This window comes from Bacillus proteolyticus (assembly GCF_001884065.1).
Taxonomy (GTDB): domain Bacteria; phylum Bacillota; class Bacilli; order Bacillales; family Bacillaceae_G; genus Bacillus_A; species Bacillus_A proteolyticus.
Genome location: NZ_MACH01000142.1, coordinates 1 through 57,671, shown reverse-complemented (window position 1 = coordinate 57,671; position 57,671 = coordinate 1). Strand labels below are relative to the sequence as shown.

General features: G+C 35.7%; 56 protein-coding genes and 4 pseudogenes. 48 read left to right on the top strand and 12 right to left on the bottom strand.

The genetic code is table 11. The annotated features are described in order from the left end of the window. Positions 1-37: 37 nt before the first annotated feature. A pseudogene (locus BAQ49_RS25590) lies at positions 38-1,074 on the top strand (DUF4003 domain-containing protein). Positions 1,075-1,421: 347 nt separating this feature from the next. On the opposite strand, the gene BAQ49_RS25585 reads toward BAQ49_RS25590, so the two are convergent. Next, positions 1,422-2,186 carry a DUF817 domain-containing protein gene (locus BAQ49_RS25585; RefSeq protein WP_071747568.1) on the bottom strand — a complete coding sequence of 255 codons (765 nt, stop codon included), beginning with the start codon at positions 2,184-2,186 and terminating at the stop codon, positions 1,422-1,424. Between the two features lie 277 nt (positions 2,187-2,463). On the opposite strand from BAQ49_RS25585, the gene BAQ49_RS25580 reads away from it, so the two are divergent. From BAQ49_RS25580 to BAQ49_RS25555, 6 genes are all read left to right on the top strand, one after another. Then, the gene (locus tag BAQ49_RS25580) at positions 2,464-3,498 is read left to right on the top strand and encodes a FecCD family ABC transporter permease (RefSeq protein ID WP_071747567.1); all 1,035 of its coding nucleotides are present in this window, start codon (positions 2,464-2,466) and stop codon (positions 3,496-3,498) included. Next, positions 3,499-4,515 (top strand): FecCD family ABC transporter permease, encoded by a 1,017-nt coding sequence (locus tag BAQ49_RS25575; protein ID WP_071747566.1) that lies wholly within the window; start codon positions 3,499-3,501, stop codon positions 4,513-4,515. It abuts the gene before it with no gap. 21 nt (positions 4,516-4,536) lie between these two features. Then, positions 4,537-5,445: an iron-hydroxamate ABC transporter substrate-binding protein gene (locus BAQ49_RS25570; protein WP_071747565.1), complete on the top strand. Its 909-nt coding sequence runs from the start codon at positions 4,537-4,539 to the stop codon at positions 5,443-5,445. A 216-nt stretch (positions 5,446-5,661) separates the two neighbouring features. After that, positions 5,662-6,213, top strand: coding sequence for a GNAT family N-acetyltransferase (locus BAQ49_RS25565; protein ID WP_071747564.1), 552 nt, complete (start codon positions 5,662-5,664; stop codon positions 6,211-6,213). 77 nt (positions 6,214-6,290) lie between these two features. After that, positions 6,291-6,650, top strand: coding sequence for a nuclear transport factor 2 family protein (locus tag BAQ49_RS25560; protein ID WP_071747563.1), 360 nt, complete (start codon positions 6,291-6,293; stop codon positions 6,648-6,650). A gap of 133 nt (positions 6,651-6,783) precedes the next feature. Next, a complete protein-coding gene (locus BAQ49_RS25555) occupies positions 6,784-7,011 on the top strand; it encodes a coiled-coil domain-containing protein (protein ID WP_071747562.1) in 228 nt (75 codons plus the stop codon). A gap of 71 nt (positions 7,012-7,082) precedes the next feature. Here the strand turns inward: BAQ49_RS25555 and BAQ49_RS25550 are convergent, their stop codons facing one another. Beyond that, positions 7,083-8,408, bottom strand: a complete 1,326-nt coding sequence (locus tag BAQ49_RS25550) for an ArsB/NhaD family transporter (RefSeq protein WP_071747561.1) — start codon at positions 8,406-8,408, stop codon at positions 7,083-7,085. Between the two features lie 251 nt (positions 8,409-8,659). Here BAQ49_RS25550 and BAQ49_RS25545 point away from each other — a divergent pair, with 251 nt between their 5' ends. Then, on the top strand, positions 8,660-9,010 hold the full coding sequence (locus BAQ49_RS25545; RefSeq protein WP_000407039.1) for a YojF family protein: 351 nt from the start codon (positions 8,660-8,662) through the stop codon (positions 9,008-9,010). Between the two features lie 15 nt (positions 9,011-9,025). Further along, positions 9,026-9,688: a bacillithiol biosynthesis deacetylase BshB2 gene (gene bshB2, locus BAQ49_RS25540; RefSeq protein ID WP_000439465.1), complete on the top strand. Its 663-nt coding sequence runs from the start codon at positions 9,026-9,028 to the stop codon at positions 9,686-9,688. 70 nt (positions 9,689-9,758) lie between these two features. Here bshB2 and BAQ49_RS25535 read toward each other — a convergent pair whose 3' ends face one another. Further along, positions 9,759-10,991 (bottom strand): MerR family transcriptional regulator, encoded by a 1,233-nt coding sequence (locus BAQ49_RS25535; RefSeq protein ID WP_071747560.1) that lies wholly within the window; start codon positions 10,989-10,991, stop codon positions 9,759-9,761. A gap of 187 nt (positions 10,992-11,178) precedes the next feature. On the opposite strand from BAQ49_RS25535, the gene BAQ49_RS25530 reads away from it, so the two are divergent. The 11 genes from BAQ49_RS25530 (at position 11,179) to BAQ49_RS25480 (ending at position 25,747) form a co-directional block, all read left to right on the top strand. Continuing rightward, positions 11,179-12,465, top strand: a complete 1,287-nt coding sequence (locus BAQ49_RS25530; protein ID WP_071747559.1) for an NAD(P)/FAD-dependent oxidoreductase — start codon at positions 11,179-11,181, stop codon at positions 12,463-12,465. Positions 12,466-12,478: 13 nt separating this feature from the next. Next, entirely contained in the window at positions 12,479-13,951 is a 1,473-nt protein-coding gene (locus BAQ49_RS25525; RefSeq protein ID WP_071747558.1) for an aldehyde dehydrogenase family protein, read from the top strand. Between the two features lie 45 nt (positions 13,952-13,996). Beyond that, positions 13,997-15,433 carry an MATE family efflux transporter gene (locus BAQ49_RS25520; protein ID WP_071747557.1) on the top strand — a complete coding sequence of 479 codons (1,437 nt, stop codon included), beginning with the start codon at positions 13,997-13,999 and terminating at the stop codon, positions 15,431-15,433. A 45-nt stretch (positions 15,434-15,478) separates the two neighbouring features. Beyond that, positions 15,479-15,760 (top strand): cupin domain-containing protein, encoded by a 282-nt coding sequence (locus tag BAQ49_RS25515; protein WP_071747556.1) that lies wholly within the window; start codon positions 15,479-15,481, stop codon positions 15,758-15,760. A 171-nt stretch (positions 15,761-15,931) separates the two neighbouring features. Continuing rightward, positions 15,932-17,392 carry a CoA-acylating methylmalonate-semialdehyde dehydrogenase gene (locus BAQ49_RS25510; RefSeq protein WP_071747555.1) on the top strand — a complete coding sequence of 487 codons (1,461 nt, stop codon included), beginning with the start codon at positions 15,932-15,934 and terminating at the stop codon, positions 17,390-17,392. A gap of 25 nt (positions 17,393-17,417) precedes the next feature. After that, positions 17,418-18,773 (top strand): aspartate aminotransferase family protein, encoded by a 1,356-nt coding sequence (locus BAQ49_RS25505; RefSeq protein ID WP_165616081.1) that lies wholly within the window; start codon positions 17,418-17,420, stop codon positions 18,771-18,773. A 107-nt stretch (positions 18,774-18,880) separates the two neighbouring features. Further along, positions 18,881-20,500: an amidohydrolase gene (locus tag BAQ49_RS25500; RefSeq protein WP_071747553.1), complete on the top strand. Its 1,620-nt coding sequence runs from the start codon at positions 18,881-18,883 to the stop codon at positions 20,498-20,500. Between the two features lie 495 nt (positions 20,501-20,995). Continuing rightward, positions 20,996-22,195, top strand: coding sequence for a multidrug effflux MFS transporter (locus BAQ49_RS25495; RefSeq protein WP_071747552.1), 1,200 nt, complete (start codon positions 20,996-20,998; stop codon positions 22,193-22,195). A 131-nt stretch (positions 22,196-22,326) separates the two neighbouring features. After that, complete coding sequence (locus tag BAQ49_RS25490) at positions 22,327-22,875, top strand: hypothetical protein (protein ID WP_071747551.1); 549 nt, start codon at positions 22,327-22,329, stop codon at positions 22,873-22,875. Positions 22,876-22,937: 62 nt separating this feature from the next. Then, positions 22,938-23,882, top strand: a complete 945-nt coding sequence (locus tag BAQ49_RS25485) for a GNAT family N-acetyltransferase (RefSeq protein ID WP_071747550.1) — start codon at positions 22,938-22,940, stop codon at positions 23,880-23,882. Between the two features lie 473 nt (positions 23,883-24,355). After that, entirely contained in the window at positions 24,356-25,747 is a 1,392-nt protein-coding gene (locus BAQ49_RS25480) for an amino acid permease (protein ID WP_071747549.1), read from the top strand. A gap of 44 nt (positions 25,748-25,791) precedes the next feature. On the opposite strand, the gene BAQ49_RS25475 is transcribed toward BAQ49_RS25480, so the two are convergent. Further along, complete coding sequence (locus BAQ49_RS25475) at positions 25,792-26,811, bottom strand: zinc-binding alcohol dehydrogenase family protein (protein WP_071747548.1); 1,020 nt, start codon at positions 26,809-26,811, stop codon at positions 25,792-25,794. 166 nt (positions 26,812-26,977) lie between these two features. On the opposite strand from BAQ49_RS25475, the gene BAQ49_RS25470 reads away from it, so the two are divergent. Together BAQ49_RS25470 and aiiA are read left to right on the top strand one after the other, a co-directional pair. Further along, entirely contained in the window at positions 26,978-27,184 is a 207-nt protein-coding gene (locus BAQ49_RS25470; protein ID WP_071747547.1) for a hypothetical protein, read from the top strand. Between the two features lie 100 nt (positions 27,185-27,284). After that, on the top strand, positions 27,285-28,037 hold the full coding sequence (gene aiiA, locus BAQ49_RS25465; RefSeq protein WP_071747546.1) for a quorum-quenching N-acyl homoserine lactonase AiiA: 753 nt from the start codon (positions 27,285-27,287) through the stop codon (positions 28,035-28,037). A gap of 40 nt (positions 28,038-28,077) precedes the next feature. Here the strand turns inward: aiiA and BAQ49_RS25460 are convergent, their stop codons facing one another. The 3 genes from BAQ49_RS25460 to BAQ49_RS25450 all read right to left on the bottom strand — a co-directional run bounded on the left by BAQ49_RS25460 (position 28,078) and on the right by BAQ49_RS25450 (position 29,586). Then, positions 28,078-28,572, bottom strand: a complete 495-nt coding sequence (locus tag BAQ49_RS25460) for a hypothetical protein (RefSeq protein ID WP_071747545.1) — start codon at positions 28,570-28,572, stop codon at positions 28,078-28,080. Between the two features lie 89 nt (positions 28,573-28,661). Further along, a complete protein-coding gene (locus tag BAQ49_RS25455; protein WP_071747544.1) occupies positions 28,662-29,126 on the bottom strand; it encodes a DMT family transporter in 465 nt (154 codons plus the stop codon). A 13-nt stretch (positions 29,127-29,139) separates the two neighbouring features. After that, positions 29,140-29,586, bottom strand: coding sequence for a DMT family transporter (locus BAQ49_RS25450; RefSeq protein ID WP_071747543.1), 447 nt, complete (start codon positions 29,584-29,586; stop codon positions 29,140-29,142). Between the two features lie 109 nt (positions 29,587-29,695). On the opposite strand from BAQ49_RS25450, the gene BAQ49_RS25445 reads away from it, so the two are divergent. From BAQ49_RS25445 to BAQ49_RS25425, 5 genes are all read left to right on the top strand, one after another. Next, entirely contained in the window at positions 29,696-30,388 is a 693-nt protein-coding gene (locus tag BAQ49_RS25445) for a cyclic nucleotide-binding domain-containing protein (protein ID WP_071747542.1), read from the top strand. Positions 30,389-30,401: 13 nt separating this feature from the next. Further along, a complete protein-coding gene (locus BAQ49_RS25440; protein WP_071747541.1) occupies positions 30,402-30,755 on the top strand; it encodes a glyoxalase superfamily protein in 354 nt (117 codons plus the stop codon). Positions 30,756-30,797: 42 nt separating this feature from the next. Beyond that, positions 30,798-31,535, top strand: a complete 738-nt coding sequence (locus BAQ49_RS25435) for a metallophosphoesterase family protein (RefSeq protein ID WP_071747540.1) — start codon at positions 30,798-30,800, stop codon at positions 31,533-31,535. 139 nt (positions 31,536-31,674) lie between these two features. Next, on the top strand, positions 31,675-32,718 hold the full coding sequence (locus BAQ49_RS25430; RefSeq protein WP_071747539.1) for a flavin-containing monooxygenase: 1,044 nt from the start codon (positions 31,675-31,677) through the stop codon (positions 32,716-32,718). Positions 32,719-32,997: 279 nt separating this feature from the next. Continuing rightward, a complete protein-coding gene (locus BAQ49_RS25425) occupies positions 32,998-33,246 on the top strand; it encodes a hypothetical protein (protein WP_025150487.1) in 249 nt (82 codons plus the stop codon). A 191-nt stretch (positions 33,247-33,437) separates the two neighbouring features. Here BAQ49_RS25425 and BAQ49_RS25420 read toward each other — a convergent pair whose 3' ends face one another. Together BAQ49_RS25420 and BAQ49_RS25415 are read right to left on the bottom strand one after the other, a co-directional pair. Next, positions 33,438-34,475 (bottom strand): serine hydrolase domain-containing protein, encoded by a 1,038-nt coding sequence (locus tag BAQ49_RS25420; protein ID WP_071747538.1) that lies wholly within the window; start codon positions 34,473-34,475, stop codon positions 33,438-33,440. Between the two features lie 79 nt (positions 34,476-34,554). Continuing rightward, positions 34,555-34,749, bottom strand: a complete 195-nt coding sequence (locus tag BAQ49_RS25415) for a hypothetical protein (protein WP_071747537.1) — start codon at positions 34,747-34,749, stop codon at positions 34,555-34,557. Positions 34,750-34,882: 133 nt separating this feature from the next. Between BAQ49_RS25415 and BAQ49_RS25410 the strand changes: the two genes are divergently transcribed. Continuing rightward, positions 34,883-35,164: a hypothetical protein gene (locus BAQ49_RS25410; RefSeq protein ID WP_071747536.1), complete on the top strand. Its 282-nt coding sequence runs from the start codon at positions 34,883-34,885 to the stop codon at positions 35,162-35,164. Positions 35,165-35,192: 28 nt separating this feature from the next. Here the strand turns inward: BAQ49_RS25410 and BAQ49_RS25405 are convergent. Beyond that, a pseudogene (locus tag BAQ49_RS25405) lies at positions 35,193-35,490 on the bottom strand (DUF3784 domain-containing protein). A gap of 124 nt (positions 35,491-35,614) precedes the next feature. On the opposite strand from BAQ49_RS25405, the pseudogene BAQ49_RS33345 reads away from it, so the two are divergent. Together BAQ49_RS33345 and bla2 are read left to right on the top strand one after the other, a co-directional pair. Beyond that, positions 35,615-35,897 (top strand): annotated as a pseudogene (locus BAQ49_RS33345) (MazG nucleotide pyrophosphohydrolase domain-containing protein). Between the two features lie 147 nt (positions 35,898-36,044). Beyond that, positions 36,045-36,818 (top strand): BcII family subclass B1 metallo-beta-lactamase, encoded by a 774-nt coding sequence (gene bla2, locus BAQ49_RS25395; protein WP_084667562.1) that lies wholly within the window; start codon positions 36,045-36,047, stop codon positions 36,816-36,818. Between the two features lie 462 nt (positions 36,819-37,280). Here bla2 and BAQ49_RS25390 read toward each other — a convergent pair whose 3' ends face one another. Beyond that, a complete protein-coding gene (locus tag BAQ49_RS25390) occupies positions 37,281-38,312 on the bottom strand; it encodes a hypothetical protein (RefSeq protein WP_071747533.1) in 1,032 nt (343 codons plus the stop codon). A gap of 276 nt (positions 38,313-38,588) precedes the next feature. Between BAQ49_RS25390 and hcp the strand changes: the two genes are divergently transcribed. From hcp to BAQ49_RS25355, 8 genes and pseudogenes are all read left to right on the top strand, one after another. Beyond that, on the top strand, positions 38,589-39,875 hold the full coding sequence (gene hcp, locus BAQ49_RS25385; RefSeq protein ID WP_071747532.1) for a hydroxylamine reductase: 1,287 nt from the start codon (positions 38,589-38,591) through the stop codon (positions 39,873-39,875). A gap of 586 nt (positions 39,876-40,461) precedes the next feature. Further along, positions 40,462-40,782 carry a PadR family transcriptional regulator gene (locus BAQ49_RS25380; protein WP_071747531.1) on the top strand — a complete coding sequence of 107 codons (321 nt, stop codon included), beginning with the start codon at positions 40,462-40,464 and terminating at the stop codon, positions 40,780-40,782. A gap of 76 nt (positions 40,783-40,858) precedes the next feature. Then, complete coding sequence (locus tag BAQ49_RS25375; protein ID WP_071747530.1) at positions 40,859-41,200, top strand: DUF1048 domain-containing protein; 342 nt, start codon at positions 40,859-40,861, stop codon at positions 41,198-41,200. Positions 41,201-41,369: 169 nt separating this feature from the next. Then, positions 41,370-42,131, top strand: coding sequence for an ABC transporter ATP-binding protein (locus BAQ49_RS25370; RefSeq protein WP_071747529.1), 762 nt, complete (start codon positions 41,370-41,372; stop codon positions 42,129-42,131). After that, entirely contained in the window at positions 42,132-42,881 is a 750-nt protein-coding gene (locus BAQ49_RS25365; RefSeq protein WP_071747528.1) for an ABC transporter permease, read from the top strand. Positions 42,882-43,316: 435 nt separating this feature from the next. Then, positions 43,317-43,459: pseudogene (locus BAQ49_RS33775) on the top strand (short-chain dehydrogenase); the annotation flags it as partial. Positions 43,460-43,581: 122 nt separating this feature from the next. Further along, on the top strand, positions 43,582-44,544 hold the full coding sequence (locus BAQ49_RS25360; RefSeq protein WP_071747527.1) for a tubby C-terminal domain-like protein: 963 nt from the start codon (positions 43,582-43,584) through the stop codon (positions 44,542-44,544). Positions 44,545-45,996: 1,452 nt separating this feature from the next. After that, the gene (locus BAQ49_RS25355) at positions 45,997-47,316 is read left to right on the top strand and encodes an aromatic amino acid transport family protein (RefSeq protein ID WP_071747526.1); all 1,320 of its coding nucleotides are present in this window, start codon (positions 45,997-45,999) and stop codon (positions 47,314-47,316) included. 292 nt (positions 47,317-47,608) lie between these two features. Here the strand turns inward: BAQ49_RS25355 and BAQ49_RS25350 are convergent, their stop codons facing one another. Beyond that, positions 47,609-48,571: a helix-turn-helix transcriptional regulator gene (locus tag BAQ49_RS25350; RefSeq protein ID WP_071747525.1), complete on the bottom strand. Its 963-nt coding sequence runs from the start codon at positions 48,569-48,571 to the stop codon at positions 47,609-47,611. A gap of 110 nt (positions 48,572-48,681) precedes the next feature. Between BAQ49_RS25350 and BAQ49_RS25345 the strand changes: the two genes are divergently transcribed. From BAQ49_RS25345 to BAQ49_RS25300, 10 genes are all read left to right on the top strand, one after another. Then, positions 48,682-49,161, top strand: coding sequence for a GyrI-like domain-containing protein (locus BAQ49_RS25345; RefSeq protein ID WP_071747524.1), 480 nt, complete (start codon positions 48,682-48,684; stop codon positions 49,159-49,161). After that, positions 49,148-49,657, top strand: coding sequence for a DUF8821 family protein (locus BAQ49_RS25340; RefSeq protein ID WP_071747523.1), 510 nt, complete (start codon positions 49,148-49,150; stop codon positions 49,655-49,657). The genes BAQ49_RS25345 and BAQ49_RS25340 overlap by 14 nt, the downstream gene beginning before the upstream one ends. 168 nt (positions 49,658-49,825) lie before the next feature. Then, positions 49,826-50,083, top strand: a complete 258-nt coding sequence (locus BAQ49_RS25335) for a DUF3963 domain-containing protein (RefSeq protein ID WP_071747522.1) — start codon at positions 49,826-49,828, stop codon at positions 50,081-50,083. A 210-nt stretch (positions 50,084-50,293) separates the two neighbouring features. Then, positions 50,294-50,926: a LysE family translocator gene (locus BAQ49_RS25330; RefSeq protein WP_071747521.1), complete on the top strand. Its 633-nt coding sequence runs from the start codon at positions 50,294-50,296 to the stop codon at positions 50,924-50,926. Between the two features lie 297 nt (positions 50,927-51,223). Next, positions 51,224-51,823: a TetR/AcrR family transcriptional regulator gene (locus BAQ49_RS25325; RefSeq protein WP_071747520.1), complete on the top strand. Its 600-nt coding sequence runs from the start codon at positions 51,224-51,226 to the stop codon at positions 51,821-51,823. A 4-nt stretch (positions 51,824-51,827) separates the two neighbouring features. Further along, positions 51,828-52,373: a hypothetical protein gene (locus BAQ49_RS25320; RefSeq protein WP_071747519.1), complete on the top strand. Its 546-nt coding sequence runs from the start codon at positions 51,828-51,830 to the stop codon at positions 52,371-52,373. Between the two features lie 359 nt (positions 52,374-52,732). Next, the gene (locus BAQ49_RS25315) at positions 52,733-53,494 is read left to right on the top strand and encodes a glycosyltransferase family 2 protein (protein WP_071747518.1); all 762 of its coding nucleotides are present in this window, start codon (positions 52,733-52,735) and stop codon (positions 53,492-53,494) included. Positions 53,495-54,080: 586 nt separating this feature from the next. Then, a complete protein-coding gene (sigI, locus tag BAQ49_RS25310; RefSeq protein ID WP_071747517.1) occupies positions 54,081-54,803 on the top strand; it encodes an RNA polymerase sigma factor SigI in 723 nt (240 codons plus the stop codon). After that, positions 54,793-56,079, top strand: coding sequence for an anti-sigma-I factor RsgI family protein (locus tag BAQ49_RS25305; RefSeq protein ID WP_071747516.1), 1,287 nt, complete (start codon positions 54,793-54,795; stop codon positions 56,077-56,079). Before sigI ends, BAQ49_RS25305 begins: the two co-directional genes overlap by 11 nt. A 107-nt stretch (positions 56,080-56,186) precedes the next feature. Further along, a partial coding sequence (locus BAQ49_RS25300; protein ID WP_244159143.1) for a glycosyl hydrolase family 18 protein occupies positions 56,187-57,671 on the top strand: 1,485 nt, incomplete at its 3' end.

Genomic DNA, 57,671 nt, shown 5'->3' with positions numbered 1-57,671 from the left:
GGTTGCAAAATCTGTATGAAATAGGGTATTCCTAAATATGGAATATACGTATAATAAAAGAGAGGAACTAGAAAATGGGGGAATACTATGATTACATTGGAACAAAAGTTGGAGCAATACACACATACATATGCACAGTTAAAGGGAGAACTAAAATGGAAAACGAGTGATTCTCGAACAGGAATGATGATTGCTGCTATGTATGCAAGTAGTGATAAATTGTTTGATCTCAGACGTTTTTTAGAAATTAGTAGTTATATTAAGAATCAGGTAGGGATGTTTTCATACTTAAAGTCTTATCATCGCTTTGTAGTGGCCGCAACTTTAGATATTCACTTTACAGATTACAAGGAAGCTTTTCGGAATTTTTTAGATTTATATGAACAATTGGTCGCTGGTGGTTTTAGCCGAAGTATATTTACCTATCTCGCAGCAGCTGTGCTTTTAACAGAAGAAAATGAACAGCATGGCACGCACATTCAACGTTCGATGCAAGTATATAAACGCATGAAAGAGGATCATCTTTTTCTTACTGGTACAAATGATTATCCGCTCGCGGTTTTACTAGCAGGACAATCAGAGAATGTAGAAACACTTATGGACCGAGTAGAACGTCTTTATCAGAAACTAGCGAAAGCTGGTTTGCGTAAAGGGAATGATCTTCAGTTTTTAAGTCATATCCTCTCGCTAAAGAAGGATGTCCGTGAAGAAATGTTAGTTGCAACATGCACAAACATATGGAATTTGTTAAAACAAGAAAAGGTAAAAGTGAAACAGATGCATTATCCAGCTATCGGGCTACTAGCGTTACTTGAGGATGGAGAAAAAGAGATTCATTCTATTAAAGCGTTGATTGAAAAATTGCAGGGGGAGAAATTATTCCGTTGGCATACAGATACGAATATTCTTATTGCTATTCAACTGTTCGTAAGTCAGAAAGGTGAGGAAAGTAAAGCTACCAACACAGGTTTACAAACTATGATAGAAGTCCTCATACAAGCACAACAGGCAGCTATGATGGCAACGATTGCGGCTTCCTCTGCAGCAACCTCTTCTGCTAGCAGTGGTTCATAATGTGCAACTGCTTATGCTGTTGTAAATTATGATGAACCTATAATGCCTTTGATCCCGCATTAACGGGCAGTAAAATCCCCACCTGAAAATTCAGCGAAAGCAAAGAAGTTAGGTGGGGGATCAACTGCCCGTAAAAGTCCGATTGGTTCAACTAATAATCAGTGGGGATGAACAAAACCCCCACTGATTAAAGTTTCACTTTATGAGGACGGTTTAAAAAATATTATTAAAAAAGGCCCATCACTCTCTAATGAGTGATGGGCTAACTGTTTTTGCAGAGTGGATTTCTTTTTTATTGGACAAGTAGGGAAGATAAGTTGTTTTTTAATTTTTTTACATAAGCAGTATCACCTTTTCGACTCCTTCAAATGTTTGAGTTGTGCAACAATCATAATGCTAATAACAACGAGTAAGAACCAGGAGCTAATTTTGCTTAAGTGAACGAGATTCCACGCTTCACGTTGATTTGGATATTGCCATGCTCCGAAGAAGGTAGCGATGTTTTCCGCAATCCAAATAAAGAATCCGATTAGGAAAAATGAGAGAACGAGCGGCATTTTATATGTAACTCCTTGTAAGGAAAACTCCACAAAAGTTCGAGAGAATACAATGAATAAAAGTAAAGTTAATACCCATCTAAAATCGTATAGAAAATGGTGTGTGAAAAAATTGAAGTAAATCATAGCTCCTAATGGCACGGCAAAAATAGCCCTCGGCCAATGATGCATTTGTAAATGTAATCTTCTCCAAGCTTGGCATATGTAACTTGCGACACTTGCGTACATAAAACCGCTGTAAAGTGGAACTCCAAAAATCTTCGAATATGCCTCTTCAGGATAACTCCATGAACCGAAATGTACTTTATATATTTCTAGTAAAAGGCCGATGAGATGGAAGACAGTAATTACTTTTAGTTCGTCTTTTGTTTCAAGACCTGTCTTGTACATAATCCATTGCATCAGAAGACATACGATGAGTATGAAATCATACCGGTATAACCCTGGAATCAAAATGATTTTTGAAAGGGCTAGTGTTAAAAAAATAACGACTGGGAATAAGCAAGATAATGCTTGTTCGTAAGTGAAATAGAGTAGTTGTTTTACATAAAACATTGTGTCACCTTCAAATTTTTTATTAGAAAAATCAAAATAATGACTAAGTATACTACAATTTCAAAAATATAACAGTATTCTATTTTGCATGTATTTGTAAGTTTTGGAACGAGATTGTAATAAGTGTTTTTCATATTTTAACAAAGTAAAAAAATAGTTTGCTATTTAAAAAAAGTGGGGATATAATATCTAAATGAAAATGATAATTATTATCAGTAATAATTATAAATAAAAAATGATTATAAAAAACAACTGAATATAAAGGATGAAATGAAACATGTTACATAAGTCTACTGTACATGCTGGCAATAATCGCTGGATACATATTAAGTTCATATGTTTCATGAGCTTAACAATTTTATGTTTAATCGGATCTATATTTTTAGCTATTGCATTCGGGGCAAAGGATATTCATTTGCAAACGGTGTGGGCAGCGGTTTTTGATTATAATCCGAAATTAACGCAGCATCAAATTATTTATGAATTAAGGCTTCCGAGGGTAATTGGTGCGGCAGTTGTAGGAGCAGCTTTTGCAGTCGCTGGGGCTGTAATGCAAGGAGTAACACGAAATCCTTTAGCTGATGCAGGGGTGCTCGGAATAAATGCAGGTGCGATGTTTGTAGTAGCACTTAGTTTTGCTTTTTTCCCGCATATGCCGTATTCCTACTTAATGATTGTTTCCTTTATTGGAGCAGTTTTAAGTACCGTACTCATTTTTATTATTGGATCAGCAACATCAGGCGGATTAACACCGATGAGGTTAACAATTGCAGGAGCAGTTATGGCAGCGCTTTTACACTCATTAAGTTCAGGTATTGCAATTTATTATGATTTAAGCCAAGATTTAGCGTTTTGGTTTGCTGGTGGTGTTGCGGGGGTGAAGTGGGAACACTTGAAATTTTTAGTGCCTATTATTCTCATAACGATTGTTTTTGCGACAGTGCTAGGGCGATCTATTTCACTCATATCAATGGGGGATGATATTGCTACGAATTTAGGTGTGAAAACGAACCGTACAAGAATACTTGGGATAATTATAGTAGTCATTCTTGCAGGTGTGTCTGTTTCAGCTGTTGGTTCCATTGGATTTGTAGGACTTGTCATTCCGCACATCGCTAGAAAATTAGTAGGTGTTAATTATCGGCTTATTATTCCTATGTCAGCATTATTAGGAGCTATGTTATTGGTGTTAGCTGATTTAGGGGCAAGAACAGTAAATCCTCCTAAAGAACTTGCGATAGGAATTATGGTAGCTCTTGTTGGAGTTCCGTTCTTCCTCTATATAGCACGTAAAGTTGGGAGTGAGCTATAAGTGACGAATCTTTTTAACACGGATAAAAAGAGAGCTATTACTGTAACTACAATTTTCGGATGTATAAGTATCGCTGTAATTTTGATTAGTTTAAATACAGGTACGCTGAGCATTGCACCGCTCAAAGTGATTCAAACGCTTTTTGGTTATGGTGATTTTGAGAGTGCAACCGTGCTGTACGATTATCGTATGCCAAGAATAATTATTACAATGTTAGCAGGTATTGGCCTTGGGGTTTCCGGTGCGATTTTGCAAGGGTTATCTCGTAATGCACTCGCAGATCCTGGTATTCTCGGATTACATTCGGGTGCATCTTTCGGGCTTATTGTATTTGTTACTCTCTTTCATTCTATTAACGAGAGTGCATCGGTTTTAATACCGTTATTTACATTTGGCGGAGGAGTGTTAGCTGCATTTCTTATTGTTTTGCTTGCGAGTGATCGGTCAAAAGGTTTACTTCCCATTAGACTCATTCTTGTTGGTATTGCAGTTTCAGCTGGTTTTAGTGCACTTTCGTTATTTTTCTCGCTCAAGTTAAATGATGAGACGTATACGTTCGCTTCTAGGTGGCTAGTTGGTAATGTGTGGGGAAGAGATTGGATTCATGTTCTAGCATTATTACCTTGGATTTTGATACTAACCCCGTATGCATGGCTAAAATCAAAAACGTTAAACGCATTGTCATTAGGTGATAGTGTAGCGGCAGGACTTGGTGTTTCTGTTCAAAAAGAACGGTTACTACTTTTAGCTACAGCGGTAGGGTTGTCTTGTGCAAGTGTATCAATGGCAGGGGGAATTGGCTTTATCGGCTTAGTTTCTCCGCATATTGCAAGGAAGTTAGTAGGTAGTACATATCAGCACTTCCTACCGCTAGCTGGCATTATTGGAATGATTATTTTAGTACTCGCAGATACGATAGGTCGTTCTGTATTCGAGCCAAACTCTATTCCGGCTGGCGTAGTAGTAGCGGCTTTAGGAGCACCGTATTTTCTTTATTTACTTACAAAAACAAAATAAATACTTCAAAGAGGAGAACATATGAAAAAGAAACTTTCCATTTTATTTAGCATTATGTGTATGTTAGTATTAGCAGCATGTGGTCAAACGAAACCTAATGAAGAGGCAACTAAAAAAACTGACAAAAATAATGACCCCCAAATTGCTTCAATGTCTATTCATTTAACGAATGATTTACTTGCATTAGGAATTACACCAGTAGGTTCTGTTATTGGTGGAGATTTAAAAGATTTCTTACCGCACGCAAAAGAGCAACTGAAAGATACGAAGAAACTTGGCGTTGCAACAGATCCAAACATGGAAGCGTTACTTCAATTAAAGCCAACAGAAATTTATGTTGATGAAAAATATGCTGGCAAAGATTTAGCGAAATACGAAAAAATTGCAACAACACATTCTTTCAATTTAGATGAAGGTACGTGGAGAGATCATTTAAAAGAAGTAGGTAAACTTGTAAACCGTGAGAAAGAAGCGGATAAATATATTCAAGACTATGAAGAACAATCAAAACGAGTGAAAAGTTTAATAGATAAAGAGCTAGGTAATAACGAAAAAACAATGGCAATTCGCGTGACTGCAAAAGAATTACGTGTATTTAGTACGAAAAGACCGATGGGACCAATTTTGTTCCAAGACTTAGGATTACAACCTGCAAATGGTGTGGAGAAAATTGATGGAAACCGTCCTTACGAAGTCATTTCACAAGAAGTATTACCTGACTTTGATGCAGATGCGATTTTCGTTGTTGTAAATAGAGACGATAAAGCAAAAGCAGCATTTAAACAACTTCAAGAAACACCAATTTGGAAAGACTTAAAAGCTGTTAAAGGCAAGCACGTATACATTATAAATGACCAACCATGGCTTGACTATTCTGCTTTAGGTAACAAAATGGCAATGGATGAAGCAGAGAAAATGTTTACGAAATAATATCGATTCGTTGTTAGGAAGATCCTCTAAATTTTGAGGGTCTTTTTTTATTGTTAGAATAAATGAAAAATTATACAATGAAGTTAATTTAATGTAGAGGAGATGTGCCAATATCAGCGCTTATTGTAAGTATCCCGTTCATACAAGAGTATATGGAAAATGGGGATAAATAGGCTAGAATTATTATCCCCGCTATTTAAAAAGGGGGAGTTTTAGATGACAATGAATCTTTTTCAAAATAAAACTATTAAATTATCAGCTATTAGAGAAAAAGATGCTGAAGTAATGGCTATGTGGCAAGAGGATAGTGAATATTTAAGAAATGTAGATACAGATTTGGCATTCCCACAATCGTTACAAGAAATAGCAAGTGATGGACTATTAAAGGGACGGAGATCGAATAGTGTTTCTTTCATGTTAAGAACAGTTCAAGATGATCGTTTAATTGGTTTTGTGGCGATTCATGGCATAGAGTGGAATAACAGAACAGGTTTATTAGCAATTGGAATAGGGGATGCAAATGATAGAGGAAAAGGGTATGGGAGAGAAGCGATGCATCTTATTCTAAAGTATGCTTTCTATGAAATGAATTTACATCGCATCGGACTCGATGTTATTTCTTATAATAAGGCAGCTATTACACTGTATAAAAAGATGGGTTTTCAGATGGAAGGATGTATGAGAGAAGCAGTTCAGCGAGATGGGAAGTGTTTTGATCGTATGATTATGGGGATATTGAGGGATGAATGGATAGAGCTGCAAAACTAGTAAAAACATACAGAATAATTGTATAGTGTGGTGAGGAAAATCTAATATTCAGATGATCAGAAGGGAGGGGTGTACTAATGGAAGGTTTCTCTCCATTAAGAGAGTGTTTATATCAGCTAGAGGAACGATTACTTAAGCCAGAGGTTCGCACATCTCAAAAAGAGCTTAAAAAGATACTTGCAGATGATTTTTTTGAGTTTGGGAGTTCTGGTAAAGTTTTATATAAAAATGAGGATATCGATAAAAATGGAATAGGCGTGGTAAAAATGACTTTAAGTGATTTTGAAGTACATCCTTTATCCAAAGATGTAGTATTAACTACTTATCGAATATTCAATGAAATAAATAATCAACACTCGTTACGTAGTTCAATTTGGAAATTTAGAGAAGGAAGGTGGCAAATGTATTTTCACCAAGGTACACCTGCCAAATTTTAATGAAGATATGTTTTTTAGGTGTGAAAAGAAACTATAAAAAATAGAATTGTTGAATATATGGTATGCAGGAGAAATAATGATAATTGGCGAAATTTTACAGTGAACTGATTGAATTTATAAGGAGTTATGCAAAATGAATTTAGAAAAAACAAAACCAGTAAATGAAGAGGTCGCTGAATTAAAAGAACTAATTAAAGAATTACACGGAAGTGTACATCAACTTCAAAGTGAAGTACAACAACTAAGGCACGAAAGACCGGTTGTTGAAGTGAGGAAAGGTGTTCAATTATCACCGGCAATCGTCGGACAAATTGGTGGTATGATTTTAGGTGGATTAGCAATTATAGGTATATTTTGGTGATGAAAAAAGGTATGCGGCGTAGTGCTGCATACCTTTTTTGTTTGAAGGTATAATTTCATATAATACAACTTTTACATTAAGTAACGTAAATAAATGTAAGCATGTGATAACAATAGCGCAATGATCGTTAAGGGGAAACCGATTTTTAAGAAGTCCATATAAGAGAACCCATGTCCTTCACGTTTTGCAATACCAGCAACGACTACGTTTGCTGATGCGCCGATTAACGTTCCGTTTCCTCCTAAGCAAGCGCCAAGTGATAACGCCCACCATAGTACTTCGATTTGCGGGGAATCGACAGATAGTCCGAGTCCTGTAGCTAAATCTTGAATAAGTGGGATCATCGTTGCGACAAATGGGATATTGTCAATTGTCGCAGATGCGATGCCAGATACCCATAAAATAAGTATCGCAGCGAAACCGATATCACCGTTTGTTACGTCGATTACCTCTTTTGCGAGTGAGGAAATAAGTCCGATATCAATTAACCCGCCAACGAGAACGAACAATCCGGCGAAGAAAGAAATGGTTACCCATTCAACGTGGGCAAATACATCTTCAATATCATGCTCTTTCACACCGATTAGCATAAGAAGTGTAGCGCCTGTCATCGCAATTACGGCAGCATCTACATGAATAATAGAATGAAGTACAAAGCCTAAAATAGTTAGTCCTAAAATCGAAATGGATTTTAAAAGGAGGCTTTGATCTTTAATATAATCTTTTTCATTTAATGCCATTAGTTTTTCGATTTGCTCAGGTGTTGTTTTTAGTTTGTTACGATACATGAAGTAAATAATGCCAAGTGTAACGATAGAAATAATAATTACGATTGGAGCTAAGTTTAGTAAAAAGGCATTAAAATCTAAATGCTTATTTGCTGATCCAATCATAATGTTCGGCGGGTCACCGATTAATGTTGCTGTTCCGCCTATATTTGAAAATAGTACTTCTGAAATTAAATAAGGAACAGGGTTTACTTTTAAAATACGTGTAATAGATAGAGTAACAGGTACGATTAATAATACGGTTGTTACGTTGTCCAAAAATGCTGAACCGACAGCAGTTAATAGGGATAGCAATAATAAAATGCGGATTGGTTTTCCGCCAGCTGCTTTTGCTGCTTTAATGGCTACAAATTCAAATACGCCTGATTGACTCGTAATATGCACGAGAATCATCATACCAATTAAAAGGGTGATTGTTTCCCATTGAATATGTGATGTGAAAGCAGTATGTAAATCTACAATTCCAAAAATAATCATAATAGCAGCACCGAATAGTGCGATTACAGCACGATTCAATTTCTCAGAAATAATAAATCCGTACGTGACTAAAAATACGGCAATTGCAAAATAATATTGCCAATTTGCTACTTCATGTGCTGATTGTTCCAATCGTGTCACCTTCTTTAAAGTATGTATTCAATTGTAAACATGCATCCCTCTGCATAATTTATATTGTAGCAAATTCAAAAAAGAAAGAAAACTATTTAACAAAGTGAAGGAAAAAATATGTTTTTTACATATGATATAAAAAATATAAAAAACACAGTGCAAATTATTAGGAAAAGTGAGCGTTGTCCTCTAATATAGAGATAGCAATTTACATTATTTTTGCGTAAAATGGTTTAAAGAGGTGAATTCCGATGGAAATAGTAAAAGATAGTTCTCTTATTCAAAATGAAATTGAACGTTTTGTAAATAAAGATGTATATATTCATTTAGAAACGACGAACGGAGCGTATGCGTCACACTTTAATGAAAAGATGATGACAGTTGGAGCATTCATTCGAAATGCAATTATTCGCTTTGAGCGCGGGAAAATAACTGGAACAAACCCATACCGAGTTGGTTTGAAAATGGATCATGGCTGGGTATATGCTGAAGGTATTACGCACTGGGAAGTAGACGATAAAGAGCGTTTATTACTCGCAGGGCATGATAATCAAGGCCGCTTAGCAGTTGCACTTGAATTAAGCTTAACGCCATTTAAGTAAGAAGGAGGGAAACTTATGGAGAGACATGTACTTGTTGTATTTCCGCATCCAGATGATGAAGCATTTGCTGCGGGAGGAACAATTCGCTTATTAACAGATCAAGGAGTACCTGTAACGTATGCGTGTGGTACTTTAGGACAAATGGGACGTAACATGGGGAAAAACGTGTTTGCTAACCGTGAAACGATTCCAAATATCCGTGAAAAAGAATTAAAAGATGCATGTGAAGCGATGGGGATTCAAGATTTAAGAATGCTCGGTTTCCATGATAAAACGTTAGAATTTGAAGATGTTGATTTCGTTGCTGATAAAATCGAAGCGATCATTCAAGAAGTAAATCCATCTCGAATTATTACATTTTATCCAGAACACGGCGTACATCCAGATCATGATGCATTTGGCCGCGCTGTCGTTCGCGCTGTATCACGTATGCCAAAAGAAGAACGTCCAGCCATTCATGCGGTTGCGATTACGAGAAATCGCGAAGCAGTACTCGGTGAGCCGGATGTTGTAAATAATATTAGTGAAGTATTTGAACATAAATTAGCTGCACTAGGCGCGCATCGTTCACAAACAGAAGCGATGCTAGAAGAAACGCATGCAAAAATAAAAAACAAAGATGCAGCAACATTAAAATGGCTGCAACTTGAACAATTTTGGACTTACAAATGGGAGTAGGCTAGAAGGATACCTTCTAGTAGCTCTTACATAGAAAAAGCGCCGTCACTTGTGATGGCGCTTTTTTGTGCTATTGTTTCGTACTAGCCAAATACATGAGCATGTGGAATTTTTCGTCTCTTACATGATAATCGAAATAAGGTCCTGGATCTGTACAGTAACCAATATTTTCATTTTGCATGATTTGAAATCCGTTAACTGATAGATTTTCTTCTAAGTATTTTGGATGTAAAATATGCTCATGGGAATTTGGATATAAGGCTGAAATATTTTTCAAGGATTTGGCCGAGCTATCATAATACGAGTATCCACCGACAATTGTTGAACTGCTATGTAAATAGTTTTTTAGAACGTGACTTGGGAACTCTGAGTTGAGCAGTGAAAAATCAGTTATTGTAAAACTATCCACAAAAACATCGATGCTAAGCGGTTTTAATGGTAGATTTAAATCGGAATTCAAAATATAAAGGACGCGTGGCTTCGGATTCATACGCTCAATTCTATTTCTAACCTTCTTGAGCATTGCGAGCGAATAGCCACTGAATACATAGGATGCGCTCGTTTCAAGAGTATCAATATATTTTGGTAGTGATACAAAAGCGTCAATGTTTGTTTCCACAATTAATTTGTTTGTCAAATCTATATTTTGTAGAACTTTTTGAAATTGAAAATTACTTTTTTCAAATAAGTTAATCATTTTGGGATTGATTTCTTTAATCGTTTCTTTATCGTAAAAATATGATGGATAAGGAGACGTTTCGTACAAGTTTGCGGTAATGATAATACCGTCCTCTATAGCTGCCTCGTATCCACAAGTGCAAGTTAAATTCCCCGTGTGAATGTAGACTTTTTTTATCGTTACATCTTCCATTTCAAGTGGAATGCGGCACTTTGGGCAATAGAGCAGATTTACAAAGTCAAGCGGAATCCCTGTAACCTTCTCTTCTTTAGGTGAAGATGAGCTAGTTTGAACCGCTTTTTCAATCAAATGAATCGCTTTTGATATGTCTTCTTTTTTATTGTTCAGCTCGTTCTTTTTATCAGTGAGTAAGTTGTTGTAGTAGTCGATATCCTCATGGTCCGAGAAGTTTGTGACACGTCGATATGATAAAATTCGTTGGATTTCTATCAATGAAAAATGAAATTTTTTTAGCTCAGTAATAAAAGTCATGTCGTCGAAACACAATTGGTTCATTTGATACTGGGTGTTTTTTTTATCTGGTATTAATAATCCTAGTTCAATGTAATAACGAACTGTATCGGTTGTAACGTGAAAAAGCTTCGCAAATGTACCAATCTTCATAGATGTACCCCCTGATGAAAAAAGTGGAGTTACTCCACTTTTTTCGCAAAATGAATTCAAAAAACTCTCAAATGGCTATTGACTTGGAGGGAACTCCAAGTCATATTATTAATTCAATAAGTGTGAATATTTTGAATATTTTTGACTGTATTGTAACACACATGTCACGAAAGGAGAAGGATTAGCTATGGATAAGATGGATCGAATGGATACTCTCTCATTGTGGACAGCGACTGCAAACAGATATGACAAAGGAAAACCTCTTGAAGGAAATAAAGAGGCGGATGTTGTCATTATTGGCGCAGGCTTCACAGGTCTTTCTTCTGCATATCATTTGCAAAAGTTAGGGAAGAGTGTCATTGTCCTTGAGCAGGAAACAATTGGGTATGGCGCAAGTGGTCGTAACGGTGGGATGGTATTGCCGGGCTATAAGCCAACGATGCAGGAGCTTGCTAAGAAGTATGGTGCTAAAGAGGCGAGACAACTTAACGATCTTTCGCTGCTTAGTGTTGAACTAGTTAAAAACATCATCGATGAGCATCAAATCCACTGTAACTTTAGAAAGACAGGTCATATTGTGGCGGCTTACAAAGCCAAGCATTTTGAAGGATTGAAACTTGAAAGTGAATACTTAAACAAAAATTTTGGATATGAATGTAGCGTGCTTAATCGAAGTCAGTTGCATCAAGAAATTGATTCCCCGCAATATTATGGTTGCTTAGTCGACGACTCGAGCTACTCGTTCCAACCACTGAACTATGCAATTGGTTTGGGAGAAGCAGCTAAATCGATAGGTGCAAAAATCTTTGAGCATTCGAAAGCACTATCTATTGAATATGGCCGGAATAGTGTGAAAGTTGTTACAGAAAAAGGTGCTGTTACAGCGAAAGACATTATTGTTGCTACAGATGGTTACTCCGGGAAAATTATGGCTGAATTGAATAAAGGCGTACTGCCAATTTCAGCACGTATTATTGCTACTGAACAGCTTCCAGAAACACTTTTGAATACCGTCATTCCTAATGATCGCATGGTTTTTGATACAAGCAGTTTCCTTTACTATTTCAGGCGCACACCAGATAATCGAATCGTATTTGGCGGTGGCGATATTCGTCCAAACTTAGGCGATGCTGTTTATCAAAGTGTTTACGATGCCATGGTTAAAATAATGCCAAAACTAGAAGGAAGCAAGATTGATTACAGGTGGGGTGGATTTATCGGTGTGACAATTGATACGTTCCCGGTTATCGGTAGATCCAAAGAAGGCGCATATTTCGCAACGGGTTATACGGGCCATGGCGCGTCTCTCTCGACATTGTTTGGTAAGTTATTGGCACAATGGATTGTTACAGGGAGTGCAGGTGGATATCGATTTGAAAAGGAACGACTCAAATCATTCCCATTCTATAATCAGAAAACGATGTTGGTCAATATAGCGCATATTGGTTTCAAACTAGTTGATATTATTGCGTAAAGGAGAGAGCTATATGGAAATTAACATGTTCATTGACGGGAAATGGGTAGAAGCATTATCCGGTGATAGACGAAACATTATTAACCCTGCAACCGGAGAGGTTATGGCAACTTCTGCTCATGGATCGGCGGGTGATGCGAAGATAGCAATCAAGGTGGCTCGTAAAGCGTTTGACAGCGGAATTTGGTCAGATTTATCGGCTGATGAAAGAGCTGATTATCTATATAAGATTGCAGACCGTCTTGAAGAGAAGACAGCTGAAATTGCACGTTTGGAAACGGAAAATAACGGTAAAGTTATTCGAGCAACGACCTTTGTGGATATTCCGGTATCGATTCAATGCTTCCGTTATTATGCTGACTTGATTAAAGGTATGAAAAAGGAATCTTACACTCGCGAGGATTCTTCGGAAACAGTGATTATTCATGAACCAATTGGTGTTTGTGGACTGATTGTACCTTGGAACTTCCCACTTATGCTAGCTGTTTGGCAAATTGCTCCTGCACTTGCCGCAGGAAATACAATTGTAATTAAGCCTGCCGACGTCACTCCTGTAAGCGTATTCAAATTATTTGAAATCATCGAAGAGGTTGGACTTCCGGACGGAGTAGCAAATCTAGTATTAGGACCTGGCTCAAAGGTTGGAAATGAGCTTGCAGAGAGCCACGATGTTGACAAAGTTGCCTTTACTGGTGGAACAAAAACAGGTCAAAGTATTATGCGCACAGCTGCGGGTAATATGAAAAAAATCACACTTGAACTTGGTGGTAAATCTCCACTTATTGTGTTCGACGATGTGGATTTTGAAACTGCAGTTGATAATGCGATGTTTGGTATTTTCCACAACGCTGGGCAAGTTTGTTCAGCTGCATCCCGTTTGCTTGTACAAGAGACCATTTACGATAAGTTTGTTGAACGGTTGGCCGAGCGTGCGAACAAAATTGTAGTTGGAAACGGGGAAAGCGAGACCATTGAAATGGGGCCCCTAACAAACGAGACTCATATGAATGAAGTTTTACAGTATATCAATAGCGGAGTCGAAGAAGGTGCAAGATTAGTTTGTGGTGGTAATCGCTTAATAGAAAATGGGCTTGATCGAGGATTTTTCATTGCACCAACAATCTTTGCTGATGTAAATGCAGATATGCGTATTGTTAAGGAAGAGATTTTTGGACCAGTCCTTGTTGTACAGAAATTTAAAGATGAGGAAGATGCGATCCAAAAAGCGAATGATTCCATTTATGGATTAGCCGGTGCTGTATTTACTGAAGATATGGACCGAGCAAAACGTGTTATTAGTAAATTGCGTGCGGGAATTACTTGGATTAATAGTTATCATCTTGCTTATGTTGAAGGTCCTTGGGGCGGATATAAGCAAAGTGGAATCGGTAGGGCTTTAGGTGTTGCCGGACTGGAGCACTTTATGGAAACGAAGCAAATCAATATCCACCAGCATGCCAAGCCTGTAGGTTGGTATGTGAATTAATTGAGCTTAACTTGCTATATAAATTATTTGTAAGGGGATATGCTCATGAAAATAGTGGACAACGGTCCGTCATCGAAATTAGAGAAGCCGGAAGGAATGAATAAGCCGATAGATGATTCAGTGCTTGGAACCAAAAGTATTCCGTTACTATATTTACGGTTTGCTTTGGCAGGGATTATGGCCAATGTAATTCTAGGAGTTGTATCGGTTATCGATGGCTATTTCGTCAGTGGCTTTCAGGAGCTGGAAATCGAAGGGATAGGAATTGGATTTACTGTCATGGTTATTACCCGTATGATCGGTGTTCTTTTGGGTGTGGGAGCCGGAGCAGTCATTTCACTTCGACTGGGAAAAGGAAAGCTAGAAGAAGCTAGAAGTATTATGGGACAAACTTTATGGTTTACTCTTTTCCTTTCTTCTTTGTTAGCTATACTTGGATTGGCTTTTGAAACTGACATTATGATTCTATTTGGAGCAAGTGATGAAGCGCTTCCGTATGCGGTGCAATATAGCCGACTGCTATGGATTTCATTGCCATTAACGATATTGGCCGTGGTATTAAGTATTTTGACTAATATTGATGAAAAACCTGGATTATCAATGAACAGTTGGTTAGTCGCAGCAGTTGTTGCTGGGTTTACAGAATGGATTATGGTAACGAAGTATGACATGGGGATGATGGGTTCTTCATGGGCCAATACGATTTCGCAATCGATCCCTGTTCTCCTAATCTTTTATTTCTGGTTTGGTAAAACAAAACTTAAGCCGAAAATGAAAGATATGATGATTAATTTCAAGACGATTGGTGAAGTAGCTTGGACGGGATTTGCATCTTTCTCGAGTCAGTTTATGATGTTTTTTGCCATTATTATCTTCAACAACTTACTACAAAGCTACGGTGGTGGGCTGCACGTTGCCGCTTTTACGATTCAAAACGGTTATATTACAAATTTGCTCGCCTTAGCAGCGCTCGGTGGGATGACAGGACTTCAACCAATTATTAGTTATAATTACGGTGCGGGAAATCTTGATCGTGTTAAGCAAGCAATTAAGATGGGGCTCATTTTTACAGTTTCCTTCTTTGTTATTGTGACAGCCATACTAATCATTTTTGCAGATCCAATTGTGTCATTTTTCTCCGGTGGTAATCCTGAATTGCAGAAACTGGGCATTTGGACGACAGTTGTATTCAATTCTTTATTTATGCTTAATGCAGTCAGTTTACTTATCTCCGGTTATTTCGAATCACAAGAGAGAAATTGGATCGCAACGTTTATTAGTGTTAGCAAAATGTTTTTGTTCTTGTTCCCATTTCTATTTATTTTCCCGAAATTCTGGGGTGTGGAAGGTGTATGGTATGCAGGTCCTGCTGCAGAAATTCCAGGTATTCTCATTGCTATATACTTTATGAGAAAAGAGTTTAAACGTTTAAAAGCTACCAATATTAATACAGATACCAATGTTAAAACAGTAGATTTATAGGAACGTATTCCATCAAAATTACCAATAAGAGAGAGGGATATCATCATGTTTTTTGCGAAAAAAATTACAGCAGAAGAAGCAGAGAAACTAGGTGCTAACACATGGGAACCATGGGTAGGTGAACCGAATAAAGGAACGTGGCATGTAGAAGAACAGGAAGTTTTCTATGTGACAGATGGTGAAGTGTTTATTACTGTTGATGGAAAAAAGTATCATGTTACAAAGGACTGGATTGTTTCCTTGGCTAAGGACCTTGTTTGTGAATGGGATTGCCCCGTATTTTTGAAAAAGAATTATAAGATGAACCATGAGATTGATCTGAAATAATGTGAACTGGGAGTGGACAAATGCTAAGCAGATGACTGCTCCTGCGTATTCAATGGACAAGATTAGTAATGTTGGAGATATGTAAATCAGTTTATATATAATCAAATGAATGCGCTTTCTTTCGAGCGGTGTAATACAAAGGACGGTTATCTTAAAATAGGAGGTTTCACCATGGTAGTAACGGAAAATGTACAAATGTTGAAAAATTATATTGGCGGACAATGGATAGAATCCACAGGTAAACAAGTTGAAGATGTACCAAATCCAGCAACAGGCGAGATTATTGCTCGTGTGCCACTTTCGACTAAAGAAGATTTAGATAGAGCTGTAGCAACTGCGAAAGAAGCATTCAAAACTTGGAGAAGGGTCGCTGTACCTCGGCGTGCTCGGATTCTATTTCGTTATCAACAGTTATTGATTGAAAACTGGGAAGAGTTAGCAAAACTCGTTACCTTGGAAAACGGAAAAAGTTATAAAGAAGCTTACGGTGAAGTACAGCGAGGGATTGAATGTGTTGAATTTGCCGCAGGTGCACCTACTTTAATGATGGGAGAGCAACTTCCTGATATTGCGACTGGTGTTGAATCAGGGATGTATCGTTACCCGATCGGAGTAATCGCAGGAATAACGCCATTTAACTTTCCGATGATGGTGCCATGCTGGATGTTCCCACTCGCGATTGCATGCGGAAATACGTTTGTATTAAAACCATCTGAAAGAACACCATTGCTGGCTAATCGCATAGCTAAACTATTTAAAGAAGCAGGTCTTCCAGATGGCGTGCTAAATATTGTGCATGGTGCACATGATGTCGTGAATGGCATTCTTGACAATGAGGATGTGAAGGCTGTATCTTTCGTTGGTTCTCAACCTGTGGCTGAGTACATATATAAAACAGCAGCAGCTAACGGTAAACGTGTACAAGCTCTTGCGGGTGCAAAAAATCATTCGATCGTATTAAAAGATGCGGACCTTAGTTCTGCAGTGAAAGAAATTACAAGTGCTGCCTTCGGTTCAGCTGGTGAAAGGTGCATGGCGGCGGCTGTTGTTGTTGTGGAAGAAGACGTTGCAGATGAACTTGTTAATAGACTCCTTCAAGAGGCGAATGCTATTACGATTGGTAATGGACTGGAAGAAGGTGTGTTCCTTGGTCCCGTTATTCGTGACGGACATAAAGAGCGTACACTCGGATACATTCAATCTGGTATAGAGCAGGGAGCGACACTTATCCGTGACGGACGTGAAGATGATGCAGCAAACGGTAACGGTTATTTTGTTGGCCCAACAATTTTTGACAATGTGACACAGGAAATGAAAATCTGGCAAGATGAAATCTTCGCACCGGTTCTTTCTATTGTACGTGTAAAAGACTTGATGGAAGCGATTCATGTTGCTAATGCATCACCGTTCGCAAATGGTGCATGCCTGTACACCGATAGCGCGAAAGCTATTCGTGAATTCCGTGAAGAAATTGATGCAGGTATGCTTGGGGTCAATCTTGGGGTTCCTGCTCCAATGGCATTCTTCCCATTCTCAGGTTATAAGAAATCCTTCTATGGTGATCTCCATGCAAATGGAAAAGATGGCGTAGAATTCTATACTCGCAAGAAAATGCTCACGGCTCGTTATTGAAAGAGTGATATGAAAATATAAAAGAATGGAGTTGGTGATTGTGCAAGCGACAGAACAAACACAAAGTTTGAAACAAGCAGATGAAAAGTACCTTTGGCATGCAATGAAAGGAGCATCCCCTAATCCAACGAATTTAATTATTACAAAAGCAGAAGGAGCATGGGTGACGGATATTGATGGAAACCGTTATTTAGATGGCATGTCCGGTCTTTGGTGCGTGAATGTTGGCTATGGCCGAAAAGAGCTTGCAAGAGCGGCTTTTGAACAACTGGAAGAAATGCCATATTTCCCTCTGACACAAAGTCATGTTCCTGCTATTAAATTAGCAGAGAAATTGAATGAATGGCTTGAGGATGAATATGTCATTTTCTTTTCTAACAGTGGATCGGAAGCAAATGAAACGGCGTTTAAAATTGCTCGTCAATATCATCAACAAAAAGGTGATCATGGACGTTATAAGTTTATTTCACGCTATCGCGCTTATCACGGTAACTCAATGGGGGCTCTTGCAGCAACAGGTCAAGCGCAGCGAAAGTATAAATATGAACCACTTGGGCAAGGGTTCTTGCATGTAGCACCACCTGATACGTATCGTAATCCAGATGATGTTCGTACACTGGCAAGTGCTGATGAAATCGATCGTGTTATGACATGGGAGTTAAGTCAAACAGTAGCCGGCGTGATTATGGAGCCGATTATTACTGGGGGCGGCATTTTGATGCCTCCTGATGGATATATGGAAAAAGTAAAAGAAATTTGCGAGAAGCACGGTGCGTTGCTTATTTGTGATGAAGTTATATGTGGATTTGGCCGGACTGGGAAGCCATTTGGATTTATGAATTATGGCGTTAAACCAGATATCATTACAATGGCAAAAGGTATTACAAGTGCGTATCTTCCTTTGTCAGCAACAGCAGTCAGACGAGAGATTTATGAGGCATACGTAGGCAGTGAAGATTATGATCGCTTCCGCCATGTGAATACGTTCGGAGGAAATCCAGCTGCTTGCGCCTTGGCTTTGAAGAATTTAGAAATTATGGAGAATGAGAAACTCATTGAACGTTCCAAAGAATTGGGTGAACGACTGTTATATGAATTAGAAGATGTAAAAGAGCATCCAAACGTAGGAGATGTTCGCGGAAAAGGACTTCTTTTAGGTATTGAACTAGTGGAAGATAAGCAAACAAAAGAACCTGCTACTATTGAAAAGATGAACAAAGTTATCAATGCTTGTAAAGAAAAAGGGCTAATTATTGGTAAAAATGGTGACACTGTTGCAGGTTACAATAATATTTTGCAGCTTGCTCCTCCATTAAGCATTACAGAAGAAGACTTTACTTTTATCGTTAAAACAATAAAAGAATGTTTAGCTCAACTTTAATTAGTTATTGATAAATTTTGCTGGAAAGTGGAACAGCATCTCCAGAGATATATCTTTAAATATGGAACGAATCACTCTAAAAGAGTAATTCCGAAAGGGCTGAGTTTATGAAAGCTGATGTTGTATTGATAAATGGAGAAGTTATTACAGTAGACAAAAAGAATACAGTGGCCGAGGCTGTAGCAATAAAAGATAATCGTATCGTAGTTGTTGGTTCACATCAGGAGGTTAAGAGTTTTATAGGAGAAAAAACGGATGTAATTGACCTGCAAGGAAAAACGCTTCTTCCTGGATTCATTGATTCCCATCTTCATCTCATTTCTTATGGGCAAAATCAGTTGGCTGTCAGTTGTAAAGCTGAACATATTGATTCTATCGAGGCTTTGTTAGATGATCTGAAAAAGAAGGCCTTAGAAACGCCAAAAGGTGAATGGATACGTGCTTGGGGCTTTAATGAAACCGCTGTGAAGGAAAAGCGTTATCCGACAATTACTGAGCTGGATGAAATTTCAGTTGAACATCCTATTATGATAACTCGTACTTGCCACCATATAAGCGTAGTGAACAGCAAAGCATTAGAAATTGCGCGAATTAACGAGAACACACCGAACACGAGTGGGGGAGTTATTGAAAAGGATCAGGCAGGAAAGCTTACAGGAAAGTTAATTGAAGCAGCAAATATGAGTATGAGCGAGGTTGCCAGTTATAAAGAAAGTGAAATGATGAAGGCAGTAAAAATTGCATCAGATCATTTCGTTGCAGCTGGCATAACGAGTATACATGACGCAGGTGGAGATGGACCTGAGAGTTTTCGTTTACTACAACAAGCTGTGAAGAGTAGGGATATTCGTGTCAGAATATATGCAATGATATGTCAAATAAATAACTCCCATGAATTTGTTAATAAAATGGTCGAAGCTGGTGTGGTAACTGGTACCGGAGATGAGAGATTTAAAGTTGGACCAGCTAAATTGTTTACAGATGGAAGTAGCACGGGTCCTACAATTGCAACCCGCAAGTCATATTCTAGTGACTCTAACAATTATGGTATTCTTTATTATAGTGAGGAAGAAATCTATCAAGTTTTAGGTGAAGCACATAAAAAAGGCTATCAAATCACTGTACATGCACAAGGTGATAAAGCTATTGAAATGTATTTAAATTGTGTAGAAAGAGCGCTAGAGGAATCGCCAAGAAAAAATCACCGTCATCGGATTGAGCACGCGGGAATTTCTTCACCAGATTTACAAGAGAGAATGAAAAACCTCGAGATAGTTCCAATTCCGAATCCTCCATTTCCATATGAATTTGGAGAGATATATGCACGGCACTATGGTGAGCGTGTTAACCACATGTACGCTGCTCGTGATTTTATTGATCGTGGCATCATTGCAGCAGGTAGTTCGGACGCTCCAGTTACTGACTATAATCCTTTATTAGGAATTCATGTTGCTGTTAATAGAAAAAGTAAGTCTGGGATGGAGATTGGTGCGAATCAATCTATAAGCGTAATGGAAGCTATTAAACTATACACATGGAATGGCGCGTATGCGAGTTTTGAAGAAGAGATAAAAGGAAGTATAGAGGTCGGTAAGTTAGCGGATTTAGTTATATTAAATGAAAGCATTTTAAGTGTCAATCCAAACCAAATTAAAGATTTAAAAGTAGAAACAACAATTATTGATGGAGAAATTATCTATCAAGAAAAACAATCAGTGAAAATGTAACGAAATGCCCCCCGATTGTTAGATTGGGGGGCATTTCGTTGCTTAGTTTAACTTTTTAATCCTGTCTAATCATTAAGGTACGAATGCAAGGAGTATTTTCCATCTGCATATTTTCCTTCTAAGGCAATTGTATTAAGTTATTATCTTTTTTAAAACGCCTTAATTTTCTGAGAGAATAAAGTGAAACTTTAATCAGTGGGGTTTTGTTCATCCCTCACCAATCGGGCTTCCCGTTAATGCGGGATAAAAGGATATTCGTCTACTAACAAATATTCAGATCATGAACACTAGAAAACAAATACAACCTATCATATAATTGAAAGACTATATTGTAAAATCAATGTTAATATTACCCTCCTATAAGTATTAACATGCGTAATTGAGGTGTTTTCTTTGTTATTTTATGATCGAATTTCTATAATGGCCCCTCCTGTTCCGTAGCTAAGAAAGTCTATTCATTTCTGAGATTTTCAAAGTTATAGGAGGGTATGAAAAATGAAAAAAGTCTCAGTACCATCACTTTGGTTAATGATTATTCTTGTGGCATTTCCGCAAATTAGTGAAACAATTTACACACCGTCTTTACCAGACATTTCAAAGGCGTTACATGTAAGTAATAATGAGGTGCAGTTAACGCTTAGTGTTTATTTTGCTGGATTTGCTTTAGGCGTATTTTTTATTGGATGGTTATCAGATATAATTGGTCGTCGCCGGGCAATGTTATTTGGAATTGTCGTATATGGCGCTGGGAGTTTCTTATGCTTTATTGCAAGTTCCATTGAATTTTTATTGCTAAGTCGTTTTATTCAAGCGTTTGGGGCAAGTGCAGGATCAGTTGTTACACAAACGATTCTTCGTGAAAGTGTAGATGGGCATAAACGTCATGTTATGTTTGCTCAAATTTCGGCAGTCATTGCTTTTACACCAGCGATAGGACCGTTAATTGGTGGCTTTCTTGATCAAATGTTTGGGTTTAAAATAGTATTTTTAAGTTTAGTAGTTATGAGCGTCGGAATTTTGCTGTATACGTTTGTTTCTCTTCCAGAAACAAAAACGGACTCAGTGACGAATCAAATAAATGTGTTTTCTGTTTTAAAACGGTTGATTACAAATCCGAAAGTAGTAACATACGGTCTATTAATTGGAGGAGCGAATGGTGTTTTATTTAGCTATTATGCAGAAGCGCCGTTTATCTTTATTGAATACTTTCAGTTATCGCCTAGTATGTATGGATTTTTAGGAATCGTTGTCGCTTCTGCTTCAATTATTGGGGCGAAAGTTTCAAAACGTTTACTGGCTACTTATAAACCAGAGAAAATTATATATATCGGTTGTCTTGTAATGACAGGGGGAGCTATCCTTTTAACTGTTATTACTTCAGTTGGATCAAATCCAAACATAATATATATGATTGGATTTTTAGTATCGATGTTTATATTGCTATTAGGAATTGGGATAGCGTTACCGAACTGTTTAAGTTTAGCATTAGTAGATTTTCAAGATGTCATTGGTACAGCAGGTGCATTGTTTAGCTTAGGCTACTATGTAATTGTAACGGTGACAATTTGGGGAATGAGTCAGCTTCATACAGGTTCGTTGATGGTGATGCCACTTTATTTTCTGACTATTGTAGTTATCATGGTGGTGTTTACTAAAGTATTTATTTTTGGTAAACAAACTTCAAAAACGATTTAAATATAAATGGTAAAAGAGTCTCATTTTTTAATGAGACTCTTTTATATTTTATGAAAAAAATAGGTATGAATATGTAATTAATGTTAAAATATAACAAAGTTGTATAGTTATAGTTTTTGGGAGGTAAAAATATGTTAATGAATCTAGCAAGCGCTCTACTAATCATTTCCGGACTTACAATAATTATAAGAAAAACTTTCATTGTCAACCACTATCTTTGTAATTTAATGGCATTCTTTTGTGCTTATATGACAACATCTTCTTATATGTTAAATCAACTTTCATTAGTGAAAACAATAGTTGTACTAGTTTTGTTGTTTATAACTTTAGTTCTCGTATACTCACATTTCGATATTAGAGGGCTAGCTTTTAACGATTATGCAGTGTTTAATTTACCTTCTAGCCGAGTGAATATATTAGTGAAAGAAGGGCTTACTGAAGCAAATATAGAATTTACTTTGGATAAAAATAATATATATTTATCAGGATCTCCTGTTAAAATTCGAATATTAAATAGGCCATTACATACAACTAATATTTTATTTAAAAAATGTCCAGATGATATGAAGGAGAAAATTAAAGATATTATTGAGGAAAAGATAAAAGCTGAAGAGAAGAGTTTTCCGCTTTCGGGTGTATTGTTGATTGCTTTAGGAGGACTAATATTTTTCATAAAATAGTAGTATTATGAAATGTTTTTTGCGATAAGGTTCGAACTCTCAATTAGAATGAGGTGGAATGCATGCGAAACTTAGTAAATAAACTAAATGTCAAAGCAACTAGACAAGAAGATTTACAACAAATTTTAAAACTATGTACAATTTATGATCAAGCCATTTACGGTGAAGTTGATACAACGGTAGAGGATATTAATAACTCATGGAAAGATATTGATGTTAGTAAAAGCTCTTATGTTGTTATGAATGAAGAAGAAATAATCGCTTATGGAATTTTGACAGGGAATGAAGGGCAGTTTCCATCTGCCGTATTTGTAAACCCTGCTTATATAAATCAAGGAATTGAATATGTAATATGGTCAAAGCTTGAAGAGCGTGCTACGGGGCTTGTAAGTAATTCCTCTTGCTTGAATGGCACGATTGTAACACAAGCAAATAATTTCTATGAGGAAAAAGTATTAGAAGAAGATGGATTTATCCCAACTCGTATATGGTGGGGGATGGGGATTGAATTAAAGAGAAATGTTCCATCGCCACTATGGCCAAAGGATGTTATAGTGCGACATTACATACCAGGTTTAGATGATGAAAGATTACATCAAGCTTTTAATGAAGCATTTGCAGACCACTGGAATTCGCATCCTTCTACGTTAGAAGAGTTTTTGCAGCGTACTGAAAGAGCTGGGTTTCATCCTACGTTATGGTCACTAGCAATGGTTGAAGATGAAGTAGTGGGATTTATTTTTAGTAAAAAGGGTACTGATAATAAAGCTGAAATTACTCACTTAGGTGTAAGAAGTTCTAAGCGGAAACAAGGATTAGGATTGACGTTATTACACCATGCATTCGGGAAATTGTATGAAGAGGGGATTTCGAAAGTGAATCTAAATGTAGATTCTGAGAATATTACAGGTGCACCTCGCGTATACGAAGCAGCTGGAATGGAAGTAAAGAGTAAATTCGTTCGCTTTGATAAGGAAGTCCGTGCGAAGGATGTATATGGTATGTAATTTTACTAATATATTATATTTCCAGGTGAGATGGAAATGTAATTCATTTAAATGATGGACAATGACGTTATCAACTATAAATATTGAAGTACATGCTGTATAAAACCGAGGAAGATATGATCTCCTCGGTTATTTATATTGTAATAACATTTAAACTAGAATCATATTGAATAGATGTATTTTATTTCTAATTAAGTTAAAAATTAAACGTAATCATGCATATTAATTTATTAAAAAAATAATTGAATTTTTCAGATAAATGAATTAATATGAAATAAGTAATTTTAAGATTTATAGAATATTGGAAGATGAAAGGTTTTGAGAATTTTGTTAGGGGCAAAAAACGATTTTAGGATAGCTTTAAAGCTAGTGTAAAATGACGTTTGCTTCATCATTTTCAGGGCCGAAAGGAATTAGGGGAAAGCATCTTGTTTTAAAATGCGGCTATGAATCATCTAAGAGGGGGAAGTGAAGTGGCAAACAAAGAATTGAAAAGAGGTTTAGAAGCACGTCATATTCAAATGATTGCTTTAGGCGGAACAATTGGTGTTGGTTTGTTTATGGGATCAGCCAGCACGATTAAATGGACAGGTCCGTCAGTAATGCTTGCTTATGCAATTGCAGGTATTTTTATCTTCTTCATCATGCGTGCCATGGGAGAAATGTTGTACATGGAGCCGAGTACAGGTTCATTTGCGACGTTCGGTCATAAGTATATTCACCCGTTAGCTGGTTATATGACAGCGTGGAGTAACTGGTTCCAGTGGGTTATCGTTGGGATGTCAGAGATTATCGCAGTTGGGGCGTATATGAAGTATTGGTTCCCAGATTTACCAGCCTGGATACCGGGTGTTATCGCAATGGTTATTCTTGGTGCAGCTAACTTAATTTCTGTTAAATCATTTGGTGAATTTGAATTTTGGTTTGCGATGATTAAAATCGTTACGATTTTATTAATGATTATTGCTGGATTTGGTCTTATTTTCTTCGGAATTGGTAACGGCGGAGAAGCGATTGGTATATCAAACCTTTGGGCAAATGGCGGTTTCTTTACAGGTGGTTTTTCAGGATTCTTCTTTGCATTATCACTTGTAGTTGGAGCGTATCAAGGTGTGGAATTAATCGGGATTACTGCTGGTGAAGCGAAAGATCCGAAGAAGACACTTACAAGAGCAATTCAAAGTACAATTTGGCGTATTTTAATTTTCTATATCGGTGCTATTTTCGTTATTGTAACTGTTTACCCTTGGGATCAATTAAGTACAATTGGTAGCCCGTTCGTAGCGACTTTCGCAAAGGTTGGTATTACGGCAGCTGCTGGACTTATTAACTTCGTTGTTATTACAGCAGCAATGTCTGGTTGTAATAGTGGTATTTATAGTGCTGGACGTATGCTGTATACGTTAGGTGTGAATGGACAAGCACCGAAATACTTTACGAAGATTTCGAATAACGGTGTACCTTTATTCGGTACAGTTGGTGTAATTATCGGTTTAGCGGTTGGTGTTGTATTAAGTTATATCGCACCGAAAAACTTATTCGTATATGTATATAGCGCGAGTGTACTTCCTGGTATGGTACCATGGTTCGTCATTTTAATTAGTCAAATTAATTTTAGAAAAGAAAAAGGAGCAGCGATGAAAGATCATCCATTCAAAATGCCATTTGCTCCTGTTACAAACTATTTGACGATTGCCTTTTTAATTATGGTATTAATCGGAATGTGGTTTAACGATGATACTCGTATTTCACTAATTGTAGGTATTGTTTTCTTAGCTATCGTAACAATTAGTTTCTATGCTTTCGGAATAGGGAAGCGTGCTCCGTTAGATGTTCAAAATGATCAAGAGATTTCAAGTAAATAAAAGTAAAAAAGTCCGATTTCATATTTAGAAATCGGACTTTTTTATTAAAACTTTTCTAATACAATTTTCCCAATTGTACGTCCACTCTCAAGCAATGCATGTGCTTTTCTAAGATTTTCTGCATGTATCGGTGTTAACGTATCGTTTAAAGTTGTATGAAGGATACCTTCATCTAATAATTCGCTCACTTTGTTTAATAGTTCGTGCTGCGTAATCATATCGCCAGTTTCATACATCGCTTTTGTGAACATAAATTCCCAAACTAGTGTAGCGCTTTTACTTTTTAAAATGCCCATCTCAAGAGGGTGCTCATTTTCTACGATAGAGCAAATTTTTCCTTGTGGTTTAATGAGGTCACATATTGCTTGCCAATGTTGATCTGTATTGTTTAAGCAGAAGATATAATCGACATCTTTTAGTCCAAGTTCTACTATTTGCTCTTTTAAAGGTTTGTGATGGTTGATTGTATGATTAGCCCCAAACTTTTTCACCCAGTCTATCGTTTCTCCGCGTGAAGCAGTTGCGATTACATTTAGTCCAGCCCATTTCGCAAGCTGAATTGCGATGGAACCTACACCACCAGCTCCGCCGATGATTAAAATGTTTTTAAATGAGTTTTCACTTTTTTTAGAGTAATCAATACCTAAACGTTCAAATAAACCTTCCCACGCTGTGATGGCTGTTAAAGGAATTGCTGCAGATTCAGCATCACTTAACGTTTTTGGTTTTTTACCAACAATTCTTTCATCAACTAGATGGTATTCACTGTATGTACCTTGCCTTGTAATGCTTCCAGCGTAAAATACTTTATCGCCTTCTTTAAATAACGTACAACCTTCGCCCGTTTGCACGACAACACCACTAGCATCCCAGCCAAGTATTTTTGCTATATCTTCTTTTTTATCTTTCGGAGATCGAACTTTTGTATCAACTGGGTTAACGGAAATAGCGTTAATTTTTACAAGTATATCTCTTCCTGTGGCAACAGGTCTTTCAACTTCAATATCAATTAAACTGTTTTCTTCTTCAATAGGTAAGTATTCATGTAAACCAATTGCTTTCATTTCTATTCCCTCCATTAAAGTAAGAGTTTTTCTCTTTTATTATAGGGGGGAAAGATTGGTATGTAAAAAAGTATACTTTAATTATTTTTGTGAACTTGGAAATTATTTTAAATATTAAGTATATATGGTATATTTTTGATAGAAAACATTGCGAGGTGAATAGCAAATGACAATGCAATTAAGAAGAAATGACTATTTTGTAGTAACGGCAATTATTATCATGTACTTTTTCATCGGTCACTTATTCGATATTGATATATTAAAACTTATGACTATTTATAAAGATGGTTTCAGCGTTAGTTTCTTAGGGATTGCTATATGTTACATCTCGATTGTTTTAGCATGTTTTACTATTCGGAAATTGAAAAAATAGTAAGTAAAGATGGAATGATGGTCTAGAAGGATTTTATTTCTAGAAAGAAGAATTTTTACTGTGTGTCTTATTCAAAATTAAATGTAAAGGTGGATACATAATGACGGTAAAGAAGCTTTATTTCGTACCAGCTGGTCGTTGTATGTTAGATCACTCTTCTGTTAATAGTACGCTCACACCGGGGAATTTATTAAACTTACCAGTATGGTGTTATTTATTGGAGACTGAAGAAGGACCTATTTTAGTAGATACAGGTATGCCAGAAAGTGCGGTTAATAATGAAGGCCTTTTTAACGGCACATTTGTTGAGGGGCAGATTTTACCGAAAATGACTGAAGAAGATAGAATCGTAAATATTTTAAAGCGTGCAGGGTATGAGCCAGAAGACCTTCTGTATATTATTAGTTCTCACTTACATTTTGATCATGCAGGAGGAAATGGTGCTTTTACAAATACACCGATTATTGTGCAGCGGGCTGAATATGAGGCGGCACAACATAGTGAAGAATATATGAAAGAATGTATATTGCCGAATTTAAACTACAAAATCATTGAAGGGGATTATGGAGTCGTACCAGGTGTTCAATTATTGTATACACCAGGACATACTCCGGGGCATCAGTCACTATTCATTGAGACAGAGAACTCTGGCCCAGTGTTATTAACGATCGATGCATCGTATACGAAAGAAAATTTTGAAGATGAAGTGCCGTTCGCGGGGGTTGATTCGGAATTAGCTTTATCTTCAATTAAACGTTTAAAAGAAGTTGTTAGGAAAGAGAACCCAATTGTTTTCTTCGGACATGATATAGAGCAGGAAAAGAGCTGTAAAGTGTTCCCTGAATATATATAAAAGAGAAAGTCATGAGCTAATGTGCCCATGACTTTCTCTTTTATATAATCTTTTTAAATAAGCTATATACTTTTTTCGAATTGCCTTCATTTAATTGATAATAAGTAAGATCTATGTCATCAGGACTGTTTTGATGAGCAATCATAATTTCACTACTGTTGTTATCTACTATCCAAATTAAATATTGTTTATAAGTCCCATCTTGGAAAGTAATCCACATGTTACAATCTACTAGATCAGAACCTTCTTCATCTAGCATTAAATCGCCTTTTTTTGCTGTATTCATACTGTTAATGAATGTTTTTAATTCATCTGTTTTTGTAAGGAAGATAGATTTTTTTGTTTTAATTGACTCTACATGTATATCTTTTATTTCCTGTTTCCCTAAAAAAACAGGAGGTGCATCTGGGTCTCTTTGAGTCGAAATAATAGTAGCTTTCTTCTTTGGTTTACTTGCTGTATAGAGATCTTGAATAGATTTTCCAGAGTTTAAAAACCATACGGTTCCAAAAATAATTAATGCGCTACCTATCAATAAAATGATTTTCTTAATAGGGTATTCTCCTCTCTATTACTTCGTGTGAAGAGCTTTTCTATTAATATATGATAGGTAAGCGCAAAGTATTATAGTTGAACGTGTTTATTAGGCACAGTTTTAATAGGGCGATCAATAAGTAAATTGTAAGTAAGCCCTATTAATACGAAAACACCGCCGATAATTTTTCCAGTTGAGAGTTCATTTGACAGGAAGAAGTCAATGATAGTCCCCGCAAATAATTGTCCGATAAAGATGAGTAACGTTAAATAAAATGCCGATATTTTAGGAGTAATATAGTTGGATAATGAAATAACGATAACGCCTACTAATCCGCCTAAGTATACAGCGATAGGAATAGATCGCAACGTATGACTAGGAATATAAAATGAATCTGAACTGAAAATTAAAAATATCATAGAGAAAAATAATCCAGTAATATAATTGAAAAATGTACCTTCCCAATTCCCAATTTTCTTTGCTAAATTCGCGTTAATAATTCTAGCAACAACGATAGAAACACCAGCTAAAATAGCGATACAAATATATAACATTTTCTTACCCCCATTAATAAATTGTCATGACTATAATCCCAGAAGAGATGAATAATAATCCAATTAGTTTTTTCTTTTCAAACTTTGCAACTTTCATTCCTAATAAGCCGAAGTGATCAATAACAATTGCAGCAATGGATTGACCGAGTAAACTTAATGCGATTGTAATAGAGGCACCAAGGGCGGAGAAACTTATATTATTAAAAAGAACAGTGAACACCCCAATCGCTCCAGCGCTATATAAAACAAGTGGAATACCTTTATCAAAATGGATTTTATTTTTGTTTATGATTAAAACGAAAATAACTGCAATTAAACCGACAAGGTGAATGACAACGCTCGCTGTGTACTTGCCAATTAATTCAGATAAAATCCCATTCAATGGAAGCATAACGGCGATGAGCACACCAATAAAGACAGAAAGAAAGTTATACAATGTAATAGCCCCTTTATATTTCATATTTGTAATGAATGTATCATGCTGAAATTGTGTATTACTATGACATATGTCATAGTGGAAGAAGAAAATTTTAATTACAATGGGGATAGGTTGTAAAGGTGGGGGAACTATGAAGAAAGTATGTAATTCTATTAAATTAGCAGAGTATATGAAACAAAATAATATTGACTCATTTTTTAGTAATGATATGAAGCCATATATGGAACTTTTATTTTTTAAAAAGAATGAGTTTATTTGTAGAGAAAATGAAGAGATAGATTATTTATATTTTTTTGTTGAAGGAAAAGCGAAAGCGTTTAACACATTAAGTAACGGGAAATCGGTATTATTATGTTTTTATGATAGTTTGCAGTTACTAGGAGATGTGGAGTTAATTCATTCTCAAAAGACTGCTTCAAACGTACAAGTAATGGCTGATTCGTATTGTGTTGGTTTACCTTTAGGGAAAGTGAGAAACCAATTATTTCATGATGCGAAATTTTTACGATGTATTTGCGGATCGTTAGCACATAAATTAAATCGTCTTTCAAAAAATAGTACAATTAATTTACTATATCCACTTGAAAATAGACTTGCGAGTTACATGTTAGCAGCAGGGGAACGAGCGGCTCAGCATGGAAATAGAATTGTGTTTAGTGGGAATTTAACGGAAACAGCTGAATTGTTAGGAACGAGTTATCGGCATTTATTGCGCACTTTGAATATTTTTTGTGATAAAGAGATAATCAAGAAAAATAATGGTTGCTTTGAAGTAGTAAACGTGGATGTTTTGAGAGAATTGGCTGCGGATGTTTATAAATAGGAGAGGATTATAAATGATTACACCTATATTTAGAATTTTTGATATTGAAAAAGCTCAGTTGTTTTACTTTAACTTTTTAGGATTTAAACTGGATTGGGAACATCGGTATGAGGAGAATATGCCATTATATATGCAAATTTCGTTACATGATGCTGTGATACATTTATCAGAACATCATGGGGATGCTTCACCAGGCGGTGCGATTCGGGTGAAAATAGAGGATTTAAAAAGTTATTATGCTATTTTATCAAGTAAAGATTATGCTTATTCAAAACCTGATATAGAGAGAACACCTTGGGATACAATGGAATTAACTGTGATTGATCCGTTTTTAAATAGAATTATATTTTATGAGGAGCGGGTTTAGAAATTGAGATGACATAAATAATTTATCAAGGTAGGTGTAACAATGAACAGAAAAATAGCGATAATTTCGGATATTCATGGGAATAGTCACGCTTTAAAATCTGTATTAGAAGATATTGAGCGTCGTAAGGTCGAAATGATAATAAATTTAGGGGATAGCGTGTATGGGCCGTTAGATCCTTTAGGGACAATTGAAATATTAATGAATAACGAGATGGTACATATTAAGGGGAATTGTGATCGCATGCTTTGGGAATCTATACAAGAGCAGTCTGCTACACTAACTTTTGTCCAAAATCAATTAACAAAAAATCATATAGATTGGTTACAACAACATTCTTCACAATTTATTGTAGATGATATGTTATGTTGTCATGGCACACCTACTTCAGATGAGGTGTATTTGTTAGAAGAGATGAATGAAAGTGGTGCGGTATTAAAGAATGAAAAAAATATAATGGACCAACTCCAAAATATTGAGCAAAAAATAATAGTATGCGGTCATACGCATATTCCTAGAGTTGTTTATTTAGCAAACGGAAAGATTATTATAAATCCAGGGAGTGTAGGACTTCCAGCATACAAAGATGAATTACCTGTTATGCATAAAATGGAGTCAGGAACTCCGCACGCAAAATATGTAGTGATAGAAAAGGTTTTGGGAGAATGGATAATTGAACAAATTTCAGTTCCTTATAATTGGGAAGAAGCTGTTGGATTAGCTGCTCAACAGGAAAGATATGACTGGGCACAGGCGCTAAAGACTGGGAAGATAGAATGAAGGGGAGTTTACTTTATAGTAAACTGCTCTTTTTTATTTTGAGTAGATATTGAATTATATAAAAATAAAATGTTATGATTACGGAAACATATGAATACATGAACAAGTATTCATATGTATAAAAGAAGGAGGGATTAGAGTGAAAGACCTAATTATTATTGGAGCTGGTCAAGCTGGATTAACAATAGGATACTACTTGAAGCAAGAAGGATATAATTTTTTATTACTTGAGGCAGGAAAGCGAATTGGTGATTCATGGAGAAACAGATATGATTCTTTACAGCTTTTTACCCCAAGGTCTTACAGTAGTTTGCCAGGGAGGGCATTAATAGGTGGGAAAAATGAATTACCACATAAAGATGAAATTGCAACGTATTTAGAAGAATATGCAAGGTACTTTAAATTACCGGTCCAATTGCAAACCGAAGTTTTAAAAATAAAGAAAGAAAAAGATATATTCGAATTACATACTCCTAGAGAAACTTTACAATCAAAAAAGGTTGTTATCGCAACAGGTGGTTTTCAGCAACCGTATATCCCCTCATACTCACAACGTCTTTCATCGTATGTTTTTCAAATACATTCATCACAATATAAATCACCACCGCAAATTCCTAAGGGAAAAGTACTAGTAGTAGGTGGCGGGAATTCAGGAATGCAAATCGCAGTAGAACTTGCAAAAACTCATGAAGTTACAATGTCTATTAGTCATCCTTTAACATTTCTACCGTTACATCTTTTTAGAAAGAGCATTTTTAATTGGTTAGAAAAATTGGGTTTATTGTACGCTGAAGTAAATACAAAGAGGGGAAAATGGTTTCAAAAGAGGAAGGATCCTATTTTTGGTTTTGAAGGTCAGGAACTTATTCGTAATGGAGCAATACAACTACAGGAAAAAGTAGTAAGTGCATCAGAAAATAATATTATGTTTCAGAATGGTGATACATATAGTGCAGAAAGTATTATATGGTCAACTGGTTTTGCTTCAGGTTATAACTGGATTGAAATAGAAAAGACAGTGAATGAGAAAGGATTTCCTAATCATGTAAAGGGAATAAGTCCCGTAAGAGGATTATATTATATCGGTTTGCCGTGGCAATCTCAAAGGGGCTCTGCACTTATTTGTGGTGTAGGAAAGGATGCAGCGTATTTACTTTCTGAAATCAAAAAAATAGATCAGTAGCAGCAACTACTGATCATCCATATGTACATGAATTAGGAGAGGTCAAACATTTATTAACTTTATTATAATAGATTTTCATAGATTTAAAAACTGAAAATTCTAATTTTATGTTGAGAAAGTTTTTTGTATCGAAATATATGAAAGAATAGGAATTTTTATTAAAAGGAAAAATGATATTTATATTTTAGTAAATTATGATATAGTCTAAAAAAGAGTCTTTTCCATAAATGTAATTATTTTCATTTTAATTTCATTTATGTGAGGGAAGGAGAAGTAATTATGAAGTTTGATGATCAACGCTTACTAGGAGTACGATTAGGATCGGTACTCGTAACAGAAGAAAATCAATATTTAGTAATTAAGAAGAAAGATCATTATGCACTATTAAACATACATAATTTAGAATGCACACATGTCGAAGTGCAGCTAGAACATATTGAAGAACTGTTGCATGAAGATTTCCAAGAAAGTATAACGGAGATTATCGCACCAGAACATATAAAAATTGTTGCGAAAAATGTTATATAAAGTGAAACTTTAATCAGTGGGGGGCTTCTTCATCCCCCGCTGATTATTAGCCTTCACCAATCGGGCTTTTACGGGCAGTTGATCCCCCATCTAACTTTTTTGCTTTCGCTGAATATTGAGATGGGGGTCTTACTGCCCGGCAAATAGCGGGATAAAGAAAGAAGCTGGAAGGAACAGCTTCTTTCTTTTCATTATAAGGATAACATTTTTAAAACCTCGCCAATAATTCCTTCCATTTGATGAACACCTAAATCAGAGTTTGTCATAATAACAGCACCATTACCTTGATATGGATAGCATACCATCATACATTGAAATCCAACGCCCCATCCATATGAATAAATTTGTAAGTCTTCATTAGAATCATCTAGAAAAACACCTAACCCAGTCCATTTTGAGCAACCTTGAGGAGAAATCATGTCTTGTACTATTTTTTGAGAAAGTTTTAGTTTGCTATTTCCATGTAAGGAATGAATGAGTTCGATTACTAAAGTTGATAAGTCAGTTGGTGTTGTCCAAATGCCTGAGGCTGCTGCGAATGGATAAAATGGATACTTCTCATTTGTAACGGTGCCATCTTTATTATGTCCGCAAGCAAATGTATCTAATTTATTTATATCTTCAGTAGGGAATACCGTACTATTCTTCAGTTGAAGTGGCTGAAAGATATATTCTTCAAGTAAAAGATTAAATGGTTTTCCAGTTATATTTTCAAGTAGTAGTTCGATAATACAAAAGTTTGCGTCAGAGTAGTGAAATTCGCTTTCTGGTTTATAAGCTGCTTCTATCGGTACTGGGCAATATAATGTTTTACCGGCAAGGAGTTCAGACATGTTTGGTCGCCCTTGTGCAAGTGTATAATGTTCAAAACTATTAGGAGGATCAATGATTCCAGATTGGTGACTTAATAAGTTTCGCAACGTGATTTTTTTCTGTGAAGTAAATAAATTGGTAGGGATGTTCCAAGATGTGAGTCTATCATTTACGTTTTCATCTAAATGTACTATGCCTTGATTACATAATTTTAGCGTGAGTATGGCGGTGATGAACTTGCTAATGGAACAAGAATTGAATATGGAATCCGTAGTGACAGTTCTAGTTGTTCCGGATTCAAGTGTTCCGAAGGCAGACGCTTCATCAAGTCTACCGTCACATATAACGGCAAGGCTTAATCCTGCAACGGAATATTGGTTCATTTTCTCGTATATATTGTTACTTTTTAAGTTCATAGTGACTTCCTTCCTTTTTGAAAAAACAGAATATTAATTTTATTATACAGTAGTAAATAGAGTGTTTTCTTAGTTTAAGTTAATTCGAAGTAAATGCTTTAAAAAATTTATATCGGTACATGTACATAAGCCATGAGGTTGTTATTAAGGAAATAATGGTGGTTTTGTTTTTTATTGGTGCATTGAAAACAAGCCAGCCAACGATATCAAATAATAAATGTAGTGCGATTGAAAGAACTACAAATTGTAGTAACGTCTTAAAAAATCTTTTCATAAAGTATCCCCCTAAAATAAAAGGTTTTATCAACAGTGTTGTATATTACTATTATACATTAAATGTTTCCTGTGGTAAAATTTACATAAGTTACTTAAATAAAACATATGAAAGCTAGTAAGGAGGGGCAGTCATGGAATTTTGGATTGTCATACCGATAGCGGCCTTTGGATTTATGTATCTCGCTGAAAAATTAAATAAAATCGAAAAGAAAACGGATGCGCGTTTAAAGAGGATGGAAGATAGATTACAATTAATTTCGAAAGAAATGGGAATTGTAGATAGAGAACCTGAAATTAATAAAGAGTTGCGTCAGCTTATGGAAGAAGGAAAAACAGTTACAGCAGTTAAGAGAGTAAGAGAAGCTTTTGGTTTTTCCTTATTAGAAGCGAAGCAATATGTTGATAAATTATAAAAAAGATCATCCATTTGGGTGATCTTTTTCATTTCACCATACGTGTATTTACATAGGCAGCAATTATAACGTGGCCAATTATTATGATAGGAAATAAGATTTTGGCATTAGGAGTAGTGAAGACACTGCCAATTGTGGCGATAACACCAGCAGTTAAATTATAAAGACCCACTATTTTTGATAACTTAACTTTATCTGGCACACGGCGTTCATTGAATCCTGATAAGAGCCAAGTGTATTGCTTTACTCCGATGAAATATGCTAGTGCAAATGAAAAATGAAATGATTGCTAGTATGAATAATGATGGGGAAGCGAAGAGAGTCATTAAAAACCCCTCCGTTAATAGGCTATAAATAAATTATAGTATGAATGTTATAATTTAACAAAATACATTTTTGATTTTAAATGTAATAGAAAAACGGAGTATTTGTGATGAAGGGAGATTAAGTATGAATATAGTGGAATTCCAGAGATATGTATCAAATTTCAGTGAAGAAAAAGGATTTCAAGATACAACAATTGAAGAGCGTACGATGTATGCAATGGCGGAATTAGGTGAATTAGCGGAAGTTATATTAAAGCGTAATAAAATACAAGATGCAAAAAAAAGAAATTGGTTTAGAAATGTTTGATGTAATTTGGAATGTATGTGATTTAGCAAACAAGTTAGAAATTGATTTAGAGAAGGCGTTTGAAGAAAAAATGATGATTAATAAAAAACGTGAATGGTAAAAGGAAAGTTAAGTTAAAAAGCGTACAAAATTTTGTGCGCTTTTATTAATTTCATGAAAAATAGGTAAGAAATGATGGAACAAACATTTGAGATGAATTGTCTAATATAGGTAATAACTATTTAGTTTGAAAGAAAGGGTGGAGAAAATGAAAAAGAATACATTATTAAAATTAGGGGTATGTGTTAGTTTACTAGGAACAACTCAATTTGTTAGCACAATTTCTTCTGTGAAAGCGGAACAAATGCTAGAGAAAAAAGTAATAAAAAATGAGACAGGAACCATTTCAATTTCTCAGTTAAACAAAAATGTATGGGTTCATACGGAGTTAGGTTATTTTAACGGAGAAACAGTTCCTTCGAATGGTCTAGTTCTTAATACTTCTAAAGGATTAGTACTTGTCGATTCTTCTTGGGATGATAAGTTAACGAAGGAACTAATAGAGATGGTAGAAAAGAAATTTCAGAAGCGAGTAACGGATGTCATTATTACACATGCGCACGCTGATCGAATTGGCGGAATTAAAACGTTGAAAGAAAGAGGAATTAAAGCGCATAGTACAGCATTAACTGCGGAACTAGCAAAGAAAAATGGATATGAAGATCCACTTGGAGACTTACAAACAATTACGAATTTGAAGTTTGGAAATATGAAAGTAGAAACGTTCTATCCAGGGAAAGGACATACAGAAGATAATATTGTCGTATGGTTACCGCAATACAACATTTTAGCTGGAGGCTGTTTAGTGAAATCTGCGGGGGCAAAAGATTTAGGGAATGTTGCTGATGCATATGTAAATGAATGGTCGATATCGATTGAGAATGTGTTGAAGCTATATGGAAATATGAACTTAGTAGTGCCTGGTCATGGAGAAGTAGGGGACAGAGGATTACTTTTACATACATTGGATTTGTTGAAATAAGAAACTGTTGGAATATAAAAGCGAGGGGAAACAATTTCCTCCTCGCTTTCTTCGAGCTATATTTAAATGCGAAGCTATTAATTACGCCTGTATACGTTACTGAGATTTTAATTCCAAGTATACAAATACCAGTACCGTCATAATTGCTATAACAACGTAAGTAACATCAAGCATTATAAGTGTTTTTAATGTTTCAGTCATTCTAGTTCACCCCTGTTATAAAAATATAACATGATCTTTTTATCAATCAGATAAGAGATCATAAAGATAAAATGTACATGAAATTTCTTAAGTAGTTTCTATATAAATATATCATATAAATAATGTAAACAATGTAAAGATAGTGTAAATGTATTGTAAAGAAAGAGGGTGCTCATAATGTGTATAAATCTTTTAATTTGTAAATACTATGTATCTCTCGTGTGCCGAGTAGAAAAAAGTTATAACATGTGAAAAATAGATTTATTTTGATAAATCAATCACGATGGTAGCTGTTACTACATTTTCCTCTAAGACTTCTACCTGTACTTGTTCATCGTTTCTCCAATTGATATTGAAGTTCTCTGTCGTATACATGTCCTTAAGAGTGACTTCTTTATATTTTTTTAAAATGCTACCTCTTTTCCCATAATAGATTCTTACAGTTGAACTGGGACTTGGTCCTTTTGATTTTATTGTTTCCCTAAACTCGATAATATTTATTAGATTTGGAGATTCACTTTTTTGAAAGGTAAAGGAACTGACCACTTTTTGTACTTTCTTAAAAACAGAACTACTGGATTTATCTGATACATTAAATTCCACAACTTCAGGTACTGTTTCTTTTCCGCGTAGCGTTATTGTTGCTTCATAATCGTTTTTCCAATCTATTGAAACGTTTGAAGAATCGAGACGTTCCCCGTCATTTGCAATATTTGTGTCCAAATGTTCCGACCAACCGTATTTAATTCTGACGGGAGAGGAACCAAGAGAAGAGTCTGAATCTATTTTAACTACTTTAATCGTATTTATATTATTCGGAGAATGACTTTTTTCTAGTGTAACGTCCTGTAAATACAATATGTAAGAAAAACAGCCTACTAATAAAATAATTGGAATTAAAATACGTATGGCAGTAACGGGACGGCCTCGTGTCTCTTTTTTCTTAGTACTTTTCATATTTTGTTCAAGGTCTTTTTCAATGCTCGTTGAAACTTTTACTTTGGCCGGGCGAATAGACCACCAAATGAAAGCTATAAGTAGTAAGAAAAGAGGTATTCCTTGAATAAAGAGAAATCCTTTCCAAAAATCAAGTCTAGTACTATATGGAGAATCTGTTGCCATCACCCCTATAAAAAGTGCCACTGGACTTGTAAGTATATTTATCCCTAAACCGATCATTACGAATGAAAGATTTTTATTCCTAATTTTTCGTGACCCAGCCATAATAAACAGAAATATTGCAATACCGAGTATAAGAAACAGTATTCCATAATAAAACATCATATATACCATATTATCCCTCCATAACTTTAATTGTACCATCAGCAAGGAAAATTTTGTGAAATATTAGATGGATATGATATTTGTGTTCCTTAAAAGTGCGTCGATACATTATGCAAATAAATGATTATGCGAAAGCATTAATATTAGAAGACGATAAAAATATTATGTCAATAATGTGAACTGTCACAAATCTTTATATATTATTGTGATTGATATCACATCCCTTTTCATTAATGGGTATTATGCTTAGGTTGTAAGGAATGCTTGGGAGAGGGTGGGATGATAATGTTTTGTTATCAATGTGAACAAACGCCAACAGGCGGATGTAAAGTAATAGGTGTTTGCGGTAAAAATGAAACAATTGCAAGTTTACAAGATACGATTGTGTTTGGATTAAAAGGAATTGCGGCTTATCGTACTCATGCTGCTCAGCTAGGATATACAGATGCATTTGTAGATGCTACAACGCAAGAAGCGTTATATATGACGTTAACAAATTCCAACTTTAATGAGCAAGAGCATATTGATATGGCTATGAAAGTCGGGAAATCAGCTTTACGAGTGATGGAGTTATTAGATGAGGCACATACGAATCACTTTGGTGTTCCAGAGCCGGTTCAAATTACACAAAATCGTGTAGAAGGTAAGGCAATTGTAGTTACTGGTCATAATTTATTTGCGTTAGAAGAATTATTAAAGCAAACAGAAGGAAAAGAAATTAATATTTATACGCATTCTGAAATGTTACCAGCACACGGATATCCGCAGCTGAAAAAATATAAACATTTAAAAGGGAACATTGGTAAGGCATGGTATGATCAAAGACGTCTTTTCGAAAAATTTACTGGTGCCATTTTAGCTACAACGAACTGTGTTATGCCAATTAAAGGATCATATTTTGATCGATTCTTTTCATATGATATTGCAGGTTTAGAGGGCGTACAAAAAATTGAAAATGATGATTTTGCACCATTGATTCAAAAAGCGTTAGAACTTCCAGAAGTACATATGGAGTCGGATGAACAGTTAGTAACAGGGTTTCATCATAATACAGTATTATCATTAGCTCCAGAAATTATTGAGGCAGTAAAGGAAGGGAAAATAAAGCGTTTCTTTGTTATAGCAGGTTGCGATGCCCCAGGAAAAGGCGGAGAATACTATCGTGAATTAGCAACGTCACTTCCGCCAGAAACGGTAATTTTAACAACTTCTTGCGGGAAATTCCGCTTTAATGATGTAAATTATGGTGTTGTACCTGGTACGGAGATCCCGCGTTACATTGACTTAGGACAATGTAACAATTCAATTTCTACAGTGAAAATAGCGGCCGCTTTAGCAGATGCTTTTCAATGTGAAGTGAATGAATTGCCAGTTAGTATTGTGCTATCATGGTTTGAACAAAAAGCAGTTGCCATTTTACTTGGACTATTTAGCCTTGGAATTCAAGATATTCGCATCGGTCCAAAGGCTCCTGAATTTATTTCACCTGGCGTGCTTGATGTATTACAAGAAACATTCGGTTTAAAACTGATTACAAATGCAGCAGAAGACATGGCTATGATGTTATCGTAATGAAAAGATGTTGTACATTTAATAGTGGCTTTATAAAGAATTTGTATGTATTCGAAAACTAATTTATTAGATGCACAGGTATAATAGTAGAAGAACAAAAAATAATCCGTCTTATTAATAAGGAGAGCCATCCATATTCATTAACTCCGGAATATTATAGCGCCCCAAAATAAAAAAGTGTAGAATTTTCGTTTTGGGGTATTTTCTTTTCTTAGCTGGATAGGTATGTGGAGAGATTTCTTCAGAAAGAAAATAGGTTGTATCAAATAGGTAATAGTGGATTTTAGAAAAATTTTGAAAATCAATTGACATCCGCCACTACTTAGTCATACAATGTACTTGTAATAAGTAATACTGAATAGTGTAGTTTCTCAAGATGTATGCAGTAAACAATAGGTAATAGCGGATTTTAGAAAAATTTTGAAAATCAGTTGACATCCACCACTACTTAGTCATACAATGTACTTGTAATAAGTAATACTGAATAGTATGGTTTCTCAAAAGCTATTCAGTAAAAAATTCGCCTTAGTACTCTGTAATACTGAATATAAGTCAGACAGAATAGGGGGTAAAGGAGGATCAGAATATGGAAAATTTAACTGAAATGCTGAAAGGTTCGTTGGAAGGTTGTGTGTTGGAAATCATCAGTCGCCGTGAAACGTATGGCTATGAGATTACACGTCATCTGAATGATCTTGGGTTTACCGAAGTTGTGGAAGGAACGGTCTATACCATCCTCGTACGATTAGAGAAGAAAAAGCTTGTGAATATTGAAAAGAAACCGTCAGATATGGGGCCGCCTCGAAAGTTTTATTCGCTTAATGAAGCTGGCCGTCAGGAGCTTGAATTATTTTGGGAAAAGTGGGATTTTGTATCATCAAAAATTAACGTCTTGAAGTCAAACTAGCTTCATAAGATAAGATATTGTGTCCGATATTTTTGGGGTTTCTTGTTCTGCTTTATAAAAAAGGAGGAAAACTAATATGATGGAAATGTTCAAAAAATTAATTGGTGATAAAAAAGAGTATAAAATGATGATGGCACGAGTTGGAGCCTTGCCGGAGGACTATCAGTTTGTGTTTAAGAAAATTCAAAACTATATGTGGAATTTCTCAGCGGGTAATGGAATGGATATGCTGCACATACAGTATGAATTAATCGATTTGTTTGAAGCTGGTGCGGCGGAAGGAAGACAAGTGCTTGAAATCACTGGGGATGACGTAGCTTCCTTTGCTGACGAACTAGTGGCAAACGCTAAAACTTATGTCTCCAAGTATCGTGAAGATTTGAATGAGAGTATCATGAAGAAATTGAGAAAAAAATAAATGCAATAAATAATATCGACTGATTAGCTGGTTACAAATATGAGTTGCCGCCATCGCTATTCAGTTATATTTTTAACTCAGTACTAAGTAGTACAGATTATCGGTAATACTGAATAGAGGGTGTAGGCAATTTATCTTCGCAAAACATTTTTTATAAGGAGGAAACAGTATGAGTAATGCAGCCATTTCTGTAAAAGGGTTAAAGAAATCTTTTAAAGACAAGGAAGTTTTAAAAGGGGTGGATTTTGAGGTGCAGCGTGGTGAAATTTTCGCACTGCTGGGATCAAATGGAGCGGGCAAGACGACAACGGTCAACATCCTCTCGACGCTGATGAAGCAAGATGGTGGTGAAGTAGATATTTGCGGTTTTGACGTCCAGCGTCAATCGGATCATGTTCGTCAAAGTATCAGTCTGACAGGGCAGTTCGCAGCTTTAGACGGTATGCTCACGGGGAGAGAAAACTTGATAATGATCGCCAAGTTGCGTGGAGTTTCTAGTCCCGCCCAAGTCGCTGACGATTTGCTTGCAAGATTCAGCCTAACTGATGCAGCTAACCAGAGGGCAGATCAGTATTCGGGAGGGATGAAGCGCCGGCTTGATATCGCCATGAGCTTGATCGGGACGCCAGCAGTCATTTTTCTCGACGAACCGACGACAGGGCTTGACCCTGAAGCACGGATTGAAGTGTGGGATACCGTCAAGGAACTTGCTGGCGGTGGCACAACCATCTTGCTCACGACTCAGTACTTGGAGGAAGCCGAACAATTGGCGGACCGTATCGCTATCTTGCATGGCGGAAAAATTATCACGACTGGTACTCTTACAGAACTTAAAGAGATGTTCCCACCGGCAAAAGTGGAGTATATCGAGAAGCAGCCGACATTGGAAGAAATTTTCCTTGCGATCATCGGCAAAAAGGAGGAGATGTAAATGAAGAGCAAAACAGGGGTATTATTAGGGCGCTTAATGCGTAACATCATGCGCAGTCCGGATACGATTATTACGGTAGCGATTACACCGATTATGATGATGCTGTTGTTTGTCTACGTATTTGGAGGCGCGATAAAGACAGGAACGGATAACTACGTCAATTATTTATTGCCGGGAATCTTGTTGATGGCTATCGCATCCGGTGTCGCTTACACATCCGTACGGTTGTTTACGGATGTAAAGAGTGGGCTGATGGCACGTTTCATTACTATGCCCATTAAGCGTTCGTCGGTATTATGGGCTCACGTATTAACATCACTTGTTGCTAATGTGCTTACTATCGTGGTGGTTATCCTTGTTGCGCTCTTAATGGGCTTCCGTTCCAGCGCTAATATTCTGGATTGGCTTGCGGTAGCTGGAATACTTGGGATGTTTACGCTGGCGCTGACATGGCTCGCTATCATTCCTGGGTTGACAGCGAAGTCTATGGAAGGGGCGACAGCCTACTCGTACCCACTAATTTTTCTGCCTTTTATCAGTTCGGCCTTTGTTCCTACCGAAACTATGCCAAAAATTGTTCGTGCGTTCGCTGAGAACCAGCCTGTGACTTCAATTGTGAATGCGATTCGTGCCCTCTTATATGAAGGGACTGTTGGCAACGATATTTGGATTGCACTCATTTGGTGTGTGGGCATTATGGTTATCGCTTACTTCTTTGCGGGTAAAGCATTTAAACGTCAGTTAGGGTAAGTGCACCATCGGTTCGGTTCTCTATGGAAACTAAACTTTCTGGAAAAATATATGTGGGAAAATGGATTTAAATCACATGCTCCTTAGTTATTGCTATAATTATTGGTATTCTTACTGGTTACACAGTTGGTACGTAAGTAGGTTCAGACGTTGAGAAAAATCAGCCTGAGAGAGTTAAAGGGGAAGAGATAATATTTTGACTGCAATTCTAATCTTCATAAAATCAATGCAATGCACAAAATTTCTCCGTAAAAGAGAAGAAAGGGTCCTGACTAATCAGGATCCTTTTTTAATGTACTAGTATAAGTATGTCCAAGTTTAGAAGGTTACTTAAAAACGTTGTGGAGTGTTTGCGCCAGAACTGGCTACCGCACTACATCTTGCGGAATATATACAAATTGAACAATTAGATGTACACTCATTACATGCATTTCAATTGTTTCTATTACAATCGCAAAAAAAACTACGCTCTGTTATCCGATTGGAAAAGGGGTAAAATTTGCTATTATGATGAAAAAATACTTCCTTGGAGATGGTGGGAGTATATTGTTTTGAGGGAATTCGCGAAGAAAAAATAGCGCTACTATGCTAAGGGCATTCACGCGTTATAGTGCGTTAATTAAATATGTGTATATACATAGTTTCTCAGAGTGATGCGATGTCAGGTGTGAGCTGTGTAACAACTAGAGGTGAGTAAAGGATGATAACGTTTTCGTTTGAAATAGACAAGGATATTCCACAGAAGGATGAGCCACGGTATGTTGCTTATGCAAAGGGCTTTATCGAAGGGGACTTAACGATTCGTATGGGTGACAGAGTATTTTTTCAAAAGTCATGCATGAAGGTCGCAGAGCTGGGCATTTATTTAGGACAGTGGATGGAACAAGTTCAACACGGACAGAACGTACATATGAATTATGAAACGAGTGACTGTGATGACGTAATTCTTGGTTTCTTCTATGAAGAGGACAATCAGTGGAGGGTTTCTTCCAGTGGGCAACAATTTGAACTTCAGGAGCGTATATCTACTACAACATTAGTAGAGAGCGTTCAACGCTATTTGTATGGGCTAAATAAAGAACTGCGCGCGATAGAATATCCTGTGACGTTTGATCAGTACTTAAGAGGAGAGCGAATGATGCAGCTTTCTTACAAACGACTGTGTGATAGTAAAGCGGACACGACGCCAGTAGAGGTTTACAATGGAAGCGAGCAAGTAGGCGTAGTACGGGGCTATTATAAAAATGCTCTGATGAAAGTGCTAGACTTTATTCCGAAAGTTGGTAGTAATATCATTTATGAAATAAAGGATAGTAAGGACAATATTTGCGTTATTGCAAAAGATATAAGTAGGCAGCGTCAAAGAAAGATTTTAGTAACGTACATCGATAATAATGATGCAGAGCATGAAATAATTGTATGTGACGGAAAGTTATTGGATGCAAATTTCTTATTTACCTTTACATATAAGGCAGAAGAATATGTTATTCACAAAACTTTACTTGGGCTTGGAAAGTTATTACGAAAAGGCTATGTAATCGCAGATTGGAATATTCGTCTTGAGGAAGATATGTATTACATCGAGATGAATGTATATGATGAGGATTATATACAAGATCAATACTTACTGTTAGGCGTATTTCATGCGGTTTTGTATGGGTGATAAAGTGAAACTTTAATCAGTGGGAGTCTTACTGCCCACAAATAGCGGGATAAATGAGAAGTACCGGTATTCTTCATGGGAAGGATGCCGGTACTTTTTATCTTTCTGATATTTCAGGTGTATCATCTGTTAGCGTCAAGCTTCCTCCAACTACTGTGGGTTTAAAATAAGGTTCGATAATTTATAAATCAGTCTAATCATTAATAATAAAGATTGATAATTTGTAAAAAGTTTAATCAGAAGATTTATTTTGTAGCGTATTTCTTTGTTCAACAATCGGGTCAGCTCGGAAAGTTTTGTTATAAATGCATTTAGCATGAAAGACAAGGGATTATGCGAGATAAATCTCAACAGGCTTTGATGAAAGAAAGGGTTCCGTTGCAAAGTTCTGAACAGTATAAACCCGTTTACAAAATACGTTTATAGTTTAAGGGGTACAACCACATCGCTATCAAGCTAACAAAATAAAATACCCCCTAAAATGAAAAATGTGCTATTCTTTCTGTTTCCTCATAGAAAAGGGTGACGTTTTTGTATGCCTATTTCCATAGGTGGGCTATATATTTATTACACAATACGACAGTATACTATCTTTTTCTAAACATGAAATTATGCATATTTAGAAAAAAACTACACTTAATAAATATTACATATAGTAAATGGAAACTTATGGTGTTATCCTTTTGAAAGGCGTAACATGTCAATCATTATAGAAGATGTAGAGGCTCCTTGAAAAAGAAGTTCTTTTTTTCTGAAAAATGTATATTGATTCGACATTAGTAATAAATATTCGTTTAGATGATTTTATGTTTTCTTAATTTATTCCTTTATATCTACAGTGATTATTTATTATAACAGTTTTTACATCTAAAATAAGATGTTTCAGCAAAGGGGAATATAACTATCTTTATAATGAGTTCCCAATATAATTAACGTGTTAACAAAAATGATATCTGTATTATTTTCCCCTTTTTGCTAACTAATACAGCTTCAAAAAATAGACACAACTGCTATATACTAATTGTAATTTATTATCTATTCATAATTCTGTTTATTCTGTCTTTCTAAAAATAAAAAAATATTAGACTCGCAAATATAAACGTTATAATGAGGGCGTCGAGAGGTAATCGGTTACCTACGGAGAAAATATCAAACATTTTAAAGTTGGACAGACTGAAACGATTAATTGCAGAAAGGTGTGTGACCAGAAGGGGGAATTTCTTCAAGATAGTTTAGTAGCAGCGGACATCGTATTAGCTGGTGTAAACAATATCATCAATGCTGACGAAGTATAGGGTTGGAGGATAAATGCCTCGCACATTAAGAGAGACAGCTTTAGGTGGAATCGTTTACAATATGGCGCATCTAGTAAGCGATTCATTTTTTAAGAATGGTCTATATTCTTAAGCCTAAAAAGAGACGTAAGAATAGGATACAAGGGGGATTTATTATATGAATGGGAATACTGCAAAAAAAATAGAATTTCAAGCTGAAAATACTGCAGTGAAAAATGAGAACTATCTAGATCCTAAAAAGTGGCATAAACAAGATACTACCTGGGCATTGAGCCTTTTTGGAACAGCAATTGGAGCAGGAGTACTCTTTTTACCTATTAATGCAGGTTCAGGTGGTTTATTATCATTACTGTTAATTACCATACTTGCATTTCCTGTTATGTATTATTCACATAGGGCACTTGCTAAAATGATATACGCTTCTAATTCTGCTGATGAGGGGATTACAGGTACAATAAGAGAGTATTTCGGAAATAAGGCAAGTATAATTTTTAACATAGTATATTTCGTTTCAATTTATACGATCGTACTGATGTATTCGGTTGCACTTACAAATACTGCAAGTAGTTTTATCGTGCATCAATTGCACATGCCGGAGCCTCCAAGGGCCATTTTATCTCTTGTATTAGTGCTCGGCCTTATCGCTATACTAAATTTTGGTCAAGATATTACTGTGAAAATCATGAGTATGCTAGTGTATCCTTTCATAGCTTCTCTACTTTTTATCGCAATATCTTTGATTCCACAGTGGAATACGTCAATGCTTAGCTTTTCAACTGTTTCTACTACTTCAACAGGAACAGGATATTTGGGAACGATATTGATGATACTGCCAATCATCGTATTCTCATTTAATCATTCACCTATGATTTCATCATTTGTTGTGAAACAGAGAGCTACGTATGGAATAGACGCTACTGATGCCAAGTGTGCTCAAATACAAAAAGTTTGTTATATCATGACATTCGCTGTTGTTATGTTCTTTGTTTGGAGCAGTACTTTAAGTTTGACTCCAGATGATCTTAAGGTGGCAAAAGAACAGAACTTGTCAATCCTATCATATCTTGCTAATGAGCTTAATTCGCCTGTAATCACTATTGCAGCTCCTATCATTGCGTTTGTGGCTATTACAAAGTCTTTCCTTGGCCATTATATAGGAGCGTATGAGGTAATGCGTGACATGATTATCAAGTCCGGTAAAAAACGTGGGAAAGATATAGGAGAAAAAACAGTTAAGACAATGATTCTTACTTTTGTTGTATTAACATGTTGGTATGTAGCTTATGCAAATCCAAGTATTCTTGGAATTATTGATGCCCTTAGCGGTCCGTTAGTTGCTGCCATCTTATGTCTATTACCAATGTATGCGATTCGTAAAGTACCAGTACTGGCTAAATACAGAGGGAAAATGAGCAATGTATTTGTCATTATTATAGGTATACTTACGGTCTTAGCAAGTATTAAGTCATTATTCTAATTCGTTATTGTTAGTTCAAGTGCTAAAATAGTGGGATATGAATAAAGAATGAAAGAGATGATGGATAAGATAAATCCACATTCGAATTTTAAACAAGTAATTTAATGAGGGTTAAACTCTAATATAAAAAGACATGAACAAAGATTAGTTCATGTCTTTTTTGTGTTGGCGTTATTGCTAGAAGAGCGTTTAAAGTAGCGGTAGTAAATAAAATGTTTTTACTAGGTATTTGAATAGAGGTAACTGGCATTTAGTCAAACTTAATATTATTTTTGGTGTAACTGGTCACCGCTTATGGGTAGTATAAACATAATCTCTCCTGCAAACCTTCTAATACTTCTTCAGGCACTTCCCTGACCTTAATATCCTTACCTAGGAAAAGTAGCCAATTTGTTATCTCTGTTAATTCATCGAGATTGTTAACATTGATAAAAGTCTTTAGGATGGCTGTGGATTGGTAAGGATTTGTATAGGAAATTGAAATTTTTAAAGGATGATATTTTTTGAACTGGGCAATCGCTTTTGAACCGAGTTCAAGTACAAGGTTGATTGCTTCGTCTTTCTTACTGAGTTTTTCAAAAATCTTTTTCTTACTTAATCTCTTTTTTGGCGTATAGGGTTCGACATTGATGAGATGATCGACAGGAAACATCTTCTTCTTTTCTTCTTTTACGTCAAAGCCTTCAATTATCCAATGGCTTTTTTCTTGATAAAGGTGTAGTAGATAAATTGGATAAGACTTGATTTCCGCCTCTTCTTTTAGGGTAATCAATAAATGGCTATCCAAAAGAAGGATTTGGATGAGTTTTTCTAACATAGGATGTGGGAGGTCAGAAAGCTCAAGCAAGTCGGGATTGTGGGGATTAGTCCCTTCAAAAAGTAAGAGTTGATTTAAAAGAACAAGGTCATCCTGCTGGATTTCTGAGATGAGTCCTAGTAGTTTTTCAGCTAAAGACTGACGACTCTTTAGATAGGGAAGTTGTTGATTTCTTGTGGCCATAAAGGCAATAAAAAGAGCTTTGACCTCGTTATCAGTAAAGCGAACAACGGGCAGAATAGAGTTATGCATAACAGAATATCCCCCATCTCTTCCAACTTCAGCGACAAGTGGCATCCCCATGGCTTCAATCTCTCTAATGTCTCTAATAGCTGTCGATCGAGAGATGTTAAATTCTCGTATGATTTCAGAAATTGTAAAATGAGAGCGGTTATTGATATACCGCATGATCGTATTAATCCGTTCAACTTTTTTCATGTTGGTCTCCTAAACAGTATCATTTTTTGACATGATTTAAAGTTATTATAAACTCATCAAGAGAAAAGATAAATTACTTGATTAATTTAAAAGTGAGGAAGGTTTTGAATATGAAAAATTATTCTTTAGAAGAAAAAGATAGCTTTATCGTGTTAGGTATTGGAACTGAAATTAAAAGTGAATACACAGACTTTGCTGGAATAAATAAAGAAAAGGAAGACTTTTGGTCAGCTGTTAAAGAAGATGGAAGGCTGGACACTTTAAAAGCTTTAGCTACAAATGATTACATTTTTTCTGTGAGTGAAGCGGTGAATAACAAGATGATGTATTATGCTGGTGTCATGACAGAGGCAACGATACAAGAAGAATCTAGAGTTATCCAGTTTCCAAGGGGAGAATATTTAGTAGTTAAAGGGGAAGGTAAGACGGCTGAGGAGCTAAGTAATAAGCTTACTGGCATTGCCTTTGGTCAAGTCTTACCAGCAGTAAATGATTTCGCCTATGTTGGTGGACCAAATACAACGGTTGAGATGGAGCAGCGAAACGGTTTAGTATTTGGTGAAATGTGGATCCCAGTTGTTAGGAAGTAAGGAGATTAAAGGAGGGGTGGAATTGTCCTGTATCGTTGATTTTAAAAATGTAACTATAGCTGGCTTTGAGTCTTCGCCTGTAGCAGAAGCGCTTGCTGGTTTACGTGCTCATGAAGCACGTTACTTTATGAACAAATACAAGTATGAATTTACGGTTGTACCAGCTAATGAAGGCGGGGAGACTCTTGATTATGTGAATCGCATTTTGAAAGAAGAACGTGATATTGAGTTTGCGGCCAAACCTTTAGAAACATCGTGTTTTCAAGTGGAAAATATTAAATTTGCTTATGTCTTTTATGAGGATGGTCTTGCAGTCAACGTCATGTATACACTGGATACCCCAAAGAAGCGTGCTGTTGGATTTAAGCTTTCTGAAGGAATGGAGGTACCAAAGGAATTAGAAGATAAGTTTAAATTTGCTAGGCAAAAGTCTAAACTTGCTGGAACAATTCGAGGTTCGTTTTTTGTAATAAAAGGAGAATATAGTGTAAGTTGAAGAATCAGTCCTTTGTTATATTGAGTTGTTTTTTTTAAAGGCGCTATGAAGGCTACCAATCTTGAATTGGTAGCCTTTTTTTACATAAGTAAATAATATTTACAGTCTGCTACACACTACGTTCTTATATAATGAAACAAAAGGAAATTACTGTAAGGTGGTGGTGGGGTGAGCAAAAAAAGGCTACTTGAGTTATTCTTAGTAACTTTTGCTTTACTATTCCTTCAAGTAAGCACATTTACCAATGAAAAATTGAACGATAAATTTGGTAACCTTACTTTCTTTGTTGTATTTCTCATGTTTTATATCAACGTTGCATTTGTAGAACGGTATTTTGATGATATACATAAGTGGATTCGAAATATCATATTTCTTCTTGCCCTGTTAGTAGTAGCTTTAATATCGCTATGGATAGGTTACTTTTAAATTCTTACTTCCGAGAACGGGAAATATGTGAAAACGAAAGTCCTTCAGTAAAAAAATGGAGGACTTTTCATCGTCTTCAAAATACGTTGAATCCCGATAATAGTACACTATATTAACTTTATATGAATAGGCATACATTAATCCTGTTCTCTCGTTAGTCATGATAAAATGAACGATAAGAAATTTATGTAAGATAAAGGGGGAAGATTCATGGTCAGTTTTAGTACTTTGCTAGCTTTTGCAATTGTTTCACTTAGCATGGTTTGTTCACCTGGGCCTAACATGATTTATCTCATTTCTCGCTCGATTACGCAGGGGCGTATGGCAGGATTCATTTCTCTTTTGGGTATCATGCTTGGCTTCATAATCTATATAATCGCAACAATGTTCGGACTTACAGCCCTTTTCCTTGCTGTTCCGTCTCTCTATGAAGCAGTTAAGTGGGCAGGTGCTGCTTACTTACTCTGGCTCGCATGGAATTCGATTAAGCCTGGTGCTACATCTATTATGGAACCTCGTACTATTGCTATTGAGCCGCCACAGAAATTATTTCTAATGGGACTTATGACGAATCTTCTGAATCCTAAGATTGCTATTTTGTATGTGTCACTTCTACCTCAATTTGAAGATCCTGAGAAAGGATCGTTGCTTCTACAAGGTACAGTTCTGGGCTTTACGCAAATAACGGTTAGCTTTATAGTCAACCTCTTAATTGTATTTACAGCAAGTAGAGTTGCCAAATGGTTTGGCACACGCCCAACGTGGCTGCGAGTGCAGCGTTGGCTTATGGCAAGCGTCTTGACAGGTCTTGCTGTACGTCTTGCTTTTGAACGTCGACAGTAAGAGTCTTCTTTGAAAAATTCACCATCTTTTTGAAACGATTGTAAGGGGAATAAGAATGATATTAAAAATAAAGCCAGCTACTGTATGTTCTTACTTTTACCTAACGTTTTTTCAAAAATGGTAGTAGATGCCGTTTCTTTTTTTAGAGGATACGGTAGGAATACCGTATTTTTTTATTTTAGGGGAATTTTGTTTTGTTAGCTTGATAGCAATGTGAAACTTAAAATAATATGATCATATTATTTTAGGTACTTTTTTTATAATATGATCATATTATAAAAAGGGAGGAGGATATGAGTGCCTAAAATTGTTGATCAAATACAAAGGAAGAATCAGATAGCCACTGCTACTTGGCGTGTAATATTAGAAAAAGGTATTGATAAAGCTTCTATACAGCAAATCGCTGACGAAGCAAACATTTCGGTTGGACTTGTTCAGCATCATTTTTCGTCTAAAAATGAATTAATTCATTATGCAATGAATTTAGTATTGAATCGAATGGAAGAACGGGCAAACACTCGTACAAGTGAATTTAAGGGAACGAAAGAAGAAGCGCTTAGAAGATTAATGAAATTTATTATTCCTTCTAATAAAGAAGAAATGTTGGAAGGGAAGGTTTGGATTACATTTTTGGGTATATCCTTTAGTTCCCCAGAACTTATTGAACTTCGGAAGAAAATGGATGACCATACGAGGTATCTTATGGGAATAATTCTAGATTTAATGAGGGATCTAGGATACGTCACAGCAGGTCACAATAGAGAATTTGAATTAGAGATACTGTACGGATTTATCGATGGGCTAGTAATTCATGTCCTTCAAACACCAGATTCATATCCAGAAGAAAAAGTAAATCAACTTATTGAGTATTATTTAAAAGAAAAAAAGAGGGATTAATCGCATGAATAAAGTTTTCATTATTATTCTTGTAGTCGTTATTGTATTGATTATTAGGCAGCTTATCCCGAAGAAAGTAGATAGCTTCGATCTTCTTGGTATACCAATCATGGCTATAATCAGAACTTATATGGGTCTTCCAAATAGATTAGACTTTATCATTACAATTGAATTAATTAGCTTGCTTATATTAGGAGCGATAGTTGGTTATTGGCAAGCTAAGAGAGTGAAAGTTTTTCATCATAACAATCAATTATGTAGTGTTGGAGGCTATACGTATATTATCGGATGGATTATTATGATTTTGGGCAGGATTATTATTTTATTGTTGTTCAATCTTAATTCGCTCATATCGACATTTCATGCGGGACAGGAACAGTTTACGAGTGAAATAATTAAAGTTCTTTCTCATGCTGGAGATTGGTTAATATGGTCTACTATTCTTGCATCTTCCATCATGTATACCGTTACCTTATATAAGGATCACCCGGATATCAAGAAATTAATACAGGATCGTTTTAAAGAAATAAAACAACGAATAAAATATTAAATTAACTAATTGTTGTTATATGGGCTATTGTCAGCAAGCTGAAAAAAACAAATCCTCCTCAATAAGCTGTTTTGTTACAAGTTAGTATAAAATTTCGCTTAGGGGGGATTATGAAATTTTAGTTTAATAGCGATAATAAATTAAAGAAATCCCTCTAAACGAATTAGAAGGGTTTCTTTTGTGTCCATCTTATATACATTCCACATAGAATCATTGATTAATTCACTACAATTTATGTTGTTTTTTAAATCCTCCAAATTCAATAGCAGTTAACCTGCAGTTTCTATAATATAACCTAATAAATGTTAATATATGTTATATATAATAGATATTTGCCTTATAAAATAAGGGGGAATATTATGAATGAAACAAACGCATCTTCAGGAAGCAATTTAAAAAAAGATGTAAAATTTTCTATTATAATCCCTGCACATAATGAAGAAAAGTACATTAGAAAATGTTTAGATTCGATTGCAACGGCATCAGAGGCATATAAAGATCAAATGGAAGTCATAGTTGTTTTAAATCGTTGTACAGATAAAACAGAGGAAATAGCAAAATCTTATAACTGTATTACATTAAAAAATAACGATAAAAACTTATCTAAAATCCGAAATGCAGGGGCTAAAATAGCCAGTGGAGAAATAATCGTTACTATAGACGCTGATACCATAATGACAGAGTCTATGTTGTCTAATGTAGATAAATATTTAGCTTCAGGTAAATATATTGGTGGTGGGGTAAATGGGAAGTTTGAAAGAATATCTTTAGGAATATTCTTTTCCGCAATTTTAATAATAATCCCCTTACTTTTTAAGTATGGAGCTATATCTGTAGGGATTTTTTGGTGCTATAAAAAAGACTTTATGGCAATCAACGGATTTAACGAAAATATGCTTATGGCAGAAGATGCAGATTTCGCTAAACGGTTAAAAGAATGGGGAAAGCAAAATAATAAGAAATTCGGTACCATTAAAAATGGAATGATAACTTCATGCAGAAGATTTGATACATATGGAGACTGGGCGTTGCTTAAAAACCCAAAAGTAATTTTAGCTTATCTAAAAGGAAATGATAAAAAATATGCAGATAAAACATATTATGATAACCAAGAAAGATAAAAATAGAGAAAATTGGTAGAGAATAGCTAAGACTCTTTTAGATATAATGAGAAGCCGATAAAATCTTGTATCATGCTTAAACTTAGTTATAAAAAATGAATAGATATTACAAGAAAACCATCAATTTGATGGTTTTTATTTTTTTATAAAAAATATTTTTTGACCCCCATAAAACTATGTACCCCTCCGAATATGTATAGTGAAGAAAATAAATAGAAGAAAAAATGGTTATAAAAGAACATTGAAACTTGTGTCAAATTGTTAGATTAAGCGGGGAATTCGAAGGTAAAAGCTAAAATTACCAAAAATATAGAGAAGAGTTATTTAAAGATTGCAGATAAAATAGGAAAAGAGTAGGCAAAACAAGCAAAAGAAAATAAGAAAGTAGATTAAAATACAAATTTAATTTTTGTGCTGACAGAAAAGAATAGTCATTAAGAAAACGGTGAAATAAGTTCGTACCGAAAAATATGAGCAACGGCAAGAAGACAAGCCGAAAGAAAAGTACTAAGAAGATGTGGTTAAATGGTCACTTGTTTAGTGACCATTTTGCTATTTGAAGCAGAAGGAGGCTGGGAGATTACAAGTGTTGAGTTTAGTAATGAAGATCTTAAGAAAACCGAAAATAGAAGATATCGTATGTAACATACAAAACAACGAAGGAGATAAAGAAGCGTTTATCGTACAGTATCAGCCTTTTATTAGAAAATCAATCTCATCTGTCTGCCGCAGGTACATTACAGAACAGGATGATGAATATAGCATTGGATTGTTTGCATTTAACGAAGCAATTGAACAGTATTCATATACAAAAGGAAAATCCTTTTTAGCGTTTGCTGATCTTCTTATAAAAAGAGATGTAATTGACTATATACGCAAAGAGTCTAAGCATAATCTTGTCTTTTTAAAAGAAGATAAGCAAGAGGAAATGTTAGAAATGCAAGTGTCGCTTACGGAGTATATGAAAGAGATGGAAAATAGTAACCGTAAGGAGGAAATTCTTCATTTTCAAAGTGTGCTAACTGAGTTTAAAATCACATTTTCAGAGCTTGCTAAAGAATCTCCTAAGCATCGTGATACGCGTGAACATTTAATAGAAATAGTAAAGGTAATTATAAAAGATGAGGAAATGATGGAAGAGCTGTTCCGAAAGAAAAAGCTACCGCTTAAACATATTGAACCGCGTGTTAGGGTAAGTCGTAAAACGTTAGAGCGGCATAGAAAATATATCATTGCAATGTGTATTATCTTTGCAAACAACTATACATACATTCTTGATTATATAAGAGGAGGGAAGCATGATGAATAAAGGAATTGTAATGGATATAAAAAAACATAGCGTAGTGGTTTTAACACCAAATGGAGAGTTTATTACGTGTAAAAGAAAAGCGGATTCTTACATGGTTGGGGAGGAAATCTCATTTGATGAGCAAGAGCAAAGAGCATCGCGTTTTTCAATCCCTTCTTTCTTAAAGCCTGCATCATTACTTGTTGCTTGTTTTCTATGTGCGTTGCTATTTTTCTACAACCAACCGGAAGAAAAAGTATTTGCTTATGTCTCAGTTGATATAAATCCAAGTGTAGAGGTGAGCATAACAAAGGATCTTCGTGTTATAGATTTGCAAGCTTGTAATGATGATGGAAGGCGTATTTTAAAAGAATTGAAGCAATGGGAAAATAAACAATTGCAAGACGTAATACGTACTATTATAAAGCAAAGTCAAGAGGATAAGTATTTAACGAATGATAAGCAAGTTATGCTAACAGCTGTTGCAAAGGACAAGTCACTAGAACCACAGTTGGAAAAGGCTATGCAAGAATTAAAGAAAGAGTATGAGATAAAACATGTTACAGTCGTATATCAAAGTAGTACGTTGCAAATGCGAGAGAATGCTAAGAAAGCAGGAATTGGCACAGGTGTCTATATAAAGCAAGAGAATGAGAAGAAAAAATCGCTTACTCCTCCTGAGTCATCGTCTAATCAGGTGGAAAACCAAGAAGAGATACAATCGCAGCCAAAGCCATCTCCTGATGCATCACCAGATTTGTCTTCTGTAAAAGAAAAAAAAGACGAGAAGCCAGAGCATAAAGAACAAAAGAAAACAGAGGAACAGCCACCTAGGCAAACAAAAGAAAATAGAGGGAATCAACAAGAAAATAACGGTAGAGGATCTCAGCAAGAAAATAGAGGGAATCAACAAGAAAACAATGGTAGGGGATCTCAGCAAGGAAATAATGGAAACCAGCAAGGGAACAACGGTAGAGGATCTCAGCAAGCAAATAATGGAAATCAACAAGGGAACAACGGAAGAGGGTCTCAACAAGGAGATAATGGAAATCAACAAGGGAACAACGGAAGAGGGTCTCAACAAGGAAATAATGGGAATCAGCAAGGGAACAACGGAAGAGGGTCTCAACAAGGCAATAATGGAAATCAACAAAGGGATAACGGAAGAGGGTCTCAACAAGGAAATAATGAAAATCAGCAAGGAAACAATGGTAGAGGGTCTCAACAAGGAAATAATGAAAATCAGCAAGGGAACAATGGTAGAGGGTCTCAGCAAGAAAATAGAGGACATCAGTAAAGGAATGAAAAGAAGAATCCATAGAAAATGGAAGTGAGAGATTTATTTCAAAGCTAAAAGGATTTATTATTCTATATTTCTATTAAGAAGGAGTATGTAAAAATATAATGGAGAAAAAAATTCAACAAGAGAAAGATAAATCAAAACCTGTTTTTTATGATTCTAAAGGAAGAAGAAAAAAAGCTTTTAGTTGGTTTCTATGTATCTCAATAGTTAGCATAAGTATTGTATTTTATTTTTTCTTTCAAAGTATTTTCTCGACACCAGAAATTCCAAATATGAATTCTTCTGTAAAACAAGATACTAAACTGGTACCTATTAATCAAAAACTTAGCGACGAGCAGTTAAAGAAAGAAGAATTCAAACCTAATACCGAAATGAAAAACGATGAAAATTTGGTGAATGCAACGGGCGATAGTAAACAAACGAAAGAAGTTTATGGTTTTTATGTCAACTGGGATGAAAATAGTACTGCTTCTTTAAAAGAAAATATCGATTCATTAACCACATTAGTACCGGAATGGTATCACTTAAAAGAAGACTTAACAATTAGTAGTGAGATAAAACCTGAGATTGTAAAGTTAGCAGAAAAAAATCATGTGAAAATTATGCCTTTACTTACTAACTATACAGAGAAAGCTTCTGATCCTGATAGTGAACTTATTCATAAATTACTGAATTCTCCAGATCATGTAAAGATAAAGTTTATTAACGATTTAGTAAAGCAAGTTGAAAAGAATCAATTTTCAGGTATTAATATTGACTTTGAGGCAATACCTGAAAGTGATAGAGAAAACTTAACAAATTTCATGAAAGAACTTACTACGGTCTTTCATAAACATCATTTGCTTGTTACGCAAGATGTCCCTGCTAATGATAAGGCCTTTGATTATGGTGCCTTAGCCAAAGTAATAGATCGTATGATTGTAATGATGTATGACGAGCACTATGGAGCAGGGGTACCAGGACCAATTGCTTCAAATAAATGGTTTGAACATACGCTCAATGAACTAAATATTCCGTCTGAGAAACTTATAGTTGCTTTCGGTAACTATGGATATGATTGGGAAGTAAATAGCAAAGAACCTGCGAAGTCTGTAACTTTCTCAGAAGTTATGACAATGGCTCAGGATTCAAATATAAAAATTCAATGGGATAAGATTAGTGGAAACCCTTATTTTCGATATAAAACAGGCGAGACAGAACATACTACTTGGTTCTTAGATGGTGTTACTCTTTATAATCAAGTAAAAATCGCAATGAACAACAATGCGAAGGGATTTGCATTATGGAGACTAGGAGCAGAAGATCCTACTATATGGAAAGCTCTAAAAAATCCTATTGAGGTACAAAAAAATCCTGATGCATTACATAAAATCGATAGTTTAGATGAAGTGAATTATTCTGGACAAGGCGAAATTTTGCAGGTTGAGAATGAGAGACACAATGGATTGAGAGATTTTAAAGTAGACGAAAATGGTTATTTTACAGATGAAGTGTATCAATCACTGCCGTCTGCATATGAAGTGCAACGATATGGAAAGCCAAAAGGAAAACAAGTAGCATTAACATTTGATGATGGACCAGATCCG

Bases quoted from the DNA above. Each gene is read 5' to 3' on its own strand.
- BAQ49_RS25585 (WP_071747568.1), bottom strand. From the start codon at position 2,186: ATGTTTTATGTAAAACAACTACTCTATTTCACTTACGAACAAGCATTA.
- BAQ49_RS25580 (WP_071747567.1), top strand. From the start codon at position 2,464: ATGTTACATAAGTCTACTGTACATGCTGGCAATAATCGCTGGATACAT.
- BAQ49_RS25570 (WP_071747565.1), top strand. From the start codon at position 4,537: ATGAAAAAGAAACTTTCCATTTTATTTAGCATTATGTGTATGTTAGTA.
- BAQ49_RS25565 (WP_071747564.1), top strand. From the start codon at position 5,662: ATGACAATGAATCTTTTTCAAAATAAAACTATTAAATTATCAGCTATT.
- BAQ49_RS25560 (WP_071747563.1), top strand. From the start codon at position 6,291: ATGGAAGGTTTCTCTCCATTAAGAGAGTGTTTATATCAGCTAGAGGAA.
- BAQ49_RS25555 (WP_071747562.1), top strand. From the start codon at position 6,784: ATGAATTTAGAAAAAACAAAACCAGTAAATGAAGAGGTCGCTGAATTA.
- BAQ49_RS25545 (WP_000407039.1), top strand. From the start codon at position 8,660: ATGGAAATAGTAAAAGATAGTTCTCTTATTCAAAATGAAATTGAACGT.
- bshB2 (WP_000439465.1), top strand. From the start codon at position 9,026: ATGGAGAGACATGTACTTGTTGTATTTCCGCATCCAGATGATGAAGCA.
- BAQ49_RS25535 (WP_071747560.1), bottom strand. From the start codon at position 10,991: ATGAAGATTGGTACATTTGCGAAGCTTTTTCACGTTACAACCGATACA.
- BAQ49_RS25530 (WP_071747559.1), top strand. From the start codon at position 11,179: ATGGATAAGATGGATCGAATGGATACTCTCTCATTGTGGACAGCGACT.
- BAQ49_RS25525 (WP_071747558.1), top strand. From the start codon at position 12,479: ATGGAAATTAACATGTTCATTGACGGGAAATGGGTAGAAGCATTATCC.
- BAQ49_RS25520 (WP_071747557.1), top strand. From the start codon at position 13,997: ATGAAAATAGTGGACAACGGTCCGTCATCGAAATTAGAGAAGCCGGAA.
- BAQ49_RS25515 (WP_071747556.1), top strand. From the start codon at position 15,479: ATGTTTTTTGCGAAAAAAATTACAGCAGAAGAAGCAGAGAAACTAGGT.
- BAQ49_RS25510 (WP_071747555.1), top strand. From the start codon at position 15,932: ATGGTAGTAACGGAAAATGTACAAATGTTGAAAAATTATATTGGCGGA.
- BAQ49_RS25505 (WP_165616081.1), top strand. From the start codon at position 17,418: ATGGAGTTGGTGATTGTGCAAGCGACAGAACAAACACAAAGTTTGAAA.
- BAQ49_RS25500 (WP_071747553.1), top strand. From the start codon at position 18,881: ATGAAAGCTGATGTTGTATTGATAAATGGAGAAGTTATTACAGTAGAC.
- BAQ49_RS25495 (WP_071747552.1), top strand. From the start codon at position 20,996: ATGAAAAAAGTCTCAGTACCATCACTTTGGTTAATGATTATTCTTGTG.
- BAQ49_RS25490 (WP_071747551.1), top strand. From the start codon at position 22,327: ATGTTAATGAATCTAGCAAGCGCTCTACTAATCATTTCCGGACTTACA.
- BAQ49_RS25485 (WP_071747550.1), top strand. From the start codon at position 22,938: ATGCGAAACTTAGTAAATAAACTAAATGTCAAAGCAACTAGACAAGAA.
- BAQ49_RS25475 (WP_071747548.1), bottom strand. From the start codon at position 26,811: ATGAAAGCAATTGGTTTACATGAATACTTACCTATTGAAGAAGAAAAC.
- BAQ49_RS25470 (WP_071747547.1), top strand. From the start codon at position 26,978: ATGACAATGCAATTAAGAAGAAATGACTATTTTGTAGTAACGGCAATT.
- aiiA (WP_071747546.1), top strand. From the start codon at position 27,285: ATGACGGTAAAGAAGCTTTATTTCGTACCAGCTGGTCGTTGTATGTTA.
- BAQ49_RS25455 (WP_071747544.1), bottom strand. From the start codon at position 29,126: ATGTTATATATTTGTATCGCTATTTTAGCTGGTGTTTCTATCGTTGTT.
- BAQ49_RS25450 (WP_071747543.1), bottom strand. From the start codon at position 29,586: ATGAAATATAAAGGGGCTATTACATTGTATAACTTTCTTTCTGTCTTT.
- BAQ49_RS25445 (WP_071747542.1), top strand. From the start codon at position 29,696: ATGAAGAAAGTATGTAATTCTATTAAATTAGCAGAGTATATGAAACAA.
- BAQ49_RS25440 (WP_071747541.1), top strand. From the start codon at position 30,402: ATGATTACACCTATATTTAGAATTTTTGATATTGAAAAAGCTCAGTTG.
- BAQ49_RS25435 (WP_071747540.1), top strand. From the start codon at position 30,798: ATGAACAGAAAAATAGCGATAATTTCGGATATTCATGGGAATAGTCAC.
- BAQ49_RS25425 (WP_025150487.1), top strand. From the start codon at position 32,998: ATGAAGTTTGATGATCAACGCTTACTAGGAGTACGATTAGGATCGGTA.
- BAQ49_RS25420 (WP_071747538.1), bottom strand. From the start codon at position 34,475: ATGAACTTAAAAAGTAACAATATATACGAGAAAATGAACCAATATTCC.
- BAQ49_RS25415 (WP_071747537.1), bottom strand. From the start codon at position 34,749: ATGAAAAGATTTTTTAAGACGTTACTACAATTTGTAGTTCTTTCAATC.
- BAQ49_RS25410 (WP_071747536.1), top strand. From the start codon at position 34,883: ATGGAATTTTGGATTGTCATACCGATAGCGGCCTTTGGATTTATGTAT.
- bla2 (WP_084667562.1), top strand. From the start codon at position 36,045: ATGAAAAAGAATACATTATTAAAATTAGGGGTATGTGTTAGTTTACTA.
- BAQ49_RS25390 (WP_071747533.1), bottom strand. From the start codon at position 38,312: ATGGTATATATGATGTTTTATTATGGAATACTGTTTCTTATACTCGGT.
- hcp (WP_071747532.1), top strand. From the start codon at position 38,589: ATGTTTTGTTATCAATGTGAACAAACGCCAACAGGCGGATGTAAAGTA.
- BAQ49_RS25380 (WP_071747531.1), top strand. From the start codon at position 40,462: ATGGAAAATTTAACTGAAATGCTGAAAGGTTCGTTGGAAGGTTGTGTG.
- BAQ49_RS25375 (WP_071747530.1), top strand. From the start codon at position 40,859: ATGATGGAAATGTTCAAAAAATTAATTGGTGATAAAAAAGAGTATAAA.
- BAQ49_RS25370 (WP_071747529.1), top strand. From the start codon at position 41,370: ATGAGTAATGCAGCCATTTCTGTAAAAGGGTTAAAGAAATCTTTTAAA.
- BAQ49_RS25365 (WP_071747528.1), top strand. From the start codon at position 42,132: ATGAAGAGCAAAACAGGGGTATTATTAGGGCGCTTAATGCGTAACATC.
- BAQ49_RS25360 (WP_071747527.1), top strand. From the start codon at position 43,582: ATGATAACGTTTTCGTTTGAAATAGACAAGGATATTCCACAGAAGGAT.
- BAQ49_RS25355 (WP_071747526.1), top strand. From the start codon at position 45,997: ATGAATGGGAATACTGCAAAAAAAATAGAATTTCAAGCTGAAAATACT.
- BAQ49_RS25350 (WP_071747525.1), bottom strand. From the start codon at position 48,571: ATGAAAAAAGTTGAACGGATTAATACGATCATGCGGTATATCAATAAC.
- BAQ49_RS25345 (WP_071747524.1), top strand. From the start codon at position 48,682: ATGAAAAATTATTCTTTAGAAGAAAAAGATAGCTTTATCGTGTTAGGT.
- BAQ49_RS25330 (WP_071747521.1), top strand. From the start codon at position 50,294: ATGGTCAGTTTTAGTACTTTGCTAGCTTTTGCAATTGTTTCACTTAGC.
- BAQ49_RS25320 (WP_071747519.1), top strand. From the start codon at position 51,828: ATGAATAAAGTTTTCATTATTATTCTTGTAGTCGTTATTGTATTGATT.
- BAQ49_RS25315 (WP_071747518.1), top strand. From the start codon at position 52,733: ATGAATGAAACAAACGCATCTTCAGGAAGCAATTTAAAAAAAGATGTA.
- BAQ49_RS25305 (WP_071747516.1), top strand. From the start codon at position 54,793: ATGATGAATAAAGGAATTGTAATGGATATAAAAAAACATAGCGTAGTG.